Raw genomic sequence first — 56,870 nt, 5'->3', positions numbered from 1 at the left:
GGCGCGCCGCGCCGTGGCCACCGGTGAACTGAGCGTCTCCGAGACCATGCTGTACTCGGCCATCATCGGCGGCGCCGGCATGTGGATCCTGTACGCGCTGGTGAACCCGCTGACCATGTGGCTGACCTTCGTCACCTTTGTCGGCTACGCCGTGATCTACACCATGATCCTCAAGCCGGCCACGCCGCAGAACATCGTCATCGGCGGCCTGTCGGGCGCCATGCCGCCGGCGCTGGGCTGGGCCGCCGTCGCCAACGACGTGCCGATGCAAGCGTGGCTGCTGGTGCTGATCATTTTCGTGTGGACCCCGCCGCACTTCTGGGCGCTGGCCATGTACCGGCGCGACGACTACGCCCGTTCTGGCCTGCCCATGCTGCCGGTCACGCACGGCCTGCCGTTCACCCAGTTCCACGTGCTGCTCTATACGATCGCGCTGGCCGCCACCACCTTGCTGCCGTTCGCCGTCCACATGAGCGGCCTGATCTACCTGGCCAGCGCCGTGGTGCTGAACGCCATCTTCCTGCACCATGCGTGGAAGATCTACCGCCACTACACCGACCTGATTGCCCGCAAGGCCTTCACCTGGTCCATCATCTACCTGTCGCTGCTGTTCGCCGCGCTGCTGGTGGACCACTACATCAAGCTGTAACCCACACCATGAAAAAACTGTTAGCCCTGTTGACCCTGGCCGTGCTGGCCGCCGGCCCGCTGGCCGGCTGCGGCGAAAAGCCCGCGCTGCCGAAAGTGGAATTCAAGAACACCGACCTGTCTGGCCTCGACTACGCGCACGACTTCGCGCTGACCGACCACACGGGCAAGCCGCGCAAGCTGGCCGACTTCAAGGGCAAGGCCGTGGTGATGTTCTTCGGCTATACCCAATGCCCGGACGTGTGCCCCACGACGATGGCGGAAATGGAGAGCGTGATGCAGGCGCTGGGGCCATTGTCGGACCAGGTGCAGGTGCTGTTCGTGACCGTCGATCCCGAGCGCGACACGCAGGCGCTGCTGGCCCAGTACGTGCCCGCGTTCGACAAGCGCTTCCTCGGGCTGTATGGCACGCCGGAGCAGACGGCCGCCGTGGCCAAGGAATTCAAGGTGTTCTACGCCAAGGTGCCGGGCAAGACCAAGGACAGCTACACGGTCGACCACACGGCCGGCAGCTACGTGTTTGACAAGACGGGCAAGCTGCGCCTGTTCGTGCGCCACGGCCTGGGCCCCGAGCCCATCGTGCACGACCTCAAGCTGCTGCTGAACTGACAGCCTGGCCGGGCGGCGCCGCGCCGCCCGCCGTCCAACCGACCGGGGCACGCATGGAGCAGCGCTTCCAACCCTACACCCGCCTGGCGGCCATCGTGCTGCTGGTGCTCGGCTGTCTGATCGTGCTGCGGCCATTCCTGGCCGCCATCCTGTTCGCGGCCGCCATCGCCATCTCCAGCTGGCCCCTGTACCTGTGGCTGCTGCACCGCATGCGCCAGCGCCGCACGCTGGCCGCCGCCCTGATGACGATCTCGCTCACGCTGGTGATCCTGGTGCCGCTGGCGCTGGTGGCGTGGAGCGTGGCCGATAACGCGGCCAGCTATTTCGACCAGGTGCGGGCCGCCGTCGATGACGGCACCATCGTGCCGCCGGCCTGGCTCAAGCAATTGCCGCTGGTGGGCGAGCAGGTCGACGCCTACCTGCGCAAGCTGGTGGCCAGCCGCGAGGAACTGATCGCGCTGGCCCAGCGCCTGCTGGAACCGGCGCGCCGCCTGCTGCTCGGCGCCAGCCTGGTGCTGGGACGCGGCGTGGCCCAGGTCAGCCTGGCCGTGTTCGTATGCTTCTTCCTGTACCGCGACGGCCAGGCCATCGTGGCCCTGGTGCGTGGCGGAATGGACAAGCTGATAGGCGAGCAGGGCGAAGCCGTGGCCGACACGGTGGGCCGCACCGTGCGCGGCGTGATGTACGGTTTGCTGGGCACGGCGCTGGCGCAGGCCGGCGTGGCCGCCATCGGGCTGGCGCTGGCCGGCGTGCCGGCCGTGGCGCTGCTGTCGATCTGTACCTTCGTGCTGTCGCTGATTCCCGTGGGGCCGCCGCTGATCTGGGGCGGCGCCGCCATCTGGCTGTTCAACGAAGGCCGCACGGGCTGGGGCGTGTTCATGCTGGTGTGGGGTTTCTTCGCCATCAGCGGGGTGGACAACGTCGTCAAGCCCATGCTGATCAGCCGTGGCAGCAGCCTGCCGTTCATCCTGGTGCTGCTGGGCGTGATGGGCGGCGTGCTGGCATTCGGCTTTGTCGGCCTGTTCATCGGCCCCACGCTGCTGGCCGTGGGCCTGGGCCTGCTGCGGCACTGGAGTGGCGCCGAGGAAAAATCGGGGACGTAACACGGTATTGCTCCAAGGAGAAATCGTGTTACGTCCCCGATTTTGCTGTCTGGCTAGTCCAGGTCGTCGGCGTCGTTGTCCGCTTGCTGCTTGGGGATCACTTTCACCAGCAGGATGCGTGGCCCCGTCATCTTCTTGGCCACGATGTCGAAATAGCGGAAGCTCACGCGCTGGCCTTGCTTGGGGACGTCGCCCAGCTTGAGCATCAGCAGGCCGCCCACGGATTCCACTTCGTCCAGCCCCAGTTCCTCGTTCTCGATATCGATGCCCAGCGCCCGCTCCAGCGAGAAGATGGGCAGGCTGGCCTTGCCCACCAGCGTGCCGTCGGGCTGCTTGAGCCAGTCGTTTTCGTTGAGGCGGAATTCGTCGTGGATCTCGCCCACCATGGCGCCCAGCAGGTTGTCGAGCGTGATGAAGCCCAGCGGCCGCTTGCCTTTCTCACCGATCAGCGCGAAGTGCGGCGCGCCGTCGCGGAAGCGCCGGAACTGCTCCAGCGCGGGCGTGCGCGCGGAGATGGTTTCCACGGGCCGCAGCAGCGGCGCCAGGTCCGTCACGGGTTTGCCCGATTGCTGGGCGAAGAACAGGTCCTTCAGGTGGATCAGGCCCAGCACCGTCTCGCCGTCCGTGTCGTAATACGGATAGCGGCTGAAACGGTTGCGCAGCATGGTTTGCAGGTTCTCCTCCAACGGCAGGTCGGCCCGCAGCGCGATCACTTCATTGAAGGGCCGCATCAGGTCCGAGACGGACAACTCGCTGAATTCGAGCGAATGGGCCAGGATGTTGCGTTCTTCCTTGCTGTACTTCTGGCCCGGCTGGTTGCTGCGCAGGATAAGCTTGAGTTCATCGACCGAGTAGTGCGTGTCGTGGCCGCCCTTGCCCGACAGGCCCACCAGCCCCAGCACCATGCCGGCGCTCGCATTGAGCAGCCAGATGGCCGGGTACATGGCCCAGTAGAAGCCATACAGCGGCAGGGCGCTCCACAGGCCGATCGCCTCGGGCATGCGGATCGCCAGTGACTTGGGCGCCAGTTCGCCCACCACGATGTGCAGGAAGGAGATGACGGTGAACGCCAGCGCGAACGCCACGCCGTGGATCAACTGCGGCGAATTGACGCCGATGGCGGCGAACAGCGGCTCGAGCAGGCCGGCGAAGGCCGGCTCGCCCACCCAGCCCAGGCCCAGCGAGGCCAGCGTGATGCCGAGCTGGCAGGCCGACAGGTAGGCGTCCAGGTCGCCGTGCACCTTGGCCAGCGTGCGCCCGCGCAGCCCCTGGCTCTTGGCGATGGCGCGGATGCGGGTGGGTCGCAGCGTGACGATGCCGAATTCGGCGGCCACGAAAAAGCCATTGAGCGCGACCAGGAAGATGGCGAGCAGGACGAGCAGGAGGTTTTGCATAGGGGCGCGCGAGGCGGGCGGTCAAAACCTGCATCTTATCCGACCCGGCCCCCCGGCAGCGCAATTTTCGCGCGCGCTGCGTGCGCCGGTTGACGCGGCGCGCATGGGCAGGCGCCTGCCGTGTTCACGGCGCGACGGCGAATGGCCCGCTGTGCACGGCCGTCAGGATCGCTTCCACGGCCGGGTGCCTGATCTTGCGTTCGTTCGAGATGGCGTAGAACTGTTCGCGCAATGCCGGCGCGTCGCCGGCCAGCACGGCGCCGAACTGCTCCTCGATGTCGTGCGCCAGCGCGGAGGGCGCGAAGAACAATCCCAGCCCGTTGCGGCCGAAGGTGTTGAGCATGGCGTTATCCTCGAACTCGCCCACCACGTCGGGCCGCACGCCATGCTGCACCAGCCAGGCGTCGATCCGTCCCCGCAGCGCGTTGTTCCGGGTCGGCAGCAGCAGCGGCGCGCCTTCGAGGCTGGCGGGGAAGTTGCGCCGCACCTTGCGCGCCAGGCGCGGCACGCCGAACAGCTGCATGCCGCTCTCCCCCAGCAGGTGGCTGAACACGCGCAGGCCGCCGCCGGGGCGCACGGCGCGGTCGGTCAGCACCACGTCGAGCTTGTTGAGCGCGAGGTCGGCCAGCAGCGATTCGAATTCATCCTCCAGGCACACCAGTTTCACCTGCTGCTCCATGCGCTGGGTCGCCTCCAGCAGGCGGAAGGCGATCAGCTTGGGCAGCGAATCGGAAATGCCCACCGTGAGGCGCATCTTGCCCGCGTCCGTCTCCTCGAGCGCGTCCTGCAACTGGTCGCCCAGCAGGAAAATCTGGTCGCAATAACTGAGCGCCACGCGGCCCGCCTCGGTCGGCGCCAGCCGCCGTCCCTGCGGTTCCAGCAACTGCTTGCCCACGGATTGCTCCAGCAACGCCAGCTGCATGCTGACCGTCTGCACGGCCAGTCCCAGGCGTTCAGCAGCCCGCGTCACGCTGCCTTCCTTGGCCACCATCCAGAAAAAATACAGGTGGCGGAAATTGAGTCCGGTTGTTTTCATCTTCTGTTTTTTCGAAGTAATACTTCGATTATCTTCTATTTTTTAAAATCACGCCGGGCCCTACACTGCATCCCATTCATCACAACAACGGGGTATAGCAATGAAACACTTCAAGGTGTCGTTCCTGGTCACCTTCGTCTGCCTGGCGGCGGCGGGGTGGTGGGGCTACGAGCATACGGGTTGGGCCGGCGCGCTGGCGGCCATCGGCATCGCGGCCATCCTGGGCGTGATGGAAGTCTCGCTGTCGTTCGATAACGCGGTGGTCAACGCCTCCGTGCTGAAAACCTGGGACGCGTTCTGGCAGAAGCTGTTCCTGGGCGTGGGCATCGTCATCGCCGTGTTCGGCATGCGGCTGTTGTTCCCGCTGGTGATCGTGGCCATGGCGGCCGACCTGGGGCTGATGGAAGTATGGAACCTGGCCCTCAACGATCCGGCCGCGTATTCCACCCATCTGACCAACCACCACGCTGAAGTGGCGGCCTTCGGTGGCATCTTCCTGCTGCTGGTGTTCCTGAACTTCCTGCTGGACGAGGACAAGGAACTGCACTGGCTGGGCCACGTGGAACAGAAGCTGGGCGCGCTGGGCAAGGTGTCGTCGATCTCGGTGATGGTGGCGCTGGGCGCGCTGCTGGCCAGCCTGACGCTGGTGGAACCGGAGCAGAAGCTGGTGGTGCTGGTGTCCGGCCTGTGGGGTGTGCTGACCTACGTGGGTGTGGACGCCGTCAGCAGCCTGCTGGAGAAGGAAGAGAACGGCAGCAACGTCGGTGAGCTGATCAAGCGCGGTGGTATCGGCGGCTTCCTGTACCTGGAAGTGCTGGACGCCTCGTTCAGCTTCGACGGTGTGATCGGCGCGTTCGCCATCACGACGGACGTGGTGATCATCATGCTGGGCCTGGCCATCGGCGCCATGTTCGTGCGCTCGCTGACGGTGTTCCTCGTCAAGCAGGGCACGCTGGACGAATTCGTGTTCCTCGAGCACGGCGCCCACTACGCGATCGGCATTTTGGCCCTGATCATGTTGGCCAGCATGAAGTTCCACATCCCCGAGGTGTTCACGGGCCTGGTCGGCGTGGCTTTCATCGCCGCCTCGCTGTGGTCCTCGATCCGCCACCGCCGCAAGCAGCAGGCGCCGGCACTGGCGGCGTAACGATACAAAGCGCAGAAGTGCGTCAACGCGGCGGGCATCAGGCACCGGCCCGCCGCGCAGGCAGTACAGGTGCTCATACCAGCAAACAGGAGTAACACATCATGGCAATCAGTCTGCAAAAAGGCGGCAACGTCAATCTGAGCAAGGAAGCACCCGGCCTGTCGAAGATGGTGGTCGGCCTCGGTTGGGACGTGCGCGCCACCGACGGCAACAGCTTCGACCTGGACGGCTCGGCCTTCCTGCTCAAGGCCGACGGCAAGGTGCGCGGCGACGCCGACTTCGTTTTCTACAACAACCTCAAGTCGGTGGAGGGTTCCGTAGCCCACTCGGGCGACAACCGCACCGGCGCCGGCGATGGCGACGACGAGACGGTGACCATCAACCTGGCCGACGTGCCGGCCAACGTGGACCGCATCGCCATCTGCGTCACCATCCACGAGGCCGACGCGCGGCGCCAGAACTTCGGCATGGTGCAAAAGGCTTTCGTGCGCTGCGTGAACGCCAGCGGCAACACGGAGATCGCCCGTTTCGACCTGTCCGAGGATGGCTCGGCCGAGACGGCCATGGTGTTCGGCGAGGTGTACCGCAACGGCGGTGACTGGAAGTTCAAGGCCGTCGGACAGGGCTTCAAGGGCGGCCTGGGGCCACTGGCTTCCTCGTTCGGCGTGAACATATAAACGGTATAAACAGTTTCAGGAAGGATCACACATGCCAGCATTTACTGTTACCGGGGACGTTGACCCGTTCCTGCACGTGTCGCTCGCACACGGTGAGAAAATCTACTGCGAGTCGGACGCGATGGTGATGATGGAGGCGGCGCTGGACTTGCGCGGCAAGGTCACCGGCGGCATCGGCGCCGCCCTGATGCGGCGCTTCGCCAACGGCGAATCGTTCTTCCAGCAGCATATCGAGGCCGTGCGCGGGGCGGGTGACTGCCTGCTCTCGCCCACGCTGCCAGGCGCCATGCAGGTGGTGGACGTGGGGCCGCGCCAGTACATGCTGAGCGATGGCGCCTTCGTGGCCGCCAGTTCCGGCGTTGAGCTGCGGGTGCGCACCCAGAACCTGGGCAACGCCCTGTTCGCCCAGAGCGGCGGCTTCTTCATCACGGAGACGGCCGGCTCCGGCCAGGTGGTGGTGTCGGGCTTCGGCTCCATCTCCCAGCTGGAGGTGACGCCGGGGCGCGACGTGGTGATCGACAACGCCCACGTGGTGTGCTGGGACAGCGCGCTGCACTACGAAATGTCCATCACCACCGGCGGCGGGGGCGGCTTCCTCGGCAACCTGATCAACAGCCAGACCAGCGGCGAAGGCATGGTGCTGCGCTTTTCCGGCCAGGGCAAGGTGCTGGTCTGCTCGCGCAACCGGGAAGCCTTCCTGAACTGGACCCAGCGCCGCCAGCAGTAACGCGGTCCGCGTTCACTCGTAACCTTAAACGAAAGGAAACAGCAATGTCAGTCAATCTGCAAAAAGGCCAGAAGATCTCGCTGGACAAGGAAGCGGGCGCCTCCCTGGGGCGCGTCGTCATGGGCCTGGGCTGGGACGCCATCAAGAGCAAGGGCTTCTTCGGCTTTGGCGCCCGCAGCGAAGCGGTGGACCTGGACGCCTCGTGCGTGATGTTCGACGAGGCCAACCGGCCGCTGGACGTGATCTGGTTCCGCCAGTTGCGCAGCCGCGACGGCAGCATCGTGCACACGGGCGACAACCGCACCGGCGCCGGCGATGGCGACGATGAACAGATCAACGTCGACCTGGGCCAGGTGCCGGCCGGTGTGCGCAGCCTCGTGTTCACGGTCAACAGCTTCACGGGGCAGAATTTCTCGCAGGTGGAGAACGCCTACTGCAGGTTGCTGGACGCGGCCAGCGGCAAGGAGGTGGCCCGCTTCAACCTGTCCGTGCAGGGCTCGCACACGGCCCAGATCATGGCCAAGGTGTACCGCCACAACGGTGAATGGAAGATGCACGCCATCGGCGAGAATGCCAGCGGCCGCACCTTCGACGACCTGCTGCCGCTGATCGCGCCGCACCTGTAGTCCGTGTAGACCATGGCTGGCCGCCCGCGTGGCGGCCATGCTACGGGGGGCATTGCGGTTGGCGCTGCCCTGCGTATAATGTTTCCATGGAAAAACTAAGAGACTTCGCCCAGATAGTGTCGCAAGCCGAACGTGGCGAGCTGGTTTTTCCCACCAGCGTGAACGCCGCGCTGCACCTGCAGCTGGCGCTGGCCGATCCCGATTGCGCCACGGACGACGTGGTGCGCAAGGTGCTGGCCGAGCCGCAACTGGCCGCGCGCACGGTGGCGCTGTCCAATAGTGCCGTGTTCAACCGCCGTGGCCCGCTCGTGACGGGCGTGCGCACGGCCGTGCTGCGGGTGGGCTACCGCAACCTGTACACGATGGCGGCGGCCATGGTGGTGCGCCAGTTCGGCAGCCGCATACGCGATCCGCACTTGCGCGCCATGGCCGAGCAGCTGTGGCGCCACACGGCCCACGTGGCCGCGCTGGCCCATGTGCTGGCGCGCCACGTGACGGGCTGCGACGCCGACACGGCGCTGTTCGCCGGCATCGTGCACGAGGCGGGCGGCTTCTACCTGCTGTCGCGCGCCGACGAGCTGCCTGGCCTGCTCGACGATCCGGCCGAGTGGATGGGGGCGGCGCGGGAAATCATCACGCGCGAGATGATGCGCAAGCTGGCCATTCCGGAGCCGGTGGCGCTGGCCATCGTCGCGCTGCGCGGCGCCACGCTGTCGCCGCCGCCGGCCGGCCTGCGCGACACGCTGCTGCTGGCCAAACGGCTGGCGCCCGTGGCCTCGCCGCTGGCGCCCGCCACCGACGCCTGCGATACCGATTACGCGCTGGACGATTATGTGCGCGATAACGCGCGCCTGGACCTGGTGCTGCGCCAGTCGGCGGCCGACGCCGAGTCGATGAGCACGGCGCTGCTGGTCTGAGGCGCCGGCCCGCCACTTCAACTGCTGTAAGTTCGCGCTGCTATAATGGCCCGGCCCGTCATCGCCGATCCGCGTCATGTCCCACATCCTACCCGCTCCCCTGTTCGTGCCCCGCAAAAAGCCGCGCAACCTCGCGCAAGGGGTGGTGGAGAGCGTCACCGCGCGCATCCGCAGCGGCGACTGCAAGCCCGGCGACAAGCTGCCGGCCGAATCGGACATCATGGAACAGCATGGCGTGAGCCGTACCGTGGTGCGCGAGGCGATCTCGCATCTGCAGGCGGCGGGGCTGGTGCAGACCCGGCATGGGGTGGGCACTTTCGTGCTGGCGCCGCAACCGGCCCGGCTCAGCGTGGCGGCCGGCGCCGTGCACAGCCTGGCCGATTTGCTGGCCGTGCTGGAACTGCGCATGAGCGTGGAGACGGAGGCGGCCTGGCTGGCCGCCACCCGCCGCAGCGCGCAACAGGTGGCGCAGCTGCAGGCGGCGCTGCACCGCATCCTGAGCGGGGCCGCGCTGCCCGGCGTTTCAGTCGAAGCCGAGCAGCGGTTCCACCTGCTGATCGCGGAGGCGACGGGTAACCGCTATTTCGTCGACCTGCTGACCGACCTGGGGCAGGCCATCATTCCGCGCGCCCACCTGGCGCCGACCCAGATCGCCCATGCGGTGCCAGGCGGGGCCGGCGACTGCCTGCAGCGCATCTACCGCGAACACGAGGACATCTATTTCGCCATCGAGCGCCAGGACCCGGAGGCGGCGCGCGCGGCCATGCGCACCAACCTGTGTAATTGCCGTGAACGGCTGCGCCGCGCGCAGGCCATGGATGGTGCGCCGGCCCCGGCCTGAATCAATTCCAGAGTTGCCACGACACGACGGCCGCGTTGTACAGCGCGTGCACCAGCATGGGCGCCAGCAGGCGCTGGCTGCGCTCGTAGCTCCACGCCGCGCACAGGCCCAGCACGAACACGGGCAGCATCGACAACGGCGGGTGGACGATGGCGAAGATGGCCGCGCTGGCCAGCATGGCTGGCAGCGCGCCCATGGAACGCCGCAGGCCGCCGAAGATCAGGCCACGGAAAATGAATTCTTCGCACAGCGGCGCGGCCAGCACGGCCAGCGCCAGCAGCCAGCCCGGATGGACGGTGGCGCCGGCCGCGGCGGCCGCCAGTGCCGGTGCCAGCGCGCTGTGGCGCAGCGCCGCCAGGTACACCAGTCCCACGGCGATGGCCGGTACGGCGGCGGCCAGGCCCAGGAGCGCGGCCGCCCGCGCATTGCCGCCACGTGCGATGGCCGGCACGCCGGCCGTCTTGCTGCGCCAGTAGATCAGGCGCGTGCAGCCATACACGATGGCGCCGGCCGCCGCGAACGCCATCGTCCACCCTTGCAGGGCGATCTTGCCCGTCCCATCGCGGAACCACAGGCCGATCAGCGCTTGCAGGATGAAGAAGGCGGTGGCCGCCATCAGGCCGTCGGCCGTGGACACGCGGGCCGGCGGCGCGGCGGCCGGGTCCAGCAGGTAGGGCAGCTCGTCGCGCGCCTTCTGCCACATGGCCAGCGCCAGCGCGCCGCACAGCACCATCACCACCAGCTTTTGCGGCCACACGCTGGTGTAGATGCAATACACGTAAAAGCTGGCCAGCAGCATGTACAGGTAGACGTAGCTGGGCCGCACGCGGGTGCGCACGTCCGGCGCCAGCGGGTCGCAGGCGAACACGCCGAGTGATACGGCGATCACGGCGAAAATGGGCATGCCGGCCAGGGCCAGGATGAACAGCCCCGCCAGCCGCCAGTTGAGGGCGGCGCCGAAATGGATGGCCAGGCCGAAGACGCCGAGCGGGTAGAGCAGGGCCAGCACACCCCACAGTTGCGCTTTTTCGCGCAGCACGCTTTCCACCTTGCGGGGGAAGGTGTATAGCATCCACAGCACCGGGCCTTCGTTGTTGAGGGTCTGGAAGGCCGACAGCATCAGCACGTAGCTGCCGATGCCGAAGGCGCTGGCGGCCACCAGGGTGGTGTTGTGGACGAACTGGCCCACGTCGCGCAAGGCGCCATTGAACATCAGCTGGCTGCCGATGATCACCACCGGCAGCAGCAGGCTTTGCACGAGGAAGTTGCGGTCGCGCGACAGCAGGTGTAATTCGCGCCGCTTCACGGGAGATAGCAGCCCGCGCCCGCCCGGGTGTGGGACGGCAGCGCCAGCGCGCGCGCCGGCGCGTCCGCTGGCGCGCGCGCCGGAGGCCACCACGCCGTGGCGCAGCTGGAATCCCAGCAGCGCCACGCCAGCGGCCAGCAGCAACCCCACCTGGGCCAGCAGCAGCGCGGCCAGCGCGGCCGCGTGGCCTGGCGTGGCCGCCTGCAGCAGCTGGATCATGAGGCCGGGCGGCGTCCATACGGTCCAGGATGGATAGGCGGCGGCCCACTCGACGGGGAAGGTGGCCCCGTTGGGCATACCGAGCGCCATCACGAAATAGATGAGGGGCATGGAGGCCAGGCTGGTGAGCGCCTGCAGGTTGCGCAGTTGCGAAGCCGGGAGCCACATGCGCAGACCCGTGTCGGCCAGCGTCTGGCACAGGGCCGTCAGTGGCAGCAGCAGCGCCGCCATCGCCAGCACGGCGAGCGGCGCGCTCCAGCGCAAGCCGGAATACCACGCCAGCAGCCCGCACAGGGGCAGCAGCGCGAACAGGGCGGAGGGATTGCCCACGCTGCGTTCGAGCACGCGGCCCCACAGCAGCGTCTTGCGCCGCACGGGCAGCGTGGCCAGCCATTCCAGGTCCCAGTCGGCCTGGGCCAGTTCGCGGCTGCCCAGCGCCATCAGCACGCTGGCCAGCAACAGCAATGTCAGCATCATGGTCAGTGCGCTGGCCAGGTGCGGGCTGAATGGCGTGGCGGCCAGGCCGGCCGCGCCCTTTTCCAGCGCCATGTAAGTCGCGCCGTGGTCGTCGGTAGCGGCGCACGCCGCGTCGATGTGGCAGTGCAGGTTGAGCACCGCGGTGCGCGCCAGTTGCGTGAACGAGAAGCCGGCCGTCACCGCAACGAACAAGGCCAGTAGCCACGCGTTGCGGGGTTTGCCCGGCGTGGCCACGCGGCCGGCCCGCTTGCGGCGGAAGGCGCGGAACGACAGCGCGCTGGCCTGGTTGACCAGCCGCGTCAGGCGCAGGCGCGCCATCAGCAGCATGGCGCGGCCGTGTGTGGGCGCGGCCATCATGGCGTGACGCCGTCGTCGCCGGCCGTGATCTTCAGGAACACGTCCTCCAGCGAGGCGGCGGCCGAGGCGTCGCCACGGATCTCGTCGAGCGTGCCGGTGGCCACCAGGTCGCCGTGGTGGATGATGCCGACCCGGTCGCACAGCTTCTCGGCCATGTCCAGCAGGTGGGTGGAAACGAAGATGGTGGTGCCTTGCGCGGCGGCGGCCAGCAGCCGTTCCTGCACGTCGCGCGAGGCGCGCGGATCGAGGCCGTTGATGGGCTCGTCGAGGATCAGCACGGGCGGCTCGTGCACCAGCGCGCAGGCCAGGCCCAGGCGCTTCTTCATGCCCAGCGAGTAGTTGACGGCGTAGTCCTCGCCCGCCTCCTCGAGCCCGAATTCCGCCAGCAGGCGCGCGCCGCGGCGGGCCGCCTCGGCGCGGTCGTAGCCATGCATCTCGGCCACGAACTGCAGGATCTCGCGGCCGCGCAGGTAGTCGTAGAACACGGGCGTGTCGGGCAGGTAGCCCACGTGGCGCTTGACCTCGTGGGCCGCGCCGTGGCAATCGCAGCCGTTGATGCGGACCTGGCCGGCGCTGGGCACGAGGATGCCCATCATCATGCGGATGGTGGTGGTCTTGCCGGCGCCATTGGGGCCGAGGAAGCCGAACACTTCGCCGCGCCGCACCGTCATCGTTAATGGCTTGACGGCTGCAAAGCCGCCGTAGACCTTGGCCAGGCCTGCAAATTCAATCATGTGGGCTCCGTGCCGGCCGCCGCCGGCGCGTCGCGCGCGGGGCTGCCGGCTAATGTTATGACAAGTTTGACTGGATCATAACATCGCGGCAGCGGACCGGGCCAGGAGCTGGCTCACTGGGGGCCGTACAGGTCCATGCCGAAGCGCTCCGTGCGCGGGTGCCAGTTGCCCTGGATGTCGGCCGAGGCCAGCACCCGCACGGCGCGGCCGATCAGCAGGGCGCGCGGCACCAGGCCGATGTAGCGCGAGTCGGCGCTGTTGTCGCGGTTATCGCCCAACATCATGTATTGATCGGGCGGCACCGTGACGGGGGCGAAGTTGCGGCGCGCGTTCACTTGCGGCAGCAGCTGGATGGCGTGCGGGGCGGCCGCGCCGGCGGCCATGGTTTCGCGCAGCTGTACCGTGCGCAGCGTGCCGGCCGCGCCCACCGTTTCGCGGCCGTCGCCCAGCAAGGCGTAGCTGGAAGGCTGGCCGTTGATGATCAGCTGTTCGTCACGCATCTCGACCCGGTCGCCGGGCACGGCGATCACGCGCTTGATCAGGCGCGTGCCATCCTGGGGCGAGCTGAAGGTGACGATGTCGCCCCGCTGCGGTTCGCCCGTGTGGCCCAGCACGATGTCCGTCAGCGGCAGCTTGACGTTGTAGGCCAGCCGGTTGACGAGCACCACGTCGCCTTCCAGCAGGTTGGGATGCATGGAGGCTGACGGAATCGGGTTCCAGTCCGCCACGGCCGTGCGGAAGATGCCGAACAGCGTGAGGAACAGCAGGAACCCTTTGTTGGCGCGTATCCAGCCTTGCATGACGTCTCCCGGTCGATGTTTGAAGTGTTGCCAGTATCGTCAGGGATTCTTAATTGGACCTTAGCGCGCTCACTTGCACGCTGACCCGGTAATCGGGCACCGGCGCCTTCATGTGGGGCACGCTGTCCGGCTCCACGCCGAGCAGGGTGAAGGTCAGGCCGTTCTGGCTCACGCTCTTGCTGGCGCCGGGCATGTCGGCCGCCAGCACGAAGCTGGAAGGGGTTCCGTCCTTGGTGAGCGTGAAGGTGTAGCTGATGTAGCCGGCCCACACGCACACGGCGCCCACGCGGCAGCGGCTGTCGTTGACGCGCTCCAGGCGCAGCACGGTGCCCGGCGCGATGGTGGCGCTCTGGCCCTGGGTCAGGGCGACGGTGATTTTGGCGGGAGCGGGGACAGGGGGCGCCGGCGGCGTGCCATCGCTGGCGCGCGCGCCGCAGCCGGCCAGGGCCAATAGCAGTAACCAAGACAGCCAAACGTGGCGCGACAACTTGCTGTTCATGCGTATCCTTTCAAACAGGAATGCAACGAGACTAACAAAAGCTGCCCGGTGGCGGCGCACGGACGGCGCCGCCAATGCACGGCGGGACGGATATGGTACACGCCCCGGCCACCGCGCCAGAAAAAATGCCGCCCGGCGCGACGCGGGGCGGCATGGTGGTGGGCGCCGCGGCCGGCGGCGCTCAGACGTAGGCGGCCAGCGCGCCTTTCATCTTCTTCAGCGCGGCCGATTCGATCTGGCGGATGCGCTCGGCCGACACGCCGAATTCATCGGCCAGCGTGTGCAGCGTGGCGCCCGAGCCATCGTCGTTGGCCAGCCAGCGCGCTTCGACGATGCGGCGCGAGCGCGGATCGAGCTTGCCCAGTGCCGTTTCCAGCCCTTCCGACTGCAGCCGCGTGACCTGCTCCGCTTCCAGCACGCGGGTCGGCTCGCTCTGCTCCGAGGACAGGTAGGCGATCGGGGCGAACTTGTCGTCCTCGTCGTCCGATGGCGATTCGAGCGCGATGTCACGGCCGCTCAAGCGGGTTTCCATCTCGATCACTTCCTCGCGCTTCACGTCCAGCATCTTGGCCAGGCCGTCGATCTGGGACGGCGTCATGGCGTCCAGGCCCTGCTTGTGGCTGCGCAGGTTGAAGAACAGCTTGCGCTGGGCCTTGGTGGTGGCCACTTTGACCAGGCGCCAGTTCTTCAGGATGTACTCATGCATCTCGGCCTTGATCCAGTGCATGGCGTACGACACCAGGCGCACGCCCTGGTCCGGGTCGAAACGCTTGACGGCTTTCATCAGGCCGATGTTGCCTTCCTGGATCAGGTCGGCGTGCGGCAGGCCATAGCCCAGGTAGCCGCGGGCGATCGAGACCACCAGGCGCAGGTGCGACAGCACCAGTTCCTGGGCGGCGGCCAGGTCATTCTTTTCCTTCAGGCGGCGGGCCAGCGAGACTTCGTCGTCGTGCGACAGCATCGGCAGGCGATTGACGGCCGAGATATAAGCATCCAGGTTGCCCAGGTTGCCAGTGAACCCGAGGCCCAGTGCACGGTTGGTAGCCGGGACCAACGCGTTCGGTGCGGACATCATATTCATGTAATTCCTCGCTAGCTGATATTGCTAAGTGTCAATGTGCCATGCAGCCGGGCTGTTCACATCCGATGTTACGGTTTGTTACCCGCTGCGGTCATGCTTTAGGAACCAGTCATTCTTGCGCCAAAAAGTTGCCTTCAAGAATTTCCAGCCCCACGATGTTTCATATATTAGCACTCTCCGTCGTTGAGTGCCAATCGCCATCCATAATCGCATTGATAGTAAAAATGCTATCGCTTTTTGGCGGTCTATGGCGTTTGCATATCCGGTGCCGGCATGGGCTGGCGCTGGACGTGGGCGTCACATTCACAGTAGCAACACACCGCAGTTGACGACGCGATCAGCATGCGGTGGCGAGCTTAAGCAGAACTTAATTGTAGGCCTGGGGGAAGGGAAAAACCGTGCGCGAACGCACGGTTGGGGCATACACCGATTGAGAAGGCGCAGCCGGCCGCTTAGTTCAGGCGTGCCAGGTGGCGTTGCACGGACAGCACGGCACCTACCAGCCCCAGCCCGGCCGACACGGCCAGCAGGGCGGCCATGGCCAGCGGTGGCAGCGGGGCCAGCTGGAATTCGGACGCGTACAGGCGGGCGAACTCGGCGATGGCCGTGTTGAGTGGGCGCAAGGCCAGCGCCACGGCGCCCAGCGCCACGGCGCCGGCGCACAGGCCCAACAGGGCGCCCGTGTAGTAGAACGGGCGGTGGATGAAGGTGTCGGTGGCGCCGATCAGCTTGGAGACGATGATTTCGTCGCGCTGCGTCATCACCTGCAGCCGGATGGTGTTGAATACGACGGCCACCACCACCGTGCCCAGCGTGGCGGCCAGCAGCAGCAGGGCCAGCCGCAGCACATTGATCAGCGCGGCCAGGCGCTTGACCCAGGCCGAATCGACCTGCACCGTGTCCACGCCGGGCAGGGCGCGGATCTGGTCGGCCAGCGCGTCCACGTCGCCGCCGGCCTGGGCGTTGCGGAACGCGTCGAGCTTGAGCACGTAGCTGTCGGGCAGCGGGTTCTCGCCCAAGGTGCCCAGCACGTCGGACAGGCCGCTCTTGGTCTTCAGGTTGTCGAGCGCTTTTTCGCGGGCCGTAAAGATGATCCTGGCTTGCTTGTCGGCCACCAGCTGGCGCAGCGTGGTCGCCATCGCCTCGGCCTCGGCGCGCGGCAGTTCCTGCTTGAGGAACACGCTGATTTCGGGATCGACCGACAGTTGCTCGGACATGGGGCGCACGTTGTCGAGCAGGGTCACGCCCGCGAACGGCAGCGCCAGCGCGATCGCCACCACGATGATGTTGAACAGGAAGCTGCCCGGCGCGCGGCGCACATGCACCAGCGCCGCCGCCAGCGCGAAACCGTGTTGCCGTAACCAGTTGCTCATACCTGCGCTCCCGCGTCTTGCTGGCCATCGATCTGGCCGTGTTGGAGGTGGATCACGCGGGCGGCCGCGTCCAGCATCTGTTCATCGTGGCTGGAAATGAGGCAGGTCACGCCCACGGAATGGAATGCCTTGAGCGCGTCGAGCACCTGGTTGGCGCTGGCGCGGTCCAGGTTGGCCGTCGGTTCGTCGGCCAGGATGATCTGGGGCCGGTTGACGATGGCGCGCGCGATCGACACGCGCTGCTGTTCGCCGCCCGACAGGGCCAGCGGCTGGCCCAGCGCCCGGTCCAGCAAGCCCACCTTGTCGAGCGCGGCGCGGGCGCGCTGCTCGGCGGCCGCGCGCGGCGCGCCCGTCACCAGCAGCGGCAGCATCACGTTGTCGAGCACGGAGCGGTCGTTCAGCAGCCGTTGCTGCTGGAAGATCAGGCCCAGGTTGCGGCGCAAAAATGGCAGGCCGGCCGGCTTGATGCGGCCCACGTCCTGGCCGTTGACCAGCACCCGCCCGCTGCTGGGGCGCTCCATGGCCGCGATCATCTTCAACAGGGTCGATTTGCCGGCGCCCGAGGGGCCGGCCAGAAATACCAGTTCGCCTTTCTCTACCGTCAGCGACACGCCGCGCAGGGCGGTGGCGTCGGGGGAATACTGTTTGGTGACGTTCTGGAATTCAATCATCGGCTTATCCGAGCAGGGCTTCGACAAAATCGGCCGCCACGAAGGGCTGCAAGTCTTCAATCTTTTCGCCGATGCCGATGAAGTACACGGGCACCGGGCGCACGCGGGCGATGGCGGCCAGCACGCCGCCCTTGGCCGTGCCGTCGAGCTTGGTGATCACCAGGCCCGTCAGTTGCAGCGCGTCGTCGAAGGCCTTGACCTGGGCCAAGGCGTTCTGGCCCGTGTTGCCGTCGATCACCAGCAGCGTTTCATGGGGCGCGCCTTCCATGCCCTTGCCGATCACGCGCTTGATTTTTTTCAGTTCTTCCATCAGGTGCAGCTGGGTGGGCAGGCGGCCCGCCGTGTCCACCATCACCACGTCCATGCCACGCGCCTTGCCCGACTGCACGGCGTCAAACGAGACGGCGGCCGGGTCGCCCGAGGCCTGCGAGATCACGGTCACGTTGTTGCGCTGGCCCCAGACCATCAATTGCTCGCGGGCGGCGGCGCGGAAGGTGTCGCCGGCCGCCAGCAGCACGGACTGGCCGTGCGACTGCATGTGCTTGGCCAGCTTGCCGATGGTGGTGGTCTTGCCGGCGCCGTTGACGCCCGAAATCATCATCACCAGCGGTTGGTGGCGGCCCAGCTCGAACGGCCGCTGCAGCGGCGTCAGCAGATCGATCATCAGCGTCTTCAGGGCGGCCTTGACGGCGGCCGCGTCCAGCAGCTTGTCCTCCTTGACCTTGCGCTTGAGCGCGTCGAGCAGGTACTGGGTCGCTTCCACGCCGGCGTCGGCCATCAGCAGGGCCGCTTCCAGCTCGTCGTACAGGTCGTCGTCGATCTTGGCGCCCACGAACAGGATGGACAGGTTGGCCGACGTCTTCGACAGGCCCGCCTTCAGGCGCGACATCCACGACTTGCGCGGCGCCGGCTCCTCGACGGCCAGCAGCGGCTCGGCGGCCGGCACGCTCGCGGCCGGCTGCTCCGCAACAGCTGCGGTGGCAGGTGGGGCGGCGGGGGCGGGAGCTGCGGGGGCCGGCGCGGCGGCGGGCGGAACTTCGGGAACGACGGGTTTTTTCTTGAAGAAACTAAACATGGGTGTGTGATTGAAGGCGCTTCAAGCGGATGGCCGGCGGCGCCGGACACTGGGAATGGCGATATTTTACCAGAGCGCCGGGCGGGACGGCCCGCCGGGGCTGTCTGAATGGCAAGGCCGGACGCTGGCGGCGGCCGGTGGCAGGATCGGCGTCAGCCGGCGCGGGTGCTGTGGCGCGGGTGGCGCAAGCGCCATTCGACGATGGCGTGGCCGATGTCGGACAGGTTGAGCACCCGCACGAATTTGGGATTGCGCCGGCGCAAGGCCGCGTTATTGCCGCCGGCCCACAGTTCGGTCTCCTCGGGCAGGCGCATATGCAGCTCGGCCAGGCTGTCGAGCGCCTGGCGCGGATTCATCGAGGCCGAGAACGACAGCGCCACGATGTCGCCCTGCAGCACGCGGGTGGCTTCCACCACCTCCAGCAACGGCGTCTGCACCCCCAGCGACACGCAATAGGCGCCTTCCACCACGCACATGGCCTCGGCCATGAGCAAGCCCAGGCTGTGGCGGTCCTGGGGCAGGGTGGTGAGGATGATGCGGGGCGCGCCGATGCTGGCCGCGTTGGCCTGGGGCACGGAAAAGATGGCGCTGCGCACCACCGTCTTCAGCGTTTCCGTGTACAGGTGTTCCTCGAACACGGCCAGCTGGCCGCTGGCCCAGGCTTCGCCGACGAGCCGCGTCAGCGGCGCCACCAGGTCGATCACGAAACTTTTCAGGCCCATCACCAGCAATGCCTGCGATAGCCGGCGGCGCAGGGCGTCCATGTCGTGCGCCTTGCACAGCTCCAGCAATTGCTGCTGTTCGGGGTGGGCGTGGGTCGGGCCGGGGCCGTGCTGGACGGCGCGCTCGGCCATGGCCTGCAATTCCTCGGCGTTGTAGGCGATCACTTTGCTGGGACGGAAGCCCAGGTCGATCAGACGCTTGATCAGGCGCAGCTTGCGTACCTGTTCCACCGGGTAGACGCGTTCGCCGTGGGCGTCGCGCTGCGGTTGCGGAAAATCGTAGCGCCGTTCCCAGACCCGCAAGGTTTCCTTGGCCACGCCGGTGTCGCGCTCGACGTCGCTGATGGTGCTCGAAACAGGCAAAGTATGGGCGTTAGTTTTCATCAGCTGGTGCGGCTACGGGAATCGGGTAGACGCTGGTTTTCGCACATGGTTCGGGTGCCTTGTCGGCAGGCATCGGTTCGGTCTCGGTTTAACGCCGCCGACACCAACTTGGCCGGGACGCGACGTGCATTCTAACCTCGTTTCGGAGAAGAAAGTGCCGCTCGCGGCCCGCGTTGGCGACCCACTTATCCACAGTATAGAACCTTGTCCACGACACACTGTTGACATGAAGAACTAATCACAAAAATACTGCAAATGCTTCTTATTTGCCATGGACAAAAAAGTTGGAAAACGCTTAAAAAAAATCATCAAGAATGCGCCGCGGCTTGGGGCTGCGGGTGGGACGGCAGGGCCGTCGTTGGCGTAATCGGCATGCCAGGACGCCGGCAGTGGACGGGCCGCCGGCGGTGCAATTGTTAAATCGGTTGCAGTGCTGCCTTGGCCTTGGCCCGTTCGATGTTTCTATTAAGGGAATTCATGATGACGGGCCGCCCGCCGCCCGCCGTCATCCCCGGCCGCCGGCCGGCCGGGGACGCTGTTTCGTCGGTTTTTGTCGCCTTCCGACAACAAGTAGCAATTGCTTACAAATTGCTGCTGCGTCGCAGCAGGGTGGCCTGTCGACAGAATTTATTTCATTAATTGAGCACTCTTACTATAGGCAAAGTCGGTCCGGGCCCCTGTTTTCCTGCGGAAACTGCCAAACTTTCTCCGGGTAAGGCGGCATCTACACATTTGGTATAAGTGTGCCGTGCCAGGGTTCGGTATAAAATACAGCCAGAAATAGCAATGTAGCTATTTTTACTTAGTCCGACACTGATGCATTTTTCCTTTGCAGCAGCTTCAGGCGGTCCGGTTCGCCGGGCGCCGCACCAAGTTCATCTGTGCGGATTTGAGAAGTTAGTGGGCTGCCTCGGCAGGATATATTGCGATGCGGTAAAATATTGCAGTTTTTGAAAATCCAGCACGGTGACATGGCGGGAATCGCCGCGCGCGATAACCAATATGAGCGTTTTTACACTTGATGGATGCTCAAAGCGTCAGTATAGTGCCGCCTCCGGTGCCACAAGCACCGCGATAAAGCCGGCATCGATTAAATCGGCCGCAACACAATGTGAACGCGTCCGGCAACAAGGACAGCAACGTGGCAGCAGGGGAGAATGCCCTCACGCATAAACGACGCCCCAACCGGCGCCGATAAGCACCGAATTTAGGCGTAGCACTAGCTTTACCTTTTTACCCGCAACACAACTGAAGGAATTACGTAATGAAAAAATCTCTTATCTCCATCGCAATCCTGGGCGCAATGAGCAACGTTGCCTTCGCTCAGTCGAACGTGACGATCTACGGTACCGTTGATGCCGGCATCGTGAACGAGCGTGGTGGTGCGGCTGGTACCGTAACCAAAGTGACCTCGGGCGTGGCTTCCGCTTCGCGTCTGGGCTTCAAGGGCACCGAAGATCTGGGCGGCGGTCTGAGCGCCGTGTTCGTCCTGGAATCGGGCGTCAAGACCGACACCGGCGCGTCCGACGTGGCTGGTTCGATCGCTAACCGTCAATCGTACGTTGGCCTGTCGTCGAAAGAAGCCGGCACCGTGCTGCTGGGCCGTCAGTACACCCCGTACTACGAGACCCTGGGCCAAGTGGCTGACCCATTCGCCCTGGGCCTGGCTGGTACCGCCAAGAACCTGTTCGCGACCCAGGACACCCTGACCCGCAACAGCAACGCCGTGACCTACCGCACCCCGTCGCTGAACGGCGTGCAGGCTGAACTGTCCTACAGCGCTGGCGAGCAAGCCGGCAACGCCAAGGCACAGCGTCAGATCGGTGGTTCGGTTGGCTACTCGAACGGCCCGCTGAACGCGAGCTTCGCTTACAACAGCCGCAACAACGACGGCGCCGTTGACGCGCCTATGGGCCACAACGCCCTGCTGGCCGTGAACTACGACTTCCAGGTTGCCAAGGCCTTCTTCGCCTACGGCCGTGACAAAGGTCAGCTGACCCAGACTTCGGCTTTCGTTGACAGCAACAACATCCTGGTTGGCGCCACCGTGCCAGTCGGCCCAGCCGGCAGCCTGATCGCTTCGTTCACCCGCAAGAACGACAAGCTGGCCGCTAACCAAGACGCTGACCAGTGGGCCATCGGCTACACCCACGCTCTGTCGAAGCGTACCAGCGCCTACGTCGCTTACGCCAAGATCAAGAACAAGAACGGCGCGTTCTACACCGTTGGTAACAACACCGAAGCCGGCACCGGCGACAAGGCGTTCAACCTGGGCGTGAAGCACAACTTCTAATTTCCGCTTTACTCGGATTTAGATGACACATCGGCCGCGTTCGCGCGGCCGATGTGCGTTTACGGACGGCCCCGTGCCGTCCCCCACCGCCGGCGTCCGCCAGGCGGTAGAATATTCCCTCCTTACCATTCCTGTTTCCACCATGATGCCCTCCCGTTCCGCCGGCCGCGCCGCGCTCGCCTGCCTGATCCTGCTCGCGTCCTGTGCCGCGCTGGCCGCGCCCAAGGTGGCGCGCCGCCCCGCCGCCACCTTGCCCCGTTACGGCATGCTGGTGTTCTCCGACCTGTGCCTGCACCCGGACAGCGGCGAATTCGGCGGCCAGCGCATCACGCTGCAGCGCTTCGCGGAAGTCGATACGGTGATCTATGAGTACACGGCCGGCGGCTTGAGCTGGCCCGTGGTGGCCAGCGACGTCAATATCGACCCGCGCGGGCGCCAGCTGTATTTTGTCGTCACGCCGCCTGGCGAGGATGAGCGCACCATCAGCGGCAAGCTGTCCGACGATGGCAATACGCTGCTGCTCGATGGCGCCTACTGCGACGATGGCTCGGTGCCCATGCGCCTGCACAGGGTGACCGACTTTGGCCGCAAGCCAGGCGCTTGCCATGCCTGTCCGGCGCCGCGCAAGCCGGCCGCCGCCGATGGCGAACCAGGGCAGCCGCCGGTCGATGGCCATGGCGACGACGATGCGCCCATGCTGAAGAATGAGGGTGGCCAGCCGCCAGCGCCCCAGCGCCGGGACGACAAGGGCGCGCCGCCGCGCCAGCCGGCCGCCGAACCGTTGCCGGGCACGCAGGCCTGACGGTGGATAGTCCGGGGCGGCGCCCGCCGCCCCGTGGTGTCAACGCTTACTGCCCGGCCGCCCGCGCGGCCAGCGCGTTGGCGCGGATGGTGGCCAGGGTGGCGCCCGGCGTGATCAGGTCGCCGTCGTAGCGCAGCTCGATCACGGCCGGCAGCCGTTTGGCCCGCGCATGTTCCAGCGCCCGTTCCAGCGCCGGCCCGAACTGGGCCGTCTCCGTCACCGTCTCGCCATGCGCCCCATAGGCCTGGGCCAGCGCCGCGAAGTCCGGGTTATGCAGCACCGTGCCCGACACCCGGCCCGGATAGGTCCGTTCCTGGTGCATGCGGATAGTGCCGAACATGCCGTTGTTGAACACGATGATGACCACCCCCGCCTTGTACTGCACGGCCGTGGCCAGCTCCTGGCCGTTCATCATGTACTCGCCGTCGCCGGCGAAGGTGATCACGGTGCGCTCGGGCGCCACGATCTTGGCCGCCACGCCGGACGGCACGCTGTAGCCCATGGCGCCGCTGGTGGGCGCGAGCTGGGTGCGCATGCCGCCGTAGCGGTAGAAGCGGTGGGCCCAGGTGGCGTAGTTGCCGGCGCCATTGGTGATGATGGTGTCGGCCGGCGCGATGGCGCGGATCTGCTGCACCACCTGCCACAAGTCGAGCGGCGCCTGGCCGTCCTTGAAGATGGGCGGCTGCTCCTGGTAGGCCAGCAGCTCGGCCCTGGCCCCGGCCACGCTGGCGCGCCAGGCGCCGGCGTCCACCGGCGCCATCGCAGCCAGCATGGCGCAGGCCTGCGGCATGCCGCTGTTGATCATCAGGGCGGCCTGGTACACGCTGCCCAGCTCCTCGGCGTCGGCGTGGATGTGGATCAGCCGCTGTTTCGGCACGGGCGATTCGAGCAGGCTGTAGCCGCTGGTGGTCATCTCGCCCAGGCGCGGGCCGATGGCCAGGATCACGTCCGCCTCGCGCACGCGCGCGGCCAGCTTGGGGTTGATGCCGATGCCCACGTCGCCCACGTAGTTCGGGTGCGCGTTGTCGAGCAGGTCCTGGAAGCGGAAGGCGCACGCCACGGGCAGCGCGTTGGCTTCGGCGAAGGCGCGCAGGTCGGCGCACGCTTGCGGATTCCAGCCGCCCCCGCCCAGCAGCACCAGCGGCCGTTTGGCGCCGGCCAGCAGGGTGCGCACCTGGTCGATCTGGTCGGCCGACGGCGAGGCCTGCACCGGCTGGTAGCGGGCCGTGTCGGCCACGGCTGCCACGCTGGTCAGCATGTCCTCCGGCAGCGCCAGCACCACGGGGCCGGGGCGGCCGCTGGTGGCCACCTGGAAGGCGCGCGCCATGTATTCAGGGATGCGGTCGGCGCGGTCGATCTGGGCCACCCACTTGGCCATCTGGCCGTACATGCGGCGGTAGTCGATCTCCTGGAACGCCTCGCGGTCGGTGAAGTCGTTGCCGACCTGGCCGATGAACAGGATCATGGGCGAGGAATCCTGGTAGGCCGTGTGCACGCCGATCGAGGCGTTGGTGGCGCCCGGCCCTCGGGTGACGAAGCAGATGCCGGGCTTGCCGGTCATCTTGCCGTAGGCGTCGGCCATGAAGGCGGCGCCGCCTTCCTGGCGGGCGATGATGAAGCGGATATCGGAGTCATGCAGCGCGTCGAGGACGTCGAGGTAGCTTTCACCGGGCACGCCGAAGGCGGTGTCGACACCGTGGATCTTCAGGGCGTCGACCAGGATCTGGCCGCCGGTGCGGGAGGGATGGGTCATGGTAATAACCTTGTCTTGGGGGCGAGCGGGATGGTCGCCGGCAGGCCATTCTAGAACGCTGCGCGGTGGTCGGCTTTTCTAATGGCGACACCAAATTTCAGATTTGGCGGCCGGCGCGGTACAATACCGGCTGAAGCAAGCCAGACAGCCGCTGGCCGGTGCGTAATGCCCGGCGGGAGGAAGGTCCGGACTCCACAGAGCGGGGTGACGGTTAACGGCCGTCCGCTGAAAGCCTTCCGGCGCAAGCCGGGGGTATAAGGCGAGGAATAGGGCCACAGAGACGAGCGTATTAAGTTACGGTGAAACGCGGTAACCTCCACCTGGTGCAATTCCAAATAGGCACGCGATGATGTTGCTCGCGGAGCGTGCGGGTAGGAAGCTTGAGCGCCGGAGTAATTCGGCGCCTAGAGGAATGGCTGTCATAGCGCGGGTTCGCCCGCGCCGTAACAAAATCCGGCCTATCGGCTTGCTTCAACTGAATTTCAACTGCTTTTAACACGGCGGCCGCCCGCTGGTGCATGCGCAGGTCCGGTGCGGCGACGCCAGGGGATCTGCCGATGACACAATACATACTGGCCCTGGACCAGGGCACCACCAGCTCGCGCGCCATCCTGTTCGACCACCACGGCCGCATCTGCGCCAGCGCGGCCCAGGAATTCCCCCAGCACTATCCCCAGCCCGGCTGGGTCGAGCACGATCCCAACGAAATCTGGAACAGCCAGCTGACCGTGGCCCGCAAGGTGCTGCACGAGCTGCACGTGGACAGCGCCCACGTGCGCGCCATCGGCATCGCCAACCAGCGCGAAACGACCATCGTGTGGGACCGCAAGTCGGGCGAGCCGATCGCGCCTGCCATCGTGTGGCAGGACCGGCGCACGGCCGACTACTGCGCCCAGCTGCGCGCGGACGGCAAGGCCAGGCTGGTGGCCGATGTGACGGGCCTGGAACTGGACGCCTATTTTTCCGCCACCAAGCTCAAATGGCTGCTCGACCACGTGCCCGGCGCGCGCGAGCGGGCCCGTCACGGCGCGCTGGCCTTCGGCACCATCGACAGCTGGCTGGTCTACAAGCTCACGGGCCGCCACGTGACGGACGTGAGCAACGCGGCCCGCACCATGCTGTTCAACATCCACCTGATGCGCTGGGACCAGGACATGCTGGACCTGTTCGACATTCCCGAACAGATGCTGCCCCAGGTGGTGTCGTCCAGTGAGGAAGTGGGCAGCACGCGCGAAGGGCTGTTCGGCGGCGCCATCCCCGTGGCCGGCATTGCCGGCGACCAGCAGGCGGCCACCTTCGGCCAGGCGTGCCACCAGCCTGGCATGGTCAAGAATACCTATGGCACCGGCTGCTTCATGCTGATGCATGCGGGCCGCCACCCGGTCGTATCGCACAACCGGCTGCTGTCCACGGTGGGCTGGCGCGTCGATGGCCGCACCGACTACCTGCTCGAAGGCAGCGTGTTCATGGGCGGCGCCACCGTGCAGTGGCTGCGCGACGGCCTGGGCATCATCCAGCACTCGGCCGAGGTGGAAGCACTGGCGGCCAGTGTGCCCGACAGCGGCGGCGTGGTCATGGTGCCGGCCTTCGTCGGCCTCGGTGCGCCGCACTGGGACCCGTATGCGCGCGGCACCATCGTCGGCCTCACGCGCGGCAGCCACAAGGGCCACATCGCGCGCGCGGCGCTGGAGGCGATCGCGTTTCAGAGCGCCGAACTGCTGGCGGCCATGCAGAAGGACGCGGCCATCCCGCTGACGGAGCTGCGGGCCGATGGCGGGGCGGCCCGTAACGACCTGCTGATGCAGTTCCAGGCCGACCTGCTGGGCGTGCCCGTGGTGCGGCCCCAGGTGACGGAAACGACGGCGCTGGGCGCGGCCTACCTGGCCGGCCTGGCGGTGGGTTTCTGGGATACGCGGGAGGAGATCGCGGCCCAGTGGCAGTGCGAGCGCCGCTTCCTGCCGCAGATGGGCGCCGACCAGCGCGCCGCGCTGCTGGCCCAGTGGGCACGCGCCGTCGAACGGTCGCGCAACTGGGAAACGCCGGCCTGAGTGTTCGCCGGCAGCGGCTGGACCGCACCGTGCGTATCCAGCCGGGAAAGTGTGACGGCGCTGCCTCTGATGAGGTAATATTTGAAACATTTCAAATAAGGCATCGCGGGCGCGCCAGCCCGCGCGTGCGCTCGGGAGGCAGGCCATGGCGGACGCATTGGGCGGAGCGGGGCAGGGCGCGCGCTGGCGCAGCGTGGAACTGGCCGCCATCGAAACCCTGTTCGACGCGCTCAGCGACGTGGCCTTCTTCGTCAAGGACCGCGACGGCCGCTACCTGGCCGTCAACCACACGCTGGTGCGCCGCTGCGGCCTGCGCAGCAAGCAGGAACTGGTGGGCAAGACGGTGCTGGAGGTGCACCCGCGCCACCTGGCCAGCAACTACATGGCGCAGGACCGCCACGTGATCGAAGCCGGCTGCGCCATCCGGCAGCACCTGGAGCTGCACCTGTATCCGAACCGCCGCCACGGCTGGTGCCTGACCCACAAGACCCCGCTGCGCGACGACGGCGGCGCCATCGTCGGCCTGGTGGGCACATCGCACGACCTGGGCCTGGCCGATGAACAGCATCCCGTGTACCGCCAGATCGCCAGCATCGCCCAGCACATCCGCGACCATTACCACCAGCCGCTGTGCCTGGAGCAGCTGGCGCGCGACGCGGGCCTGTCGCTGGCCCGCGTGGAGCGCCTGTTCCAGCGCGTGTTCCACTACAGTCCGCGCCAGTTGCTGCTGCAATCGCGGCTGAACGGCGCGCTGGCCCTGATGGCGGCCGACGACGCGCGCTCCATCGCCGCCATCGCCGCCGCCTGCGGCTACACCGACCACAGCGCCTTCAGCCGCCAGTTCAAGGCGTTGACGGGATGGACGCCGGTGCAGTACCGCGCCCGCTTGCGCGAGGGCGGGGCCCCGGCCACGGCGCCGGCCGGCCTGCTGGCCAGCCTGGGCGCCTGATTGTCGCTTTTCCGCCCGTCCCGGCACCGTGGCTGTGCCGTTCCCTCCAGCCGTCCCGTCTAAATGTAGCGAACCGCCGCTGCGCATGCCCGCGAATGCAAATCAGGCAATCTTATCGGGATAGTATTTCCCTGCCCCCGCGATCCGGCGGGCGCCATCCCACCCAACGATAAGCGACAACCTGAAAAGGAGTGCTAGACATGTCTTTTTCCCGCAAAACCCTGTGCCTGGCCGGCGTGGCGGCCGTTTGCCTGAGTACCTTGCCCGCGCGCGCGGCCACGCCGCCGGCCGGCGAGCAGGACAGTCTCAAGCAGGCGCCCATGCCGCACCAGCGGCAAAGCCTGCCGCCATCGGCCGAGCAATCGCGCTACAACCTGCCGCCATCGAGCCGGCCCCGCAACGACCTGCTGCCCCGGCACCAGCGCAACAGTGTGGCCGCGCCGCTGGCCGACGACTGCGGCGACATGAACAAGCTGGCCGGCTACAGCGGCGCGGCGCTGGCCGATTACCTGGTCAGCCTGCCGAACTATGAATGCACCTACGGCCTGTTCGCGGCCGCGCCGGAGCTGGCCGCGCGCATCTATTCGGGCGCCAACTTCGGTGCCGTGGCCGCCCGCTTCGCGCAGGAGGCGGCCAGCTACAGCGCGGCCAACATGGCGCTGGTGAACCTGACGCTGTACCTGCGCGCCGGCTATTACCAGGCCGAAGGCGGCGCCATTCCCGCGCCGGCCGCCACCTTGACGCGCACATTGCGCGCGCCGCTGCGCCAGCTCACGGACGGCAGCGCGCTGTTCCGCCCCAACAGCGCGGCCACCAGCACGGCCGGTGAAGTGCTCAAGCTGATCACCAACATGCATGACGAGGCTTATTTCCTGCCCAGCATGAAGGCGTTGGTGCAGCGCTACACCAACACGGCGGCCCGGCCCAAGGCGGCCGACGGCCTGCGCGAGGCCACAGCCGCCAACGGCTACACGGGCGTACTCACGGTGCTGTTCTACGCGCACGGCCGGCCCGACGGCCAGGCCCTGCTGCGCGGTGACCTCAGTTATCCCACCGCGCTGTACAACTTCGTCAGCGGGAACAAGGCTGACTTGCTGGGCAGCGCCATCGGCTACCAGCTCAACGACACGGCCAACGAAGCGTTCCGCTTCATGCAGTATGCGGACCTGAAGGCGGGCGTGCAGCCCATGGTGCAGGCCACGCTGGCCAGCAGCAGCATGACGGGGCCGGACGGCGACCTGTGGCTGGCCGCCGCCAGCGCCGTCAAGTTCTATGACAACGACCACTGCGCCCAGTACGGTACCTGCGACTACACCACGCAACTGGCCGACGCGGTGCTCAAGTACCGCAAGGATTGCAGCCCTACGCTGCACATCCGGGCCCAGGACATGACGGACGAACAGATGCAGCAATCATGCGACCTGCTGGCGCGCGAGGAAAGCTACGCGCACGCCATGCTGCAGACCAAACGGGTCCCCGTCGCCAACGACCACAACACGTCGCTGGAGCTGGTGGTGTTCGACGACTACACCAACTACAGCAAATACGCCGGCCTCATCTACGGCATCAGCACCAACAACGGCGGCATGTACCTGGAGGGCGACCCGTCCAATCCAGCCAACCAGGCCCGCTTCATCGCCCACGAGGCGTCCTGGCTGCGGCCCGTGTTCCAGGTGTGGAACCTGGAGCACGAGTATGTGCACTACCTGGATGGCCGCTTCGATATGGCGGGCGATTTCGGCGCCGCCACGGCCAAGCCCACCGTGTGGTGGATAGAGGGCATCGCGGAATACCTGTCGCTCAAGAATAACAACCAGGTGGCGATCGACATGGCCCGCGGCGGCAACTACCGCCTCAGCACCATCTTCGGCAATACCTACGCCATGAACGATTACGTGAACCGCGCCTACCGCTGGGGCTACATGGCGACCCGCTTCATGGTCGAACGGCACCGCTCCGTGATCGACACCATGCTGGGCCAGTTCCGCGTGGGCGACTACGACAGCTACCAGCAGATGATGGCCGGCATAGGCGCCACCTACGACGACGAATTCGCCAGCTGGGCCGCCACCGCCAGCACGGCCGGCGAACCGCCCATGCCGCAGCCGGCGCTGCCCGTGTGCGCCTCGCCCGTCTACCTGGGCCGGAACTGCGCGCTGGTGAACCTGGCCGCGTCCAGCCAGGCCTATGCCTATATCAACCTGCCGGCCGGCGCCACCAATGTGCGCCTGAGCACCGGCGGCGGCGGCGGCGACGTTGACCTGTACGTGGCGCTGGACCGCTACCCGACGCCCACCTCGTATGACATGGCCTCGGCCGGCGCCGGCAACGCGGAGAGCGTGACGCTCGCGTCGCCGGTCAGCGGCCACTGGTACTACATCCTGCTGCGGGCGCGTCAGCCGTTCAGCGGGGTGAGCCTGAGTGCCACCTACGATTGAGGCCATCCCGGCCCCGCGCGCGCACCGGTGCGCGGGGCCGTCCACCGATTCCGTATAATGGCGGAAGTGGCGCGGCCGGCGCCGCACGCTCGTTGGCTCGTCAGGCAATGTTGTCTATACAAGTTAATGATCGGCATGTGGCCGGCCGCTGAAATGTTGAGCAATAAACCGTGGTATCGATAGTGCAGTGTTGAAGGTCTTCCTATCCGCGAAATGCGCACCAGGCGCGACAGGCTGGTCATTCTCTCCAATCATCACACTTTTTTCTCCCGGCCTGCGGCCGTCCCGACCCGGCATCCGGCCTGTTGCCGGATTGCTACTGTGATGTTGGCGTTTGGCAACTGTATGCATTTAATTTAATTATTTTCATCCAACATTTACTGCCTTCCGGCACGGCGAAAAGCGCCCGTAGAGATGAGGTAGCACATTCACTATCTTCTATAAGTATTTAATTTCTCAATATATTTTTACGCGAGCCGGCTTCAAGGAAGTACGCTAAGTCCTTAATTTCATTAATAAAATCCCTGTTTCGGTTGGGCGAAAGCGCTTGACCACCCATCTTCCATCCTCTAAAGTGGGCATCTGTGTGAAAAAGTGTCTTTTTGTGGGATTTTTCTCCTGACTTAGCGGCGGGGGAAAAGGCGGCAAAGGATGGCGATTTCCACTCTGCTAAACTATCAGAGGTCTAAAGGTAACTCCCGTGTTTCAAGGCGCGTCCGCAATCAGTCTCGATGCCAAAGGCAGGATGTCCATCCCTGCCAAGCACCGTGACGCGCTGGCCATCCAGTGCGAAGGCCGACTCACGCTGACCAAACACCCGGACGGCTGCCTGCTGTTCTTCCCCCGCCCCGTGTGGGAAAGCCACCGTGAACAGATCGCCGCCTGGCCCATGTCGGCCCGGGCCTGGCAACGCATCTTCCTCGGCAATGCCTGCGACGTCGAACTCGACAGCGCCGGCCGCGTGCTCATCTCGCCCGAACTGCGCAACGCCGTCGGGCTGTCGCGCGAGATCATGATGATCGGCATGGGCAGCCACTTTGAAATCTGGGATGCCGCCAAACTGGCGGAAAAAGAGCAGCAGGCGATCGAAGCCGGCACGCCCGATGTCCTCGCCAACTTCTCTTTCTAAGGCCCCGCCATGACGACTACGGCGGTGCCGGAATTTCAGCATCGTACGGTGCTGCTAGACGAAGCGGTCGATGCGCTCGATCTGTCGGGCGCGCGCGCCGGCGGCGTGGTCGTGGACGGTACCTTCGGCCGCGGTGGCCACAGCCGCCTGATCCTGTCGCGCCTGGGGCCGAACGCGCGCCTGATCGCCTTCGACAAGGACCCGCAAGCCATCGCCACGGCCGCACAGGTGGCCGACCCGCGCTTCACCATCGTGCACGACAGCTTCGCCACCATGCGCGCCGCCCTCGCGGAGCGGGGCGTGGGCCAGGTGGACGGCATCCTGCTCGACCTGGGCATCTCCTCGCCGCAGGTGGACGACGCGGCGCGCGGCTTCAGCTTCCGCAACGATGGCCCGCTCGACATGCGCATGGATACCACGCGCGGCATGTCGGCGGCCGAGTGGCTCGCCACAGAATCCGAACAGACACTGGAAAAGGTGATCAGAGAATATGGGGAAGAACGGTTTGCTTTTCAGATTGCAAAGGCGATTGTTGCTCGCCGGGCAGTCGAGCCAATTTCAAGCACACGACAGCTTGCCGGCATCGTGGCAGGCGCGGTCAAGACTCGGGAAAAGGGCAAGGACCCGGCCACCCGTACCTTTCAGGCTATCCGGATTTTCATCAATAAAGAGCTTGAAGACCTCGAGGCCGGACTAGAACAAGCCTACGATTGCCTGGCGCCGGGCGGCATCCTGGCCATCATCAGCTTCCACTCGCTGGAAGACCGCATGGTCAAGCGCTTCTTCGCGGCCAAGGCCAACGTGCCGCAGCCGGACCGCCGCCTGCCGATCCGCGCCGTCGACCTGCCGCAGCCGCTGCTGAAACTGATCGCGAAGATCAAGCCGTCCGACGCCGAAGTGGACGCCAACCCGCGCGCCCGTTCCGCCGTGATGCGGGTGGCGCGCCGCCTGCCGTTGCCGGAGGGGGCGCCATGAGCGGCAAGATCAACCTGGTGCTGACGGCATTGCTGGTCGCTTGCGGCCTGTCGCTGGTTAACGCCCAATACCAGGCGCGCCACCTGTTCATCGAACTGGAACGCAGCCAGTCGCAGGCGCGCCAGCTCGACATCGAATGGGCGCAGCTGCAGCTGGACCAGTCCACGCTGGGCAAGCACGCCCGTATCGAGCAGATCGCGCGCGGCGATTTGAACATGGTGCCGCTGACGGCCAACCGTACCCAGTACCTGTCGCCGGAAGAGGGCAAATGAAGCGCGCCTCCAACGCCAGCGTATCCCGGGTAGCGGCCTCCAAGGGGGTGCCGTTCTCGAAAAATCCCGTGCTGGCCGTGCGCCTGCCCGTGTGGCGTTCGCGCGTGGTGCTGTTCGTGCTGTTCTCCGCCTTCGCGCTGCTGGCCGCGCGCGCCGCGTGGCTGCAGGGCCTGTCCACCCAGTTCCTGCAAAAGCAGGGCGAGATCCGCTACGCGCGCACGCTGGACCTGCCGGCCACGCGCGGCAAGATCACCGACCGCGATGGCCAGGTGCTCGCTTCGTCGATTCCCGTCAAGGCCATCTGGGCGATTCCGGACGACGTGCAGGAAGCGCCGCCGGAAAAACTCAAGGCGCTGGCCAAGCTGCTGGACATGAGCGACGCCGAGCTGCAGAAAAAACTCGATTCGGACCGCGGCTTCGTGTACCTGAAACGCCAGGTGGAGCAGGACGTGGCCGACCAGATCACCAAGCTCGGTATCGAAGGCATCCAGACCCGCAAGGAATACAAGCGCTTCTACCCGCAGGGCGAAGTAGCCACCCACGTGGTGGGCTTCACCAACGTGGAGGACGTGGGCCAGGAGAGCATGGAACTGGCGCAGCAGAAGACGCTGATGGGCGTGCCGGGCAGCCGGCGCGTGATCAAGGACCGCCTGGGCCACATCGTCGAGGACATCGAATCGATCCGCGAGCCGCACGACGGCAAGGACTTGACGCTGTCGATCGACAGCAAGATCCAGTACATCGCCTTCACCCAGCTCAAGGACGCGGTGGAGAAGTTCAAGGCCAAGGCTGGCGCCGCCGTGGTGCTGGACGTGCACACGGGCGAAGTGCTGGCGCTGGCCAACTGGCCATCCTACAACCCCAACGACCGCACCGCGCTGACGGGCGAGCAGTTGCGCAACCGCGTGATGACGGACACCTTCGAACCCGGTTCCTCGCTCAAGCCGTTCACGGTGGGCCTGGCGCTCGACACCAGGCGCGTCAAGCCGCTCACGCTGATCGACACCGGCCCCGGTTACTACGCCATCGGCGACAAGGTGGTGCACGACACCCACCCGCACGGCGTGATCACGGTGCAGCAGGTGATCCAGAAGTCGTCCAACATCGGCACCTCGAAGATGGCGCTGCAGATGCCGCCCCAGGAAATGTGGGAGATGTTTACCAAGGTGGGCCTGGGCCAGCAGCCCAAGTGGGGCTTCCCCGGCGCCGTGGCCGGCCGCGTGCGTCCTTACAAATCGTGGCGCCCGATCGAGCAGGCCAACATGAGCTTCGGCCAGGGTATTTCCGTGTCGCTGATCCAGCTGGCGCGCGCCTACATGATCTACGCCCGCGATGGCGACATCATCCCGCTGTCGTTCCAGAAGGTGACGGAGCCGCCCGTGGGCACGCGCGTGGTGAGCGCCCAGACGGCGGCCGAGATGCGCGAGATGCTGGAGATGGTGACCCAGCCCGGCGGCACGGCGGAAAAGGCGCAAGTGCCCGGCTACCGCACGGGCGGCAAGACCGGCACGGCGCAAAAGGTCATCAACGGCCGCTACTCGCAGAGCAAATACATCGGCAATTTCGTGGGCATGGCGCCCATGTCCAGTCCGCGCTTCGTGATCGCCGTGATGATCGACGAGCCGGGTGGCGCCGTGCACGTGGGCGGCGACGTGGCCGGCCCCGTGTTCTCCGCGCTGGCGGCCAACGTGCTGCGCGCCAAGAACATCACGCCCGATTCGACCGTGACCCATATCATCATTCCTGAGAATTCCGAACAGGGGAAAATGTGACGACTGCTACCTTCGACCCGTTGACTATCGCCGACGCGATCCGCAAGCTGGCGCCCACGGCGCAGCTGGCGTCCGACTCGCGCCGCATCAAGGTGGGCGATGTGTTCTTTGCCTATCCCGGCGACGCCGGCGATGGGCGCAACTATATTGAAACGGCCATCGAGGCAGGCGCCGCGCTGGTGGTGCTGGACCCGGCCGGTTTTACGTGGAATCCCGACTGGACCGCGCCCTACATCACCGTCGAGCAGCTCAAGGCGCGCGCTGGCCTGATCGCGCACGCCTGCTACCGCCAGCCTGACAGCGCCATGTTCACCGTGGGCGTGACGGGCACCAACGGCAAGACCTCCAGCGCCGTGTGGCTGGGCCAGGCCCTGTCGCGCGGCGGCGAGACGGCCGCCGTGGTCGGCACGCTGGGCGTGGGCCTGTTCAAGGGGCGCGGCGAAGCGGCCTTCGACGCCACCGGCTATACCACGCCGGACGCCGTGCTGCTGGCCCGCACGCTGGCCGAGGCGCGCGACGCCGGCGCCGCGTCGCTGGCGATCGAAGTGTCGTCCATCGGCCTGGAGCAGGGCCGCGTGGCCGGCATGCACTTCGACGTGGCCGTGTTCACCAACCTCACGCGCGACCACCTGGACTTTCACGGCGACATGGCGGCCTACGAGGCGGCCAAGACCCGGCTGTTCGACTGGCCCGGCCTGAAGACGGCCGTGATCAACCTGGACGACCCCATGGGCCTGCGGCTGGTGGAGCATGTGCGGGGCAAACCGTCCGGCGCCATTCCCGTGATCGGCTACACGCTGGCCGACGCGGCCACCGTGCCCGACCTGCCGGGCGTGATGATGCTGCGCGCCAGCCAGTTCCGCAGCAGCCGCACGGCCGGCACGGAATTCCACCTGGACTGCCCGCTCGGCGCCGCCCAGGTCAAGACCCAGTTGGTGGGCCACTTCAACATCAGCAACGCGCTCGGCGTGCTGGGCGCGCTGCTGGCCAAGGGCATGGGCTTGCGCGCCGCGCTGGACGCCATCGAGTCCTTGCGCCCGGCCCCCGGCCGCATGCAGCAGGTGGGTGGCCAGGATGCGCCGATGGTGGTGATCGACTACGCCCACACGCCCGACGCGCTGGAAAAAACCCTGCAAGCGCTGCGCCAGGTGGCGCAGGACCGCGGCGGCCAGCTGTGGTGCGTGTTCGGCTGCGGCGGCGACCGCGATCCGGGCAAGCGCCCGCAGATGGGCAAGATCGCCCAGGCGGCCGACCATGTGCTGGTCACCAGCGACAATCCGCGCAGCGAAGACCCGCACGCCATCATCGCCCAGATCGTGGCCGGCATGGACCAGCAGCACCCGTCGTCCACGCTGCAGACGGTGGAAGACCGCGCCGCCGCCATCCTGCTGGCCATCAAGCACGCGGCCAAGCCGGACGTGATCCTGCTGGCCGGCAAAGGCCATGAACCGTACCAGGAGATCAAGGGCAAGAAGCTGCCGTTCTCCGATGCCGACCACGCCCAGCTGGCCCTGTCGGCCCGCCTGACCATGATGAGGCCGAACTGATGCGCGCTACGCTGGCCCAGCTCGCGAGCGCCATTCCCGGCGCCACGCTCGTCAACGACGCCGCCAACACGGCGTTCGACGGCGTTTCCACCGACAGCCGCAACGTGGCCGCCGGCGCGCTGTTCGTCGCCCTGCGCGGCGAAGTATTTGACGCCCACGACTTCCTGCCGCAAGTGGCGGCCAAGGACGTGGCGGCCGTGGTGGCCGAGCGCCTGCCGGACGGCTGGACCCTGCCGGCTATCGTGGTGCCGGACACGCTGGTGGCGCTGGGCCGCATCGCCAACTATTGGCGCCGCCAGTTCGCCGTGCCCGTGATCGGCGTCACTGGCAGCAACGGCAAGACCACCGTCAAGGAAATGATCGCCTCCATCCTGGCTGAGGCCTGCGGCGGCGAGGACGCGCGCCTGGCCACGCGCGGCAACCTGAATAACGAAGTGGGCGTGCCGCTCACGCTGTTCCGCCTGGACGCGGCGCACCGCGCCGCCGTGGTGGAACTGGGCATGAACCATCCGGGTGAGATCGCGCGCCTGGCCGCCATCGCCGAACCCACCGTCGCCATGGTCAACAACGCCCAGCGCGAACACCAGGAATTCATGCACACGGTGGAAGCCGTGGCGCGCGAGAATGGCGCCGTGCTGGCCAGCCTGGGCGAGGACGGCGTGGCCGTGTTCCCCCATGGCGACGAGTTCACGCCGATCTGGCAAGCACTGGCCGGCAAGCGCCGCACCGTCACCTTCGGCCTGGCGCCGCAGGCGGACGTCAGCTGCACCCACCGCGCCGGCGACTTCGGCAGCGAACTGACGATCACCATCGGCCATGACGCGGCGGCCACGCCGTTCTTCGTGCGCCTGCAGGCGGCCGGAGAACATAACGTGCGCAACGCGCTGGCCGCCGCCGCCTGCGCCTACGCGGCCGGCATCTCGGCCACCGCCATCCGGCTTGGACTGGAGGCGTTCGCGCCCGTGGCCGGCCGGCTGCAGAAAAAGGCCGCCGCCAACGGCGCCGTCGTCATCGACGATACCTACAACGCCAACCCGGACTCCGTGCGCGCGGCCATCGACGTGCTGGCGAAAGCGGCCGCACCGCGCATCCTGGTGCTGGGCGACATGGGCGAGGTGGGCACCAAGGGCCGCGAGTTTCACGAAGAAATCGGCGCTTACGCGCAGAGCAAGGGCATCGAACAGGTGCTCGTTACCGGCGAACTGGCGCGCCACATGCAGGGCGCGTCCATCCGCCATTTTGAACAGTTCGGCGATCTGCTGGCGGCGCTCGACGCCGTCATCACGCCGGATGCAACCGTATTGATCAAGGGCTCCCGCTTCATGAAGATGGAACGGGTCGTGCAGCATTTGATTGGATCGCAACAAGCTAACAAGGAAAGTCACTAATCATGCTGCTTTGGCTCGCGCAATATTTTCAGCAGGACCTCGGACCTTTGCGGGTCTTTAACTTCATCACCTTCCGCGCCGTGTTCGCGACCATCACGGCGCTGGTGATCGGCCTGGGCGCCGGCCCGGCCGTGATCCGCAAGCTGACGGCCATGAAGTACGGCCAGGCCGTGCGCACGGACGGCCCGCAGACCCACCTGAAAAAACACGGCACGCCGACCATGGGCGGGGTGCTGATCCTGATCGCCATCGGCATTTCGACGCTGCTGTGGTGCGACCTGTCGAACCGCCTGATCTGGCCCGTGCTGGTGGTCACGCTGGGCTTTGGCGCCGTGGGCTGGGTGGACGACTACCGCAAGGTGGTGCGCCAGGACCCGGAAGGCATGCGCTCGGCCGAAAAATACTTCTGGCAGTCGCTGGTGGGCATCAGCGCCGCGCTGTACCTGGCGTTTTCCGTGTCCGCGCCCAACGCGGGCAAGGTGTTCGAGCTGTTCTTCGCCTGGGTGCAGTCGGGCTTCTCGATGGACCTGCCACCGAAGGCCGACCTGATCGTCCCGTTCTTCAAGACCGTCAGCTACCCGCTGGGCGTATGGGGCTTCATCGCGCTGACCTACTGCGTGATCGTCGGCACCAGCAACGCCGTCAACTTCACCGACGGCCTCGATGGCCTGGCCATCATGCCGACCATCATGGTGGGCGCGGCGCTGGGCCTGTTCGCCTACCTGACCGGCAGCGCGACGTACTCCAAATACCTGTTCATCCCGCACATCCCCGGCGCGGGCGAACTGATTATCTTCACCGGCGCGCTGACGGGCGCCGGCCTGGCCTTCCTTTGGTATAACACCCACCCCGCGCAAGTGTTCATGGGCGACGTGGGCGCGCTGGCGCTGGGCGGCGCGCTCGGCACGCTGGCCGTCATCGTGCGCCAGGAGATCGTGCTGTTCATCATGGGCGGCGTGTTCGTGGCCGAAACCGTGTCCGTCATCATCCAGGTGGGCTGGTTCAAGATCACCAAAAAGCGTTATGGCGTGGGCCGCCGCGTGTTCCTGATGGCGCCGCTGCACCACCACTTCGAACAAAAAGGCTGGAAAGAGACCCAGGTCGTCGTACGGTTCTGGATTATCACGATGATGCTGGTCCTGGTCGGACTCACTACCCTGAAGCTGCGCTGATGAACTACGAAGGCAAGACCGCACTGGTACTGGGGCTGGGGGAATCCGGCCTGGCGATGGCGCTGTGGCTGGCCCGCGGCGGCGCGCGCGTGCGCGTGGCCGACACGCGCGAGGCGCCCGAGCGCCTGCCCGCGCTGCGCGCGGCCGTGGCCGATGTTGAATTCGTCGCCGGCCCGTTTGGCGCCGCGCTGCTGGACGGCGTGGACTTCGTCGCCGTCAGCCCCGGCCTGGCGCCCAACCGCGAACTGGCCGACATCGTGCCGGCCGCCGCCGAACGCGGCATTCCCGTGTGGGGCGAGATCGAACTGTTCGCCCAGGCGCTCAAGACGCTCAAGGACGAACGCGGCTACGCGCCCAAAGTCATCGCCATCACGGGTACCAACGGCAAGACCACCGTCACCAGCATGGTGGGGCAGCTCTGCGAACGGGCCGGCAACACGGTGCGCGTGGCGGGCAACATCAGCCCGGCCGCGCTGGACGTGCTGCGCGAGGTGTTGGACCAGCGGCGCGACGCGCAATCGGAAGCAAGCCCGCTGCCGCAGGTGTGGGTACTTGAGTTATCAAGCTTCCAGCTGCACACCACCTACAGCCTGAACGCCGATGCCGCCACGGTGCTCAACGTGACCCAGGACCACCTGGACTGGCACGGCGACATGGCCGCCTACGCCGCCGACAAGCAGCGCATCTTTGGCGCCGACACCGTGCGCGTGCTCAATCGCGACGATGCCACCGTGATGCGCATGCAGGATCCAACGGGCGAGAACATCACCTTCGGCACCGACACGCCGCAACACGCCGACTGCCTCGGCCTGCACAATGAGCGCGGCATCTACTGGCTGGCCTCGGCCGAGCCGGGCGAGGAAGTGGAACGCAAGAAGCGCCGCAAGAACGACCCGGCCCCGGAGCCGGTCGAATGCGTGCTCAAGAAACTGATGCCGGTCGACGCGCTGCAGGTGCGCGGCCAGCACAACGCCGCCAACGCCCTGGCCGCACTGGCCCTGTGCCGCGCCATCGGCCTGCCGCTGGCGCCGCTGCTGCATGGCCTGCGCGAATACCGTGGCCAGCCACACCGCGTAGAGCTGGTGGCGGCCATCAACGAAGTCGAATACTACGACGACAGCAAGGGCACCAACGTGGGCGCCACCGTGGCCGCCCTGATCGGCCTGGGCAAGAGCTTCACGGGCGAGCAGCAGCGCCTGGTGCTGATCGCCGGCGGCGACGGCAAGGGCCAGGACTTCGCGCCGCTGGCCGATCCGGTGTCGCGCTACGTGCGCGCCGTGCTGCTGATCGGGCGCGACGCGCCGGCCATCCGCGCGGCGCTGGCCGAAACCGGTGTGGCACTGGAAGACTGCGCCGACCTGCCGCAAGCCGTCAAGCGCGCCAGCGCGCTGGCGCAGGCCGGCGACGCCGTGCTGCTGTCGCCCGCCTGCGCCAGCCTGGACATGTTCAAGAACTACGCGCACCGCGCGCAGGTGTTCATCGACACCGTGCGTGACATCGCCCTCGACGCGGGACAGGAGATCTGATGGCCTTCCAGCTGCCATTCCGCTTCAACGCACCACCGGCCTCCATGCCGGTGGGCAGTCGCGCGCGGCAGTCCAAGATGATGGAATACGACCAGCCGCTGGTGTGGGTCACGCTGCTGCTGATGCTGCTGGGGATGGTGATGGTGTACTCGGCCTCGATCTCGCTGCCCGATTCGCCCAAGTTCGCCAACTACGTGCGCTGGCAGAACACCTACTTCCTCACGCGCCAGGCGCTGTTCATCGCCGCCGCGCTGATCGTGGGCCTGTTCGTGTTCCGCGTCCGCATCGCCGACTTGCAGAAGGCCGCGCCTTACCTGTTCATCGGCACGCTGGTGCTGCTGGTGCTGGTGCTGATCCCCGGCCTGGGCGTGGTGGTCAACGGTGGCCGCCGCTGGCTCTCGCTCAAGGTGGTCAACCTGCAGCCGTCTGAATTGATGAAGGTGGTGGCCGTGCTGTACGCGGCCGACTACACGGTGCGCAAGCAGGAATACATGCACAAGCTGACCAAGGGCTTCATGCCGATGGCGGCGGCGGTCGGCTTCGTCGGCCTGTTGCTGCTGCTGGAGCCGGACCTGGGCGCGTTCGGCGTGATCGTCTGCATCGCCATGGGCATCCTGTTCCTGGGCGGGATTAACGCGATCTGGTTCGGCGGCATCGGCGCCGTGCTGGTGACGATCTTCATTTCCATCATCGCGCTGTCCAAGTTCCGCCGCGAGCGCTATTTCGCCTACCTTAACCCGTGGCAGGAAGACAATGCACTGAACAAGGCTTACCAGCTCACGCACTCGCTGATCGCCTTCGGCCGTGGCGAGATCTTCGGCGTGGGCCTGGGCGGCAGCGTGGAAAAGCTGCACTACCTGCCCGAAGCCCATACCGACTTCCTGCTGGCCGTGATCGGCGAGGAACTGGGACTGGTGGGCGTGCTGGTGGTGATCGCGATGTTCTACTGGATCGTCAAGCGCTCATTCGACATCGGCCGCCAGGCCATCGCCATCGACCAGACCTTCGCCGGCCTCACGGCCAAGGGCATCGGCATCTGGATCGGGGTGCAGACGTTTATCAATATGGGTGTCAACCTTGGCCTGCTGCCGACCAAGGGCTTGACCCTGCCGCTGATGAGCTATGGCGGCACGGGGGTGGTGATTAACTGCGTCGGGCTCGCGATCCTGCTCCGGATCGACTACGAGAACCGGGTCCTGATGCGTGGTGGCAGATTATGAAACGACTGATGATCATGGCGGCCGGCACCGGCGGCCACATTTTCCCCGGCCTGGCGATCGCGCAGACCATGCGCGCGCGCGGCTGGGAAGTGAGCTGGCTGGGCACGGCCCACGGCATGGAGCAGGACATCGTGCCGAAACACGGCATCGCGATGGATGCGATCGACTTTTCCGGCATGCGCGGCAAGGGCCTCAAGCACACCGTGGCGGGCGCCTTCAAGATGCTGGCCGGCTTCGCGGCCTGCTTCGGCTACATCGGCAAGCGCAAGCCGGACGTGGTGCTGGGCATGGGCGGCTACGTGACCGTCCCCGGCGGCATGATGGCGCGCCTGCGTGGCGTGCCGCTGGTGCTGGTGAACGCCGATGCGGCCCTGCTGTTGTCGAACAAGACCCTGACGCCGCTGGCGCAGCGCGTGTGCTTCGGCTTCCCGGCCGAATTCGGCCGCGCGGCCGGCAAGGCCGTCGTCACCGGCAATCCGGTGCGCAAGGAGATCCTGGACATGGCCGGCCCCGAGCAGCGCTTCGCCGGCCGCGAAGGTCCGCTGCGCATCCTGGTGGTGGGCGGCAGCCTTGGCGCCAAGGCGCTGAACGACAACCTGCCGGCCGCGCTGGCGCTGATTCCGGCCGCGCTGCGTCCGCAGGTTACCCACCAGTCGGGCAAGAAGAATATCGACGCGCTGCGCGCCGCCTACGCGCAGGCCGGCGTGCAGGCCAATGTGGTCGACTTCATCGACGACATGGCCAGCGCCTACGCGCAGGCGGACCTGGTGATCTGCCGCGCCGGCGCCATCACGGTGTCGGAACTGACGGCGGCTGGCGTGGCCAGTGTGCTGGTGCCGCTGGTGGCCTCGACTACCAGCCACCAGCGCGACAACGCCAAATGGATGGCCAAGCAGAACGCGGCCATCCACATGCCGCAAACGGAAATGAATCCGCAAAGCCTGGCGACTTTGCTGGAAACGCTGACCCGCAACGCCTGCCAGACCATGGCCATGGCGGCGAAAACGGCCGGCAAGCGCGACGCCAACGACGCGATCGCACAAGTATTGGAACAACTCTCATGAAGCATAAAGTACAGAACATCCATTTCGTCGGCATCGGCGGCAGCGGCATGAGCGGCATCGCCGAAGTGCTGCTCACGCTGGGCTACACCGTCACCGGCTCGGACCTGGGCAGCAACGCCGTCACGCAACGCCTGGCGTCGCTGGGCGCCACCGTCTACCAGGGCCACGCGGCTGACAACATCGGCAATGCCGACGCCGTCGTCACCTCCACCGCCGTCCAGCAGGACAACCCGGAAGTGGTGGCCGCCCGCGCCCGCAAGATTCCCATCGTGCCACGCGCCGTCATGCTCGGTGAACTGATGCGCCTCAAGCGCGGCATCGCCATCGCCGGCACCCACGGCAAGACCACCACCACCAGCCTGGTGGCTTCCGTGCTGGCGCAGGGCGGGCTCGATCCCACCTTCGTCATCGGCGGCCGCCTGACCAGCGCCGGCGCCAACGCCAAGCTGGGCACGGGCGACTACCTGGTGGCCGAAGCCGACGAGTCGGACGCCTCGTTCCTGAACCTGACGCCCATGATCGAAGTCATCACCAACATCGATGCCGATCACATGGAAACCTACGAGCACGATTTCGAAAAGCTCAAGCAAGCGTTCGTGAACTTCACGCACCGCCTGCCGTTCTATGGCCGCGCCATGCTGTGCATCGACGATCCGCACGTGCGCGCCATCATCCCGCACGTGACCAAGCCCGTGACCACCTACGGCTTCCATGAAGACGCCGAAGTGCGCGCCGTGAACGCGCGCGCCGTGGGCGTGGAAATGCACTTCACGGTGCTGCAGGAAGGCTATCCCGACCTGGACGTGGTGCTCAACCAGCCCGGCATGCACAACGTGCAGAACGCCTGCTCGGCCGTGGCCATCGCGCGTGAGATCGGCATCGCCGACAAGGACACCCAGGCCGGCCTGGCCGGTTTCGCCGGCGTGGGCCGCCGCTTCACCCGCTACGGCGACGTGGCCATTCCCGGCGGCGGCACCTTTGCATTGGTGGACGACTTCGGCCACCACCCGGTGGAAACGGAAGTGACGCTGGCCGCCGCGCGCGCCGCGTTCCCGGGCCGCCGGCTGGTGCTGGCATTCCAGCCGCACCGCTACACCCGCACCCGCGACCTGTTCGAAGACTTCGTCAAGGTGCTGGGCACGGTCGACGTGCTGCTGCTGGCTGAAGTGTACGCGGCCGGCGAGGCGCCCATCGTGGCCGCCGACGGCCGCGCGCTGGCCCACGCGCTGCGTGCGCGCGGCAAGACGGAACCGATTTTCGTGGAATCCATCGGCGATATGCCGGAAACCATCATGGGCGTGGTGCGCGACGGCGACGTCGTCATCACCATGGGCGCAGGCTCGATCAGCGGCGTCCCGGCCAAACTGACTAACTATCCGAAGGTCTGAACGTGAATCAAATGACTCCAACTGAAGCCAAGGCGCTGGGCAAGGTCGGCGTGCTGTTCGGCGGCCGCTCCGCCGAGCGCGACGTGTCCATCATGTCCGGCACCGGCGTGCTGAAGGCGCTGCAAAGCCAGGGCGTGGACGCCCACGCCTTCGATCCGGGCCAGCGTTCGCTGGCGGAACTGGCGGCGGAAAAATTCGACCGCGTGTTCATCGCGCTGCACGGCCGCTTCGGCGAGGACGGCAGCATGCAGGGCGCGCTCGAACAACTGGGCATTCCCTACACGGGCAGCGGCGTGATGGCCTGCGCCGTGGGCATGGACAAGATCTACACCAAGATCGTGTGGCTGATGCACGGCTTGCCGACGCCGAAATACGCGGTGCTGGACGCGCACTCGGACCTCGATAAAGTGGCGGCCGAGCTGGGCCTGCCGCTGATCGTCAAGCCGCCGCATGAAGGGTCGACCATCGGCATCACCAAGGTGGTGGAAGCCGGCGCCTTCAAGGCCGCCTACGACACGGCCGCCGCGCTGGACGATTGCGTGCTGGCCGAGGAATTCGTCACGGGCCGTGAATTCACGGTGGCCGTGCTGGGGCAGGGCGCCAGCGCGCGCGCGCTGCCTGTCGTGGAGATCGTGGCGCCGGAAGGCAATTACGATTACCAGAACAAGTACTTCACGGACGACACCAAGTACTACTGCCCGGCCGTGCTGGACGAGGCGACGACGGCCGAGATGCAGCGCATCGCCGTGCAAGCCTACCGCGCACTCGGCTGCGAGGGCTGGGGCCGGGTCGACGTGCTGCTGCGCGAGCGCGACAACAAACCGTTCCTGCTGGAGGTGAACACCTCGCCCGGCATGACCAGCCATTCGCTGGTGCCGATGGCCGCGCGCGCGACGGGCATCAGCTACGAGCAGCTGTGCGTGGAAATCCTGCGCTCGGCGCGCCTGAAGATGGCCGCGCCGGCCACGGGCAAGGAGTAAGCGCATGTGGCAAGACGCTAAAGCCTTGAATGCTACCGCCAACGGCATCTTCGCCCTGGCGCTGCTGGCATGCCTGGCCGCCGGCGTCTGGTGGCTGGCGCAGCGGCCCATGTTCAACCTGCGCACGATCCGCGTGGAGAGCCTGGCGTCGGACGGCGAACTGCGCCACGTGAGCCAGCTCACGCTGCGCAACAACGCGCTGGGCCGGATCAAGGGCAACTTCTTCACGACTAACCTGGACACGGTGCGCCAGGCGTTCGAGTCCGTGCCCTGGGTGCGGCGCGCCACCGTGCGCCGCGAATGGCCGGACCAGCTGATCGTGGCGCTGGAGGAGCATGAGGCGCTGGGCACCTGGGGCGCCGATGGCCGGCTGCTGTCGACCAAGGGCGACGTGTTCACGGCCAACCTGGCCGAGGCCGAGGAAGACCACCCGCTGCCCGAATTCGACGGGCCGGAAGGCAGCGAGAAGGAAGTGCTGTCGCGCTTCGAGGAACTGCGCCAGTGGTTCGCGCCGCTCAAGCTGGTGCCGGAAGCGCTGTCGCTGTCGAGCCGCTATGCGTGGACCGTCAAGCTCGATAACGGCATGAGCGTGGCGCTGGGGCGTGAGCAGACCGCCACCACGCTGAAGGAAAGGGTGGACCGGCTGCTGGGCATTTATCCCCAGCTGGTCAGCCATTTGCAGAATATCGAGACCATCGACATGCGGTACCAGAACGGCCTGGCGCTGAGCGCGGCCGACCTGAAGATACCGGCCGAAGGCGCCCGACCGAAGGCGCGACCGGCAGTAATGAAACAGACCACTAATTTAAAGCCAATCAGCAAGCACATACAGTAGGCGAGAGAAATGACAAAAGACGCTAAAAACCTGATCGTCGGCCTCGACATCGGCACCTCGAAAGTGGTGGCGGTGGTGGCCGAGGTGATGTCCGACGGACGCCACGAAGTGATCGGGCTGGGTCAGCACGAATCGAAGGGATTGAAGAAGGGCGTGGTGGTCAATATCGAGGCCACCGTGGAATCGATCCAGCGCGCGCTGGAAGAGGCGGAGCTGATGGCCGACTGCAAGATCCGCAACGTCTACGCCGGCATCGCGGGCAGCCATATCCGCAGCTTCAATTCCAGCGGCATGGTGGCCATCAAGGACAAGGAAGTGACGGCCACCGACGTGGCGCGCGTGATCGAGACGGCCAAGGCCGTCAACATCCCCACCGACCAGCAGCTGCTGCACACGGTGCCGCAGGAATTCATCGTCGACAGCCAGGAAGACGTGCGCGAGCCGATCGGCATGAGCGGCATCCGGCTGGAAGTGAAAGTGCACATTGTGACCGGCGCCGTGTCGGCCGTGCAGAACATCGTCAAGTGCGTGCGCCGCTGCGGGCTGGAAGTGTCGGATCTGATTTTGCAGCCGATGGCCTCGGCCGACGCCGTGCTGACGCCGGACGAGAAGGAACTGGGCGTGGTGCTGATCGACATCGGCGGCGGCACCACCGACGTGGCCGTGTTCTCGGACGGCGCGATCCGCCACACGGCCGTGATCCCGATCGCCGGCGACCAGATCACCAACGATATCGCCATGGCGCTGCGCACCCCGACCTCGGAAGCGGAAGAAATCAAGATCCGCTACGGCGTGGCCAAGCAGGTGCTGGCCGATCCGGGCGAATCGCTGGAAGTGCCGGGCCTGGGCGACCGCGGTCCGCGCAACCTGTCGCGCCAGGCGCTGGCGGCCGTGATCGAGCCGCGCGTGGAGGAACTGTTTGCGATGGTGCACCAGGTGGTGCGCGAATCCGGTTACGAAGGCGTGCTGTCGTCGGGCATCGTGCTCACCGGCGGCACTTCCATCATGCCGGGCATGGTGGAGATGGCGGAAGACATCTTCCTCAAGCCGGCCCGCCTGGGCACGCCCGACTACCGCGGCCAGCTGGCCGACGTGGTGCGCAGCCCGCGCTACGCGACGGTATTGGGCCTGCTCTTGGAAGCGAAAAAGCAGTACCTGCGCGGCCACATCGTGACCCGCCAGGATGGTTCGGTGAAGGCGGTCTGGCAGCGCATGAAGGAATGGTTCCTCGGGAATTTTTAAGCAGTGCAGGTCAAGTAGGTGATCCAGTTGTTGCAGTGTGGTTTGCAGGGTGGTTTTTAGTACGGCGATTCCAATACATTTAGCTAAACAATTTATATAATTCAACCGCAGTTTTCAATCTCCAGTTCTCCTAAACGATATGAGGCCTGGCGCTTGGAAACCGCATACTGATAGGAGCACATCATGGAGTTTGATATGGTCGATAACGCAGCTTTGGGAACCGTCATCAAGGTCGTCGGCGTCGGCGGAGCAGGTGGCAATGCAGTTCAACACATGATCAACAAGGGCATGTCGGGCGTCGAGTTCATCGCCGCCAACACCGATGCCCAGGCCCTGTCGACCTCCAAGGCCGACAACATCATCCAGATCGGCGACACCGGCCTGGGCGCAGGCATGAAGCCTGACGTCGGCCGCAAGCTGGCCGAGGAATCGCGCCAGCGCATCGAGGATTCGCTGCGCGGCGCGCACATGGTGTTCATCGCCGCCGGCATGGGCGGCGGCACCGGCACCGGCGCCGCACCGATCGTGGCCGAAGTGGCCAAGCAACTGGGCGCGCTGACCGTGGCCGTGGTGTCCAAGCCGTTCTCGCACGAAGGCCAGAAGTGCATGGACATCGCCGACGAAGGCCTGGAACAGCTGTCGGCCAACGTGGACTCGCTGATCGTGATCCTGAACGAGAAGCTGGAAGAAATCTACGAAGACGAATCGCTGATCGAATGGCTGCAGCACGCCGACGATGTGCTCAACAACGCCGTGGCCGGTATCGCCGAGATCATCAACGTGCCGGGCCACATCAACGTCGACTTCAACGACGTCAAGACCATCATGGGCGAGCAGGGCAAGGCCATGATGGGTACGGCCACCGCTTCCGGCGTGGACCGCGCCCGCATCGCCGCCGAGCAGGCTGTCGCTTCGCCGCTGCTCGATGGCGTGGACCTGTCGGGCGCGCGCGGCGTGCTGGTGAACGTGACGGCCAGCCGTGGCCTGAAGGGTAAGGAGATCAAGGAAGTGATGGCCGCCGTGCGCGCCTTCGCCGCTCCGGACGCCTCCATCGCCCAGGGTATCGCTTACGACGACGATATGGGCGACAACATCCGCGTGACCGTGGTGGCCACGGGCCTGGGCAAGGCCAAGAAGCACGTGCAGCTGGTGCCGCAGCAGATGCTGCGCACGGGCACCCACAACAGCCCGCTGATGCCATCGGCCTCGCTGGGCGGCGGCGCAGCTTCCACCTCCGTGTCCGTGGGCGCCGCCGCCGGCCTGGGCAATGCCGCCTACGACGGCATGAAGGCACCGGCCGTATGGCGCCGCGAAACGGCGTCCGAGCAGGTGCAGGCGCTGCAGAAGAACGGCATGGAAACCTACGACATCCCGGCCTTCCTGCGCAAGCAGGCTGACTAAGGTGTCATGGCGGCGCCCGGCCCCGGGGACGGGGCGGGCGCCGTTTTTTCGTCCGTTCAGCAGAATCATCGCGCTTCAGGCATACTGCACGTTCTATGCCGGGGCAAACCCCGCCAGGCGCGGTTTTTTTATTCAAAATTCAGAACAGAGGAGTCAAACATGACCATCAAGATCGGCGATACCCTGCCAGAAGGCAGCCTGTCGGAATTCATCGAAACCGAAACCGAAGGTTGCGCACTGGGCCCCAACACGTTCAATGTGCAAGACCTGGTCAAGGGCAAGAAGATCGCCATCTTCGGCCTGCCAGGCGCCTACACCCCGACCTGCTCGGCACAGCACGTGCCCGGCTACGTCAAGCACGCGGCCGAACTGAAGGCCAAGGGCGTCGATGAAATCTGGTGCATCTCCGTCAACGACGCGTTCGTGATGGGCGCCTGGGGCCGTGACCAGAAAGCGACCGGCATCGTGCGCATGATGGCCGACGGCAATGCCGCCTACAGCAAGGCGCTGGGCCTGGACGCCGACTTCAGCAAGTTCGGCATGGGCACCCGCTCGCAGCGCTACTCGATGCTGGTCGAGAACGGCGTCGTCAAGCAGCTCAACGTGGAGCAGGGCGGCAAGTTCGAAGTGTCGAATGCGGAAACGCTGCTGGGCCAGCTGTAATTTCAGCCGCCTGCATCGTATGACGAAACGGCGCTGCGGCGCCGTTTTGCGTTATGGAGTGGGATAGCCAAGGTTTGCAATGAAAATACTCGCGATCTCCGGCAGCCTGCGGGCTGCCTCCCTCAATGCCATGTTGCTGCGCGTGCTGGCGCGGGTGGCGCCGGCCGGCGTCGAGGTGACGCTGTATCCCGACCTGGGCCAGCTGCCGTTGTTCAATCCGGACCTGGCCGATGCGCCGCCGGCCATCGTCCGCGCGCTCGAGCAGGCGATACTGGAGGCCGACGCGCTCGTCATCGCCAGCCCGGAATATGCGCACGGCGTCACGGGCGCCATCAAGAATGGGCTGGACTGGATGGTGGGCAACGAATCGTTCATCAACAAGCCCGTGGCCCTGTTCAACGCCTCGCCGCGCGCCACGCACGCGCACGCGGCCCTGCGCGAGACGGTCTGCGTCATGTCGGCGCGGGTGGTGGAGGCCGCCTGCATCGTCGTGCCGCTGGTGGGGGCCAACCTGGACGAGCAGGCGCTGGTGCACGATGCCGCCATCGTTGCCGCGTTGCGCGGTGCACTGCTGGCGTTGCGGGAGCACGTCGGCGGCAGCACCGCCGACGTCATGGCTCAGTAGATTTCCTCGTCCTGCTTGCACGCCACAAACATGGCCGCATCGATCGAGAACGAGTAATCTGCCTGCACGGCGAAGTACTCGCGCGCCTCGCGCGGGGCCGAATCGAACAGGCTGCGGATGGCCTGTTCGCGCAGCGCCGGCGTGCGCATGCGCGCCACCCATTGCGCGAAACGCATCTCCAGTTTCCACTGGCTGTCCAGGCGGTGGGTGAAGCCGGCCATGCCCAGCTTGTGGCCCCATTCGCACAGCCGGTAGTCGCGCACGTGCGAGCCGTCGCGCAGCAGTTCCACGGCTTGCAGCGTGGTGTCGCACAGGGCCGAGGCGGGCGCCACGATGTCCACGATCACCAGCTTGCCGCCCGGGCGCAGCACGCGCCACGCTTCCTGCAGCGCGGCCGGCACGTCCAGCCAGTGGTGGGCCGAGAAGCGCGTCACCACCAGGTCGAAGATGCCGCCGGCGAACGGCAGCTGGCCCACGTCGCCCTGCTGGGTACGGATGTTTTCCAGGCCGCGCTCGGCCGCCGCCCGCGTCACCACGTCCAGCATGGCGTCCGACAGGTCATAGGCCACCACCGATTGCGCCACGGGCGCCACGGCGAAGCTGGCGTGGCCGGCGCCGCAGCCCAGATCCAGCACGCGGGGCAGGGCCATGCGGCGCGCGATGTCCTGCATGGCGGCCAGGTCCGCGCCCTGGGCGTGGACGGCGCTGCTCAGGTAGGCTTGCGCGGTGTTGCCAAATTGCTCAACGACGACGGCTTGCTGTTTCATGATGGCTTCCTCGTGTGTGGTGGGGAAGCGTCAGGATAGGTAAATTCGTATCCTGTAACAAGACAAGGACTTATACTGGTATAACTTATACCATGCACACCACTCTCGGCGATTACATCCGCGCCCACCGCGAGCGCGTCACGCCCGCCAGCGCCGGCTTGCCCGGCGGCGGACGGCGGCGCACGCCCGGCCTGCGGCGCGAGGAACTGGCCCAGTTGTGCGACGTCAGCCCCACCTGGCTCACGTGGCTGGAGCAGGGGCGGCCGGTGGCGGCCTCGGCCCGCTTGCTGGCCCGGCTGGCCGACGTGCTGCGGCTGTCGGTGGCCGAACGGGCTTACCTGTTCAGCCTGGCGGGCCGGCTCGATCCGCAACACGACCTCGACGCGGGCGCGGCCGGGCAGGGGCTGGACGCGCTGGTGCGCGCCATCAACGCCCCGGCCTACATCCTCGATCGCCAGTGGGATGCGCTGGCCTGGAACGCCGACGCGGCGGCCCTGTTGCGCGGCTGGCTCGACGGCAGCCAAGGCGCGGGCACGCCCAACCTGTTGCGTTTCATGTTCCTGCAACCGCAGGCGCGCGACTTGACGGTGGACTGGCCGGAACGGGCGCGCCGCCTGGTGGCCGAATTCCGCGCCGACACGGGCCGCCACGCGGCCCAGGAACCCTTGGCCAGCCTGATCGCGCAACTGGTGGACGCCAGCGAGGCATTCCGCCAGTTGTGGACCTTGCAGGACGTGGTGGGCCGCGAGGGCGGCGCGCGCCGCTTCCGCGACGCGGCCGGCGCCGAGCAGACGTTCAGCCAGGTCACGCTGCACCTGGCCCAGCGTCCGGACTTGAAACTGGTGATGCTGCTGCCGCTGGCGGCAGGTCATGGCGGCGCGTTGCCGCCACTAGACGCAGAGTGAAATAATTTGATTGAGTGACTGGCAGGCGCGTGCGAACGCCGCGGCAGGCACCTGTCCCATCGGATGCGGCTTGGCTCCGCGTCTGCGCCAGTCGAACGACTTGGGCTGTTCGGTCAGGATGTAGCTGATTACGCCACCAGCTCCTGCCACTTTGACCGCGAACGGGTTGCTGTCGTTGTAGCTTGCCGTGGTGAGCGGCAAGCCGATCACCAGTCCCGTCCGCTCGCTGAATATGCGGGGCGACAGCACCAGCGATCCCGGACGGCGCAGCGTTACCTCGACGGCTTGTCCCGCCACCAGTTGCGCCGCACTGGCGAGATCGGCCGGAATGCATACGGCCAGCTCGTCACCCCATTGGCGCACGATCAGGGTCATCGTCTTGCTCATCATCGCCACTCCACATCGCTTGTGCCGGTGACTAATCCTACGCCGTTTTGGGCGGCGGAGCTTGATACGGATGGACGGTGCGAAGTGGACATCGGCCTGTCCAGCATAAATATTTCTCTCTTGCTATAATTTCCGGGAGCACCGGCCAGCAGCCGGCGCTACTGGCTCTGGACGTCGCCATGATGACGTTCCATGCGGCCGCGTCCCACCCTCCCGGCGGCCATCGATAAGCTAGAGGTCCGCTCTGTCCGCCATCATAATCTCCCGCAGGGAAAACCTGCACGCCATTTATGCCATGCTGATCGCCGTGGCCATGTTCTCGCTGATGGACACGGCCATGAAAGTGCTGTCGGCCCATTACCCGGCCATGCAGGTGACGGCCTTGCGCGCGCTGTGCTCGCTGCCGCTGCTGTGCGCCTACATGGCCTACCGGGGCGCGTTCGCGCGCATCCTGCACGTGCGCTGGTCCATGCACATTTTCCGCGGCGCGCTGGGGATCGGCATGCTGACCCTGTTCGCGTTCGGCTTGCGCAACCTGTCGCTGGCCGAGGCGTATTCGATCTTCTTCATCGCGCCTTCGCTGATCGCGGCGTTGTCCGTGTTCGTGCTCAAGGAGAAAGTGGGGCGGGCCCAGTGGGCCGCCATCGTGGTCGGCATGATAGGCGTGCTGGTGGTGCTGCGGCCGGAAGGCACGGGTTTCCTGTCCATCGGCGGCCTGGCCATTCTTGGCGCGGCCGTCTTCTATGCCTTGTCGGCCATCGCCAGCCGCGTGCTGAGCCGCACGGACAACAGTGAATCGATGATGTTCTGGTATCTGCTGATCATGGCCGGCGGCGGCCTGGTCATGGCGGCCGGGGTCTGGGTGCCGGTGCGCCAAGAGGATGGGCTGGTGCTGGTGGCGCTGGCGCTGAGCGGCTTTTTCGGCCAGCTGGCCATCACGGAAGCGTTCAGCAAGGGCAAGGCGTCCACCGTGGCCTCGTTCGAATACTCGGCGCTGGCCTGGGGCGTGGCGATCGATTGGCTGTTGTGGCACACGCTGCCGGATGGCTACACGGTGCTCGGCGCGCTGATCATCGTGGCCAGCGGCATCTATCTGGTGCGGCATGAGGCCGTGCATGTCGAGGCGGAACATCCGTGATTGGCTGGCAACAGCGCGAAAACGTGGCTGGCCCAACTTCGCTATAATCGCGGGATGCTTAAACAACGCACCATCAAACAACTGGTCCGCACCACGGGCGTGGGCCTGCATTCCGGCACCAAGGTCGAGCTGACCTTGCGCCCGGCCGCGCCCGATACGGGCATCGTGTTTCGCCGCGTGGACCTGGACCCCATCGTCGAGTTCCCCGCCAGCGCCATGGCCGTGGGCGATACGCGCATGGCCTCCGTGCTGGTCAAGGATGGCGCGCGCGTGTCCACGGTCGAGCACCTGATGTCGGCCTGCGCCGGCCTGGGCATCGACAACCTGTACATCGACGTGAGCGCCGAGGAAATCCCCATCATGGATGGATCGGCCTCGTCGTTCGTGTTTCTTTTGCAACAGGCGGGCGTGCAGGAACAGCCTGCGGCCAAGAAATTCATCCGCGTGTTGCAGCCGGTCGAGATCCGCGACGGCGTGGGCGACAAGGAAAAATGGGCCAGGTTGTCGCCATACAACGGCTTTAAATTAGACTTTTTCATCGAATTTAATCACCCGGCCGTCGATGGCACCAGCCAGCGGGCCCAGGTCGATTTCGGCGACGTGTCGTATGTGCACGACGTGTCGCGCGCGCGCACCTTCGGCTTCATGCAGGACGTGGAAATGCTGCGCGGCATAGGCCTGGCGCGCGGCGGCTCGCTGGAAAACGCCATCGTGATGGATGAATACCGCATCCTCAATTCGGACGGCCTGCGCTACGACGACGAATTCGTGCGCCACAAGATCCTGGACGCGATCGGCGATTTGTACCTGGTAGGCCATCCCTTGCTGGCCAGCTACGAAGCGCACAAGTCCGGCCACGCGCTCAACAACCAGCTGCTGCTGGAGTTGCTCAAGCACCCGGAAGCGTATGAGATCGTCTCATTCGACACCAATGAAGCGGCGCCACCGTCGTATCTGCGCCAGATGGCGCGTGAGTGGGCGCTCACTTAAAGCGAAAAGCAAAATCCGGGACGGACTCCGGTTTTCCCGCATGGGAAAACCGGAGTCCGTCCCCGATTTTGCTTTTGGTTTAGCCGCCACCGGCGCGGCGGCGCGCGACCATGCGTTGCAATGCTTCGATCAGGGTGGCGTTCTGCGGTGTCTGTTCGAGCGTGTGGCCGAGCTCGTCGAACGCGGCCACGGCTGCTTCGGGCAGCGACAGGGCGCGCATCTGTTCCTTGACCTCGGCCGCCTTGACCATCTGCACGCGCAGCTTGACGGCCGTTACCTGCCAGCCGCGCCGGGCCAGCGTCTCCTGCAGCTTGGGCACTTGCTGCTTGAGCTTGGCCGCCAGCGCCGCGTTGGGCGTGGCCAGCACCAGTTGCCCTTCCTCGAACGACAAAATTTCCACGTACTGGAACATGGCCGGCAGGGCCGCCGCGCAGTCGCGTTGCAGCGAGGCCATGCGCTCGATGGCCGGCAGCAGGGCGGCCATCTTGTCGTCGCGCCGCAGGAAATCGGTGGCGCCGACGGCCGTGGGCCGCTTCAGGGACAGGTTGGAAGAGTTGAATCGCATGGGCCGAAACATATCACAAGCCGGCCCATCCGTGCCGGCGCCTGTCACGACCATGCAGCAATTGCGCGCTACCCTCCGCTACCCACGCATTAAATGTATTGATTTTGTGGCATTGTTCTGATTTGGGCTATTGTTATATAGGCCAATACCCCAATGTGGGCGACTGCGCATGATAAAATCATCGTCTTTTGCCATAGTCGAACTCCGTGCGGTAAGGCAACTTTCACCAACAGAGCTTTTTTTAACGGCGTTTTTTCAAGAATTCAAGCATGTCATTACTGACCCAGATTTTCGGTAGCCGCAACCAGCGGCTGCTCAAGCAATACCAAAAAACGGTACGCGAGATCAATGCGCTCGAGCCTGTCATTGAAAAGCTGTCGGATGCCGAGCTGCAAGCGAAGACGCCCGCGTTCAAGCAACGCATCGCCAACGGTGAATCGCTGGACGCGATCCTGCCTGAAGCGTTCGCCGTCTGCCGCGAAGCGAGCAAGCGCGTGTTCAAGATGCGCCACTTCGACGTGCAGCTGATCGGCGGCATGGTTCTGCACTACGGCAAAATCGCGGAGATGGGCACGGGCGAGGGCAAGACCCTGACGGCAACGCTGCCGGCCTACCTGAACGCGCTGGCCGGCAAGGGCGTGCACATCGTGACGGTCAACGATTACCTGGCCCAGCGCGATGCCGACACCATGGGCAAGCTGTACGGCTGGCTGGGCCTGACGACGGGCATCAACCTGTCGCAAATGGAGCACGCCGCCAAGCAGGCCGCCTACAACGCCGACATCACCTACGGCACCAACAACGAATTCGGCTTCGACTACCTGCGCGACAACATGGTGTTCGAGGCGCGCGACCGCGTGCAGCGCGCCCTGAACTTCGGTATCGTCGACGAGGTGGACTCGATCCTGATCGACGAGGCCCGCACCCCGCTGATCATCTCCGGCCAGGCCGAGAACCACACCGACCTGTATTACAAGATCAATGAAGTGCCGCGCCTGCTGACCCAGCAGATCGGCGAGGAAACCCCGGATGGCAAGGGCAAGGTGGAAGTGCCCGGCGACTACACCAAGGATGAGAAAGCGCACCAGGTGCTGCTGACGGAAGCGGGCCACGAGAAGGCCGAAGCCATCCTGACCAAGATGGGCCTGCTGCCCGAAGGCGCCTCGCTGTACGACTCGGCCAACATCACGCTGGTGCACCACCTGTACGCGGCCCTGCGCGCGCACGCGCTGTACTTCAAGGACCAGCACTACGTGGTGCAGAACAATGAAGTGATCATCGTCGACGAATTCACGGGCCGCCTGATGACGGGCCGCCGCTGGTCCGACGGCTTGCACCAGGCGGTGGAAGCGAAGGAAGGCGTGAAGATCCAGAACGAGAACCAGACCCTGGCCTCGATCACGTTCCAGAACTACTTCCGCATGTACGGCAAGCTGGCCGGCATGACCGGCACGGCCGACACGGAAGCCTACGAATTCCAGGAAATCTACGGTCTGGAAACGGTCGTCATTCCGCCCAACCGTCCATCGCAGCGCAAGGACCGCCACGACCAGGTGTACAAGTCGGCGGCCGAGAAGTACAACGCCATGATGCTGGAAATCCGCGCCTGCTACGACCGCGGCCAGCCGGTGCTGGTGGGCACCACCTCGATCGAGAATTCCGAGCTGCTGTCGGGCATCCTGACCAAGGGCGGCCTGCCGCACAACGTGCTGAACGCCAAGCAGCACGCCCGTGAAGCGGAGATCATCGCCCAGGCCGGCAGCCCCAAGGCCATCACCATCGCCACCAACATGGCCGGCCGCGGTACCGACATCGTGTTGGGCGGTAACGTGGAAAAACAGATCCAGTTCATCGAAGCCAATGCCGAACTGAGCGACGCCGACAAGGCGGCCCAGGCCCAGGCGCTGCGCGATGGCTGGCAGGCGCTGCACAACCAGGTGGTGGCGGCCGGCGGCCTGCACATCGTCGGTACCGAGCGCCATGAATCGCGCCGGGTCGACAACCAGCTGCGTGGCCGTGCCGCGCGCCAGGGTGACCCCGGTTCCTCGCGCTTCTTCCTGTCGCTGGACGACCAGTTGCTGCGCATCTTCGCGGGCGACCGCGTGCGCGCCATCATGGACCGCCTGAAGATGCCCGAAGGTGAACCGATCGAGGCGGGCATCGTGTCGCGCTCGATCGAATCGGCCCAGCGCAAGGTGGAAGCACGCAACTTCGACATCCGTAAGCAATTGCTGGAGTACGACGACGTCGCCAACGACCAGCGCAAGGTGATCTACCAGCAGCGTAACGAGCTGCTCGAAAGCGCCGATATCTCCGAGCTGATCCAGTCGCTGCGCCACGGCGCCTTCACCGACATGGTGCGTGAATACGTGCCGGCCGAGTCGGTCGAAGAACAGTGGAACATCAAGGGGCTGGAAGCGGCGCTGGCGGCCGAATGGCAGATCGAACTGCCGCTGCGCGCCATGCTCGAATCGGAACAGAACCTGACGGACGAGGACATCCTCGAGCGCGTGCTGGCCGCGGCCGATGCGCTGTACCAGTCCAAGATCGACATCGTGGGCAAGGAAGCGTTCGGCGGCTTCGAGCGCAACGTCATGCTGCAAAGCGTGGACAGCCACTGGCGCGAGCACCTGGCCGCGCTGGACCACCTGCGCCAGGGCATCCACCTGCGCGGCTATGCGCAGAAGAACCCCAAGCAGGAGTACAAGCGCGAAGCGTTCGAGCTGTTTGGCCAGATGCTCGACATGATCAAGAACGAAGTGGTACGCCTGATCATGACGGTGCGCATCCAGTCGCGCGAGGAGATCGACGCGGCCGAGGCGGCCATGCAGCAGCCGCACGTGGGCAATGTGCATTATCAGCACGCCGACTTCAACCCGAACGCGGCGCCGGAAGACTTGCTGGCCCCCACGGCCAACGCGGAGCCGGCCACCGGCGAACCGTTGCTCAACATGGGCATGAAGGTGGGCCGCAACGATCCATGCCCTTGCGGCAGCGGCAAGAAGTACAAGGCTTGCCACGGCAAGCTGGCCTGATCCTGGCGGATCGTCACAACAAAACGGCAGCCTCGCGCTGCCGTTTTTTTTGGCTATGTCCCCGTTAAGTATTGAACTTCTTGCGGTAAAGGCCCTCCAAGACTGAGTAAATTCATGCTTGGAGGGGCCATGAGAAGCGCAGACTTTGGGCAATTGCTGGCACAACTTAAGGATCTGT

50 protein-coding genes and 1 other RNA gene (1 of these 51 running past the window's edge) are annotated in these 56,870 nt (G+C 66.0%); 36 read left to right on the top strand and 15 right to left on the bottom strand.

From position 1 onward, the window contains the following. The 3 genes in view from cyoE to H3H36_RS09865 are tightly spaced (at most 53 nt apart) and all read left to right on the top strand, a layout consistent with a single transcriptional unit that may run on beyond the window. A protein-coding gene (cyoE, locus tag H3H36_RS09875; RefSeq protein WP_182216844.1) for a heme o synthase crosses the window boundary here: on the top strand, positions 1-649 show its 3' portion. Its footprint begins 245 nt before the window's first position; 649 of the gene's 894 nt are visible here — the last part of the coding sequence; its start codon lies beyond the left edge, outside the window; it ends in the stop codon at positions 647-649. A gap of 8 nt (positions 650-657) precedes the next feature. Further along, complete coding sequence (locus H3H36_RS09870) at positions 658-1,257, top strand: SCO family protein (RefSeq protein ID WP_182216842.1); 600 nt, start codon at positions 658-660, stop codon at positions 1,255-1,257. 53 nt (positions 1,258-1,310) lie between these two features. Next, positions 1,311-2,360, top strand: coding sequence for an AI-2E family transporter (locus H3H36_RS09865; protein ID WP_182216840.1), 1,050 nt, complete (start codon positions 1,311-1,313; stop codon positions 2,358-2,360). Positions 2,361-2,413: 53 nt separating this feature from the next. Here H3H36_RS09865 and H3H36_RS09860 read toward each other — a convergent pair whose 3' ends face one another. Then, on the bottom strand, positions 2,414-3,754 hold the full coding sequence (locus H3H36_RS09860; RefSeq protein WP_182216838.1) for a hemolysin family protein: 1,341 nt from the start codon (positions 3,752-3,754) through the stop codon (positions 2,414-2,416). 124 nt (positions 3,755-3,878) lie between these two features. Further along, complete coding sequence (nhaR, locus tag H3H36_RS09855; RefSeq protein WP_182216836.1) at positions 3,879-4,790, bottom strand: transcriptional activator NhaR; 912 nt, start codon at positions 4,788-4,790, stop codon at positions 3,879-3,881. A gap of 100 nt (positions 4,791-4,890) precedes the next feature. Between nhaR and H3H36_RS09850 the strand changes: the two genes are divergently transcribed. The 6 genes from H3H36_RS09850 (at position 4,891) to H3H36_RS09825 (ending at position 9,725) form a co-directional block, all read left to right on the top strand. Continuing rightward, positions 4,891-5,937 (top strand): DUF475 domain-containing protein, encoded by a 1,047-nt coding sequence (locus H3H36_RS09850; protein ID WP_182216834.1) that lies wholly within the window; start codon positions 4,891-4,893, stop codon positions 5,935-5,937. A 101-nt stretch (positions 5,938-6,038) separates the two neighbouring features. Beyond that, positions 6,039-6,614: a TerD family protein gene (locus tag H3H36_RS09845; RefSeq protein ID WP_182216831.1), complete on the top strand. Its 576-nt coding sequence runs from the start codon at positions 6,039-6,041 to the stop codon at positions 6,612-6,614. Between the two features lie 31 nt (positions 6,615-6,645). Beyond that, positions 6,646-7,341, top strand: a complete 696-nt coding sequence (locus tag H3H36_RS09840; RefSeq protein WP_182216829.1) for a TIGR00266 family protein — start codon at positions 6,646-6,648, stop codon at positions 7,339-7,341. Positions 7,342-7,385: 44 nt separating this feature from the next. Continuing rightward, positions 7,386-7,967, top strand: a complete 582-nt coding sequence (locus H3H36_RS09835) for a TerD family protein (protein ID WP_182216826.1) — start codon at positions 7,386-7,388, stop codon at positions 7,965-7,967. A gap of 86 nt (positions 7,968-8,053) precedes the next feature. Further along, positions 8,054-8,884, top strand: a complete 831-nt coding sequence (locus tag H3H36_RS09830; RefSeq protein WP_182216824.1) for an HDOD domain-containing protein — start codon at positions 8,054-8,056, stop codon at positions 8,882-8,884. 76 nt (positions 8,885-8,960) lie between these two features. Next, positions 8,961-9,725, top strand: coding sequence for a FadR/GntR family transcriptional regulator (locus H3H36_RS09825; RefSeq protein ID WP_182216821.1), 765 nt, complete (start codon positions 8,961-8,963; stop codon positions 9,723-9,725). A 1-nt stretch (position 9,726) separates the two neighbouring features. Here H3H36_RS09825 and H3H36_RS09820 read toward each other — a convergent pair whose 3' ends face one another. The 9 genes from H3H36_RS09820 to H3H36_RS09780 form a co-directional block, all read right to left on the bottom strand. Continuing rightward, positions 9,727-12,084: a CPBP family intramembrane glutamic endopeptidase gene (locus H3H36_RS09820; RefSeq protein ID WP_182216819.1), complete on the bottom strand. Its 2,358-nt coding sequence runs from the start codon at positions 12,082-12,084 to the stop codon at positions 9,727-9,729. Continuing rightward, on the bottom strand, positions 12,081-12,818 hold the full coding sequence (locus H3H36_RS09815; protein ID WP_182216817.1) for an ABC transporter ATP-binding protein: 738 nt from the start codon (positions 12,816-12,818) through the stop codon (positions 12,081-12,083). The genes H3H36_RS09820 and H3H36_RS09815 overlap by 4 nt, the downstream gene beginning before the upstream one ends. Before the next feature lie 113 nt (positions 12,819-12,931). Continuing rightward, complete coding sequence (lepB, locus tag H3H36_RS09810; protein WP_182216815.1) at positions 12,932-13,618, bottom strand: signal peptidase I; 687 nt, start codon at positions 13,616-13,618, stop codon at positions 12,932-12,934. Positions 13,619-13,667: 49 nt separating this feature from the next. After that, positions 13,668-14,117, bottom strand: coding sequence for a hypothetical protein (locus H3H36_RS09805; protein WP_182216813.1), 450 nt, complete (start codon positions 14,115-14,117; stop codon positions 13,668-13,670). Between the two features lie 181 nt (positions 14,118-14,298). Beyond that, complete coding sequence (gene rpoH / locus H3H36_RS09800; protein ID WP_182217198.1) at positions 14,299-15,192, bottom strand: RNA polymerase sigma factor RpoH; 894 nt, start codon at positions 15,190-15,192, stop codon at positions 14,299-14,301. Positions 15,193-15,650: 458 nt separating this feature from the next. Continuing rightward, positions 15,651-16,571: a permease-like cell division protein FtsX gene (gene ftsX / locus H3H36_RS09795; RefSeq protein ID WP_182216811.1), complete on the bottom strand. Its 921-nt coding sequence runs from the start codon at positions 16,569-16,571 to the stop codon at positions 15,651-15,653. Continuing rightward, a complete protein-coding gene (locus tag H3H36_RS09790) occupies positions 16,568-17,242 on the bottom strand; it encodes a cell division ATP-binding protein FtsE (protein WP_182216809.1) in 675 nt (224 codons plus the stop codon). Before H3H36_RS09790 ends, ftsX begins: the two co-directional genes overlap by 4 nt. Positions 17,243-17,246: 4 nt before the next feature. Continuing rightward, positions 17,247-18,317, bottom strand: a complete 1,071-nt coding sequence (gene ftsY, locus H3H36_RS09785) for a signal recognition particle-docking protein FtsY (RefSeq protein ID WP_182216807.1) — start codon at positions 18,315-18,317, stop codon at positions 17,247-17,249. 152 nt (positions 18,318-18,469) lie between these two features. Beyond that, positions 18,470-19,423, bottom strand: coding sequence for a MerR family transcriptional regulator (locus H3H36_RS09780; protein WP_182216805.1), 954 nt, complete (start codon positions 19,421-19,423; stop codon positions 18,470-18,472). Between the two features lie 1,264 nt (positions 19,424-20,687). On the opposite strand from H3H36_RS09780, the gene H3H36_RS09775 reads away from it, so the two are divergent. Continuing rightward, on the top strand, positions 20,688-21,716 hold the full coding sequence (locus H3H36_RS09775; protein WP_182216803.1) for a porin: 1,029 nt from the start codon (positions 20,688-20,690) through the stop codon (positions 21,714-21,716). A 142-nt stretch (positions 21,717-21,858) separates the two neighbouring features. Then, a complete protein-coding gene (locus H3H36_RS09770; protein ID WP_229219841.1) occupies positions 21,859-22,518 on the top strand; it encodes a hypothetical protein in 660 nt (219 codons plus the stop codon). 46 nt (positions 22,519-22,564) lie between these two features. Here H3H36_RS09770 and H3H36_RS09765 read toward each other — a convergent pair whose 3' ends face one another. Continuing rightward, positions 22,565-24,271 carry a thiamine pyrophosphate-binding protein gene (locus H3H36_RS09765; protein WP_182216801.1) on the bottom strand — a complete coding sequence of 569 codons (1,707 nt, stop codon included), beginning with the start codon at positions 24,269-24,271 and terminating at the stop codon, positions 22,565-22,567. A 132-nt stretch (positions 24,272-24,403) separates the two neighbouring features. On the opposite strand from H3H36_RS09765, the gene rnpB reads away from it, so the two are divergent. The 21 genes from rnpB to H3H36_RS09660 all read left to right on the top strand — a co-directional run bounded on the left by rnpB (position 24,404) and on the right by H3H36_RS09660 (position 48,905). After that, positions 24,404-24,748: RNase P RNA component class A (gene rnpB / locus H3H36_RS09760), an RNA gene on the top strand. Positions 24,749-24,828: 80 nt separating this feature from the next. After that, a complete protein-coding gene (glpK, locus tag H3H36_RS09755; RefSeq protein WP_182216799.1) occupies positions 24,829-26,319 on the top strand; it encodes a glycerol kinase GlpK in 1,491 nt (496 codons plus the stop codon). Positions 26,320-26,464: 145 nt separating this feature from the next. Further along, on the top strand, positions 26,465-27,268 hold the full coding sequence (locus tag H3H36_RS09750; protein WP_182216796.1) for an AraC family transcriptional regulator: 804 nt from the start codon (positions 26,465-26,467) through the stop codon (positions 27,266-27,268). 200 nt (positions 27,269-27,468) lie between these two features. Beyond that, positions 27,469-29,706, top strand: a complete 2,238-nt coding sequence (locus H3H36_RS09745; RefSeq protein ID WP_182216794.1) for a M9 family metallopeptidase — start codon at positions 27,469-27,471, stop codon at positions 29,704-29,706. A gap of 700 nt (positions 29,707-30,406) precedes the next feature. Continuing rightward, entirely contained in the window at positions 30,407-30,835 is a 429-nt protein-coding gene (mraZ, locus tag H3H36_RS09740; RefSeq protein WP_182160495.1) for a division/cell wall cluster transcriptional repressor MraZ, read from the top strand. A 9-nt stretch (positions 30,836-30,844) separates the two neighbouring features. Continuing rightward, positions 30,845-31,810, top strand: coding sequence for a 16S rRNA (cytosine(1402)-N(4))-methyltransferase RsmH (gene rsmH, locus H3H36_RS09735; RefSeq protein WP_182216792.1), 966 nt, complete (start codon positions 30,845-30,847; stop codon positions 31,808-31,810). Then, complete coding sequence (gene ftsL, locus H3H36_RS09730; RefSeq protein WP_182216789.1) at positions 31,807-32,082, top strand: cell division protein FtsL; 276 nt, start codon at positions 31,807-31,809, stop codon at positions 32,080-32,082. The genes rsmH and ftsL overlap by 4 nt, the downstream gene beginning before the upstream one ends. Then, the gene (locus H3H36_RS09725) at positions 32,079-33,854 is read left to right on the top strand and encodes a peptidoglycan D,D-transpeptidase FtsI family protein (RefSeq protein WP_182216787.1); all 1,776 of its coding nucleotides are present in this window, start codon (positions 32,079-32,081) and stop codon (positions 33,852-33,854) included. Before ftsL ends, H3H36_RS09725 begins: the two co-directional genes overlap by 4 nt. Beyond that, the gene (locus tag H3H36_RS09720; protein WP_182216785.1) at positions 33,851-35,401 is read left to right on the top strand and encodes a UDP-N-acetylmuramoyl-L-alanyl-D-glutamate--2,6-diaminopimelate ligase; all 1,551 of its coding nucleotides are present in this window, start codon (positions 33,851-33,853) and stop codon (positions 35,399-35,401) included. Before H3H36_RS09725 ends, H3H36_RS09720 begins: the two co-directional genes overlap by 4 nt. Beyond that, positions 35,401-36,789: a UDP-N-acetylmuramoyl-tripeptide--D-alanyl-D-alanine ligase gene (locus H3H36_RS09715; protein WP_182216783.1), complete on the top strand. Its 1,389-nt coding sequence runs from the start codon at positions 35,401-35,403 to the stop codon at positions 36,787-36,789. The genes H3H36_RS09720 and H3H36_RS09715 overlap by 1 nt, the downstream gene beginning before the upstream one ends. 2 nt (positions 36,790-36,791) lie before the next feature. Continuing rightward, the gene (gene mraY, locus H3H36_RS09710) at positions 36,792-37,961 is read left to right on the top strand and encodes a phospho-N-acetylmuramoyl-pentapeptide-transferase (protein WP_182216780.1); all 1,170 of its coding nucleotides are present in this window, start codon (positions 36,792-36,794) and stop codon (positions 37,959-37,961) included. Beyond that, entirely contained in the window at positions 37,961-39,487 is a 1,527-nt protein-coding gene (gene murD / locus H3H36_RS09705; protein WP_182216778.1) for a UDP-N-acetylmuramoyl-L-alanine--D-glutamate ligase, read from the top strand. Before mraY ends, murD begins: the two co-directional genes overlap by 1 nt. Continuing rightward, positions 39,487-40,707 carry a putative lipid II flippase FtsW gene (gene ftsW / locus H3H36_RS09700; protein ID WP_182216775.1) on the top strand — a complete coding sequence of 407 codons (1,221 nt, stop codon included), beginning with the start codon at positions 39,487-39,489 and terminating at the stop codon, positions 40,705-40,707. Before murD ends, ftsW begins: the two co-directional genes overlap by 1 nt. Then, positions 40,704-41,771: an undecaprenyldiphospho-muramoylpentapeptide beta-N-acetylglucosaminyltransferase gene (gene murG, locus H3H36_RS09695; RefSeq protein WP_229219840.1), complete on the top strand. Its 1,068-nt coding sequence runs from the start codon at positions 40,704-40,706 to the stop codon at positions 41,769-41,771. Before ftsW ends, murG begins: the two co-directional genes overlap by 4 nt. Then, entirely contained in the window at positions 41,768-43,159 is a 1,392-nt protein-coding gene (gene murC, locus H3H36_RS09690) for a UDP-N-acetylmuramate--L-alanine ligase (protein WP_182216773.1), read from the top strand. Before murG ends, murC begins: the two co-directional genes overlap by 4 nt. An 11-nt stretch (positions 43,160-43,170) precedes the next feature. Continuing rightward, positions 43,171-44,139, top strand: a complete 969-nt coding sequence (locus tag H3H36_RS09685) for a D-alanine--D-alanine ligase (protein WP_182216770.1) — start codon at positions 43,171-43,173, stop codon at positions 44,137-44,139. Between the two features lie 4 nt (positions 44,140-44,143). Beyond that, positions 44,144-44,974, top strand: coding sequence for a cell division protein FtsQ/DivIB (locus H3H36_RS09680; protein ID WP_182216768.1), 831 nt, complete (start codon positions 44,144-44,146; stop codon positions 44,972-44,974). A 9-nt stretch (positions 44,975-44,983) separates the two neighbouring features. Then, the gene (ftsA, locus tag H3H36_RS09675) at positions 44,984-46,216 is read left to right on the top strand and encodes a cell division protein FtsA (protein WP_173593949.1); all 1,233 of its coding nucleotides are present in this window, start codon (positions 44,984-44,986) and stop codon (positions 46,214-46,216) included. Positions 46,217-46,399: 183 nt separating this feature from the next. Next, positions 46,400-47,617, top strand: coding sequence for a cell division protein FtsZ (gene ftsZ / locus H3H36_RS09670; RefSeq protein ID WP_182216765.1), 1,218 nt, complete (start codon positions 46,400-46,402; stop codon positions 47,615-47,617). A 159-nt stretch (positions 47,618-47,776) separates the two neighbouring features. After that, complete coding sequence (locus H3H36_RS09665) at positions 47,777-48,280, top strand: peroxiredoxin (RefSeq protein ID WP_182216763.1); 504 nt, start codon at positions 47,777-47,779, stop codon at positions 48,278-48,280. Positions 48,281-48,359: 79 nt separating this feature from the next. Further along, positions 48,360-48,905: an NADPH-dependent FMN reductase gene (locus H3H36_RS09660; RefSeq protein ID WP_182216760.1), complete on the top strand. Its 546-nt coding sequence runs from the start codon at positions 48,360-48,362 to the stop codon at positions 48,903-48,905. On the opposite strand, the gene H3H36_RS09655 is transcribed toward H3H36_RS09660, so the two are convergent. Then, positions 48,899-49,672 carry a class I SAM-dependent methyltransferase gene (locus H3H36_RS09655; protein WP_182216758.1) on the bottom strand — a complete coding sequence of 258 codons (774 nt, stop codon included), beginning with the start codon at positions 49,670-49,672 and terminating at the stop codon, positions 48,899-48,901. The genes H3H36_RS09660 and H3H36_RS09655 overlap by 7 nt on opposite strands. Positions 49,673-49,764: 92 nt before the next feature. On the opposite strand from H3H36_RS09655, the gene H3H36_RS09650 reads away from it, so the two are divergent. Further along, entirely contained in the window at positions 49,765-50,577 is an 813-nt protein-coding gene (locus H3H36_RS09650; RefSeq protein WP_182216756.1) for a helix-turn-helix transcriptional regulator, read from the top strand. On the opposite strand, the gene H3H36_RS09645 is transcribed toward H3H36_RS09650, so the two are convergent. Further along, on the bottom strand, positions 50,563-50,967 hold the full coding sequence (locus H3H36_RS09645) for a type II toxin-antitoxin system PemK/MazF family toxin (protein ID WP_229219839.1): 405 nt from the start codon (positions 50,965-50,967) through the stop codon (positions 50,563-50,565). The genes H3H36_RS09650 and H3H36_RS09645 overlap by 15 nt on opposite strands. 292 nt (positions 50,968-51,259) lie before the next feature. Here H3H36_RS09645 and H3H36_RS09640 point away from each other — a divergent pair, with 292 nt between their 5' ends. Together H3H36_RS09640 and lpxC are read left to right on the top strand one after the other, a co-directional pair. Next, on the top strand, positions 51,260-52,102 hold the full coding sequence (locus tag H3H36_RS09640) for a DMT family transporter (RefSeq protein WP_182216754.1): 843 nt from the start codon (positions 51,260-51,262) through the stop codon (positions 52,100-52,102). A 54-nt stretch (positions 52,103-52,156) separates the two neighbouring features. Further along, positions 52,157-53,092, top strand: coding sequence for a UDP-3-O-acyl-N-acetylglucosamine deacetylase (gene lpxC / locus H3H36_RS09635; protein ID WP_182216752.1), 936 nt, complete (start codon positions 52,157-52,159; stop codon positions 53,090-53,092). Positions 53,093-53,171: 79 nt separating this feature from the next. Here the strand turns inward: lpxC and H3H36_RS09630 are convergent, their stop codons facing one another. Then, positions 53,172-53,657, bottom strand: a complete 486-nt coding sequence (locus H3H36_RS09630) for a DciA family protein (protein ID WP_229219838.1) — start codon at positions 53,655-53,657, stop codon at positions 53,172-53,174. Between the two features lie 269 nt (positions 53,658-53,926). Here H3H36_RS09630 and secA point away from each other — a divergent pair, with 269 nt between their 5' ends. Beyond that, positions 53,927-56,692: a preprotein translocase subunit SecA gene (gene secA, locus H3H36_RS09625; RefSeq protein WP_182216748.1), complete on the top strand. Its 2,766-nt coding sequence runs from the start codon at positions 53,927-53,929 to the stop codon at positions 56,690-56,692. Positions 56,693-56,870 lie beyond the last annotated feature (178 nt).

It is taken from the genome of Rugamonas fusca (genome assembly GCF_014042365.1).
GTDB classification, from domain to species: Bacteria; Pseudomonadota; Gammaproteobacteria; order Burkholderiales; family Burkholderiaceae_D; genus Rugamonas; species Rugamonas fusca.
The sequence above is the reverse complement of the archived record's forward strand: the minus strand, read 5'-3'. Positions and strand labels throughout refer to the sequence as shown.

Excerpts from the sequence above, each read along its gene's own strand:
- H3H36_RS09870 (WP_182216842.1), top strand. The coding sequence starts at position 658 with ATGAAAAAACTGTTAGCCCTGTTGACCCTGGCCGTGCTGGCCGCCGGC.
- H3H36_RS09865 (WP_182216840.1), top strand. The coding sequence starts at position 1,311 with ATGGAGCAGCGCTTCCAACCCTACACCCGCCTGGCGGCCATCGTGCTG.
- H3H36_RS09860 (WP_182216838.1), bottom strand. The coding sequence starts at position 3,754 with ATGCAAAACCTCCTGCTCGTCCTGCTCGCCATCTTCCTGGTCGCGCTC.
- nhaR (WP_182216836.1), bottom strand. The coding sequence starts at position 4,790 with ATGAAAACAACCGGACTCAATTTCCGCCACCTGTATTTTTTCTGGATG.
- H3H36_RS09850 (WP_182216834.1), top strand. The coding sequence starts at position 4,891 with ATGAAACACTTCAAGGTGTCGTTCCTGGTCACCTTCGTCTGCCTGGCG.
- H3H36_RS09845 (WP_182216831.1), top strand. The coding sequence starts at position 6,039 with ATGGCAATCAGTCTGCAAAAAGGCGGCAACGTCAATCTGAGCAAGGAA.
- H3H36_RS09840 (WP_182216829.1), top strand. The coding sequence starts at position 6,646 with ATGCCAGCATTTACTGTTACCGGGGACGTTGACCCGTTCCTGCACGTG.
- H3H36_RS09835 (WP_182216826.1), top strand. The coding sequence starts at position 7,386 with ATGTCAGTCAATCTGCAAAAAGGCCAGAAGATCTCGCTGGACAAGGAA.
- H3H36_RS09830 (WP_182216824.1), top strand. The coding sequence starts at position 8,054 with ATGGAAAAACTAAGAGACTTCGCCCAGATAGTGTCGCAAGCCGAACGT.
- H3H36_RS09825 (WP_182216821.1), top strand. The coding sequence starts at position 8,961 with ATGTCCCACATCCTACCCGCTCCCCTGTTCGTGCCCCGCAAAAAGCCG.
- H3H36_RS09820 (WP_182216819.1), bottom strand. The coding sequence starts at position 12,084 with ATGATGGCCGCGCCCACACACGGCCGCGCCATGCTGCTGATGGCGCGC.
- H3H36_RS09815 (WP_182216817.1), bottom strand. The coding sequence starts at position 12,818 with ATGATTGAATTTGCAGGCCTGGCCAAGGTCTACGGCGGCTTTGCAGCC.
- lepB (WP_182216815.1), bottom strand. The coding sequence starts at position 13,618 with ATGCAAGGCTGGATACGCGCCAACAAAGGGTTCCTGCTGTTCCTCACG.
- H3H36_RS09805 (WP_182216813.1), bottom strand. The coding sequence starts at position 14,117 with ATGAACAGCAAGTTGTCGCGCCACGTTTGGCTGTCTTGGTTACTGCTA.
- rpoH (WP_182217198.1), bottom strand. The coding sequence starts at position 15,192 with ATGATGTCCGCACCGAACGCGTTGGTCCCGGCTACCAACCGTGCACTG.
- ftsX (WP_182216811.1), bottom strand. The coding sequence starts at position 16,571 with ATGAGCAACTGGTTACGGCAACACGGTTTCGCGCTGGCGGCGGCGCTG.
- H3H36_RS09790 (WP_182216809.1), bottom strand. The coding sequence starts at position 17,242 with ATGATTGAATTCCAGAACGTCACCAAACAGTATTCCCCCGACGCCACC.
- ftsY (WP_182216807.1), bottom strand. The coding sequence starts at position 18,317 with ATGTTTAGTTTCTTCAAGAAAAAACCCGTCGTTCCCGAAGTTCCGCCC.
- H3H36_RS09780 (WP_182216805.1), bottom strand. The coding sequence starts at position 19,423 with ATGAAAACTAACGCCCATACTTTGCCTGTTTCGAGCACCATCAGCGAC.
- H3H36_RS09775 (WP_182216803.1), top strand. The coding sequence starts at position 20,688 with ATGAAAAAATCTCTTATCTCCATCGCAATCCTGGGCGCAATGAGCAAC.
- H3H36_RS09770 (WP_229219841.1), top strand. The coding sequence starts at position 21,859 with ATGATGCCCTCCCGTTCCGCCGGCCGCGCCGCGCTCGCCTGCCTGATC.
- H3H36_RS09765 (WP_182216801.1), bottom strand. The coding sequence starts at position 24,271 with ATGACCCATCCCTCCCGCACCGGCGGCCAGATCCTGGTCGACGCCCTG.
- glpK (WP_182216799.1), top strand. The coding sequence starts at position 24,829 with ATGACACAATACATACTGGCCCTGGACCAGGGCACCACCAGCTCGCGC.
- H3H36_RS09750 (WP_182216796.1), top strand. The coding sequence starts at position 26,465 with ATGGCGGACGCATTGGGCGGAGCGGGGCAGGGCGCGCGCTGGCGCAGC.
- H3H36_RS09745 (WP_182216794.1), top strand. The coding sequence starts at position 27,469 with ATGTCTTTTTCCCGCAAAACCCTGTGCCTGGCCGGCGTGGCGGCCGTT.
- rsmH (WP_182216792.1), top strand. The coding sequence starts at position 30,845 with ATGACGACTACGGCGGTGCCGGAATTTCAGCATCGTACGGTGCTGCTA.
- ftsL (WP_182216789.1), top strand. The coding sequence starts at position 31,807 with ATGAGCGGCAAGATCAACCTGGTGCTGACGGCATTGCTGGTCGCTTGC.
- H3H36_RS09725 (WP_182216787.1), top strand. The coding sequence starts at position 32,079 with ATGAAGCGCGCCTCCAACGCCAGCGTATCCCGGGTAGCGGCCTCCAAG.
- H3H36_RS09715 (WP_182216783.1), top strand. The coding sequence starts at position 35,401 with ATGCGCGCTACGCTGGCCCAGCTCGCGAGCGCCATTCCCGGCGCCACG.
- mraY (WP_182216780.1), top strand. The coding sequence starts at position 36,792 with ATGCTGCTTTGGCTCGCGCAATATTTTCAGCAGGACCTCGGACCTTTG.
- murD (WP_182216778.1), top strand. The coding sequence starts at position 37,961 with ATGAACTACGAAGGCAAGACCGCACTGGTACTGGGGCTGGGGGAATCC.
- ftsW (WP_182216775.1), top strand. The coding sequence starts at position 39,487 with ATGGCCTTCCAGCTGCCATTCCGCTTCAACGCACCACCGGCCTCCATG.
- murG (WP_229219840.1), top strand. The coding sequence starts at position 40,704 with ATGAAACGACTGATGATCATGGCGGCCGGCACCGGCGGCCACATTTTC.
- murC (WP_182216773.1), top strand. The coding sequence starts at position 41,768 with ATGAAGCATAAAGTACAGAACATCCATTTCGTCGGCATCGGCGGCAGC.
- H3H36_RS09685 (WP_182216770.1), top strand. The coding sequence starts at position 43,171 with ATGACTCCAACTGAAGCCAAGGCGCTGGGCAAGGTCGGCGTGCTGTTC.
- H3H36_RS09680 (WP_182216768.1), top strand. The coding sequence starts at position 44,144 with ATGTGGCAAGACGCTAAAGCCTTGAATGCTACCGCCAACGGCATCTTC.
- ftsA (WP_173593949.1), top strand. The coding sequence starts at position 44,984 with ATGACAAAAGACGCTAAAAACCTGATCGTCGGCCTCGACATCGGCACC.
- ftsZ (WP_182216765.1), top strand. The coding sequence starts at position 46,400 with ATGGAGTTTGATATGGTCGATAACGCAGCTTTGGGAACCGTCATCAAG.
- H3H36_RS09665 (WP_182216763.1), top strand. The coding sequence starts at position 47,777 with ATGACCATCAAGATCGGCGATACCCTGCCAGAAGGCAGCCTGTCGGAA.
- H3H36_RS09660 (WP_182216760.1), top strand. The coding sequence starts at position 48,360 with ATGAAAATACTCGCGATCTCCGGCAGCCTGCGGGCTGCCTCCCTCAAT.
- H3H36_RS09655 (WP_182216758.1), bottom strand. The coding sequence starts at position 49,672 with ATGAAACAGCAAGCCGTCGTCGTTGAGCAATTTGGCAACACCGCGCAA.
- H3H36_RS09650 (WP_182216756.1), top strand. The coding sequence starts at position 49,765 with ATGCACACCACTCTCGGCGATTACATCCGCGCCCACCGCGAGCGCGTC.
- H3H36_RS09645 (WP_229219839.1), bottom strand. The coding sequence starts at position 50,967 with ATGATGAGCAAGACGATGACCCTGATCGTGCGCCAATGGGGTGACGAG.
- H3H36_RS09640 (WP_182216754.1), top strand. The coding sequence starts at position 51,260 with ATGCTGATCGCCGTGGCCATGTTCTCGCTGATGGACACGGCCATGAAA.
- lpxC (WP_182216752.1), top strand. The coding sequence starts at position 52,157 with ATGCTTAAACAACGCACCATCAAACAACTGGTCCGCACCACGGGCGTG.
- H3H36_RS09630 (WP_229219838.1), bottom strand. The coding sequence starts at position 53,657 with ATGCGATTCAACTCTTCCAACCTGTCCCTGAAGCGGCCCACGGCCGTC.
- secA (WP_182216748.1), top strand. The coding sequence starts at position 53,927 with ATGTCATTACTGACCCAGATTTTCGGTAGCCGCAACCAGCGGCTGCTC.